Source organism: Streptomyces sp. ISL-10, from assembly GCF_018614575.1.
Lineage (GTDB): Bacteria > Actinomycetota > Actinomycetes > Streptomycetales > Streptomycetaceae > Streptomyces.
Map to the genome: position 1 here is coordinate 1 of NZ_JAGGOJ010000012.1, position 56,326 is coordinate 56,326.

General features: G+C 70.1%; 50 protein-coding genes, 1 tRNA gene and 5 pseudogenes. 21 read left to right on the forward strand and 35 right to left on the reverse strand.

The features are described 5' to 3' along the window. Positions 1-196 precede the first annotated feature (196 nt). Positions 197-520 (reverse strand): annotated as a pseudogene (locus tag J7E88_RS37425) (tyrosine-type recombinase/integrase); the annotation flags it as partial. Between the two features lie 416 nt (positions 521-936). Here J7E88_RS37425 and J7E88_RS16240 point away from each other — a divergent pair. The 3 genes from J7E88_RS16240 to J7E88_RS16250 are packed head-to-tail and all read left to right on the forward strand — an operon-like array spanning position 937 to position 3,099. Continuing rightward, positions 937-1,563, forward strand: coding sequence for a hypothetical protein (locus tag J7E88_RS16240; RefSeq protein ID WP_215181603.1), 627 nt, complete (start codon positions 937-939; stop codon positions 1,561-1,563). 1 nt (position 1,564) lies between these two features. Beyond that, complete coding sequence (locus J7E88_RS16245; protein ID WP_215181605.1) at positions 1,565-2,503, forward strand: hypothetical protein; 939 nt, start codon at positions 1,565-1,567, stop codon at positions 2,501-2,503. Then, on the forward strand, positions 2,500-3,099 hold the full coding sequence (locus tag J7E88_RS16250) for a response regulator (RefSeq protein ID WP_215181607.1): 600 nt from the start codon (positions 2,500-2,502) through the stop codon (positions 3,097-3,099). The genes J7E88_RS16245 and J7E88_RS16250 overlap by 4 nt, the downstream gene beginning before the upstream one ends. A gap of 469 nt (positions 3,100-3,568) precedes the next feature. On the opposite strand, the gene J7E88_RS16255 is transcribed toward J7E88_RS16250, so the two are convergent. The 4 genes from J7E88_RS16255 to J7E88_RS16270 form a co-directional block, all read right to left on the reverse strand. Continuing rightward, complete coding sequence (locus J7E88_RS16255; RefSeq protein WP_215181609.1) at positions 3,569-3,757, reverse strand: hypothetical protein; 189 nt, start codon at positions 3,755-3,757, stop codon at positions 3,569-3,571. A 541-nt stretch (positions 3,758-4,298) separates the two neighbouring features. Continuing rightward, a complete protein-coding gene (locus J7E88_RS16260; RefSeq protein WP_215181611.1) occupies positions 4,299-4,586 on the reverse strand; it encodes a hypothetical protein in 288 nt (95 codons plus the stop codon). A 741-nt stretch (positions 4,587-5,327) separates the two neighbouring features. Further along, positions 5,328-5,747, reverse strand: a complete 420-nt coding sequence (locus tag J7E88_RS16265) for an ATP-binding protein (protein ID WP_308307513.1) — start codon at positions 5,745-5,747, stop codon at positions 5,328-5,330. Positions 5,748-5,860: 113 nt separating this feature from the next. Then, positions 5,861-7,045, reverse strand: coding sequence for a helix-turn-helix transcriptional regulator (locus J7E88_RS16270; RefSeq protein ID WP_215181613.1), 1,185 nt, complete (start codon positions 7,043-7,045; stop codon positions 5,861-5,863). A gap of 133 nt (positions 7,046-7,178) precedes the next feature. Here J7E88_RS16270 and J7E88_RS16275 point away from each other — a divergent pair, with 133 nt between their 5' ends. The 3 genes and pseudogenes from J7E88_RS16275 (at position 7,179) to J7E88_RS16285 (ending at position 8,893) form a co-directional block, all read left to right on the forward strand. Beyond that, a complete protein-coding gene (locus J7E88_RS16275) occupies positions 7,179-7,766 on the forward strand; it encodes a flavoprotein (RefSeq protein ID WP_215181616.1) in 588 nt (195 codons plus the stop codon). Between the two features lie 114 nt (positions 7,767-7,880). Continuing rightward, a pseudogene (locus J7E88_RS16280) lies at positions 7,881-8,003 on the forward strand (EamA family transporter); the annotation flags it as partial. Positions 8,004-8,095: 92 nt separating this feature from the next. Further along, the gene (locus J7E88_RS16285; protein WP_215181734.1) at positions 8,096-8,893 is read left to right on the forward strand and encodes a DUF817 domain-containing protein; all 798 of its coding nucleotides are present in this window, start codon (positions 8,096-8,098) and stop codon (positions 8,891-8,893) included. Here J7E88_RS16285 and J7E88_RS16290 read toward each other — a convergent pair. The 7 genes and pseudogenes from J7E88_RS16290 to J7E88_RS16320 all read right to left on the reverse strand — a co-directional run bounded on the left by J7E88_RS16290 (position 8,817) and on the right by J7E88_RS16320 (position 14,609). After that, positions 8,817-9,719 (reverse strand): annotated as a pseudogene (locus J7E88_RS16290) (SDR family NAD(P)-dependent oxidoreductase). The gene J7E88_RS16285 and the pseudogene J7E88_RS16290 sit on opposite strands and share 77 nt — an antisense overlap. Then, a complete protein-coding gene (locus J7E88_RS16295; protein ID WP_374196287.1) occupies positions 9,716-10,879 on the reverse strand; it encodes a serine hydrolase domain-containing protein in 1,164 nt (387 codons plus the stop codon). The pseudogene J7E88_RS16290 and the gene J7E88_RS16295 overlap by 4 nt, the downstream one beginning before the upstream one ends. A gap of 119 nt (positions 10,880-10,998) precedes the next feature. Then, positions 10,999-11,466, reverse strand: coding sequence for an organic hydroperoxide resistance protein (locus J7E88_RS16300; RefSeq protein WP_215181620.1), 468 nt, complete (start codon positions 11,464-11,466; stop codon positions 10,999-11,001). A gap of 90 nt (positions 11,467-11,556) precedes the next feature. Then, positions 11,557-12,021, reverse strand: a complete 465-nt coding sequence (locus tag J7E88_RS16305) for a MarR family winged helix-turn-helix transcriptional regulator (protein WP_215181622.1) — start codon at positions 12,019-12,021, stop codon at positions 11,557-11,559. Next, complete coding sequence (locus J7E88_RS16310; protein WP_374196284.1) at positions 12,018-12,770, reverse strand: energy-coupling factor ABC transporter ATP-binding protein; 753 nt, start codon at positions 12,768-12,770, stop codon at positions 12,018-12,020. Before J7E88_RS16310 ends, J7E88_RS16305 begins: the two co-directional genes overlap by 4 nt. Continuing rightward, the gene (gene cbiQ, locus J7E88_RS16315) at positions 12,767-13,531 is read right to left on the reverse strand and encodes a cobalt ECF transporter T component CbiQ (protein WP_215181627.1); all 765 of its coding nucleotides are present in this window, start codon (positions 13,529-13,531) and stop codon (positions 12,767-12,769) included. The genes J7E88_RS16310 and cbiQ overlap by 4 nt, the downstream gene beginning before the upstream one ends. A 1-nt stretch (position 13,532) precedes the next feature. Then, positions 13,533-14,609 carry an energy-coupling factor ABC transporter permease gene (locus J7E88_RS16320; protein ID WP_215181628.1) on the reverse strand — a complete coding sequence of 359 codons (1,077 nt, stop codon included), beginning with the start codon at positions 14,607-14,609 and terminating at the stop codon, positions 13,533-13,535. 171 nt (positions 14,610-14,780) lie between these two features. Here J7E88_RS16320 and J7E88_RS16325 point away from each other — a divergent pair, with 171 nt between their 5' ends. Beyond that, the gene (locus J7E88_RS16325; RefSeq protein ID WP_215181630.1) at positions 14,781-15,272 is read left to right on the forward strand and encodes an SsgA family sporulation/cell division regulator; all 492 of its coding nucleotides are present in this window, start codon (positions 14,781-14,783) and stop codon (positions 15,270-15,272) included. Positions 15,273-15,508: 236 nt separating this feature from the next. Here the strand turns inward: J7E88_RS16325 and J7E88_RS16330 are convergent, their stop codons facing one another. Both J7E88_RS16330 and J7E88_RS16335 read right to left on the reverse strand, forming a co-directional pair. After that, the gene (locus tag J7E88_RS16330; RefSeq protein WP_215181632.1) at positions 15,509-17,674 is read right to left on the reverse strand and encodes an MMPL family transporter; all 2,166 of its coding nucleotides are present in this window, start codon (positions 17,672-17,674) and stop codon (positions 15,509-15,511) included. 212 nt (positions 17,675-17,886) lie between these two features. Continuing rightward, positions 17,887-18,459, reverse strand: coding sequence for a TetR/AcrR family transcriptional regulator (locus J7E88_RS16335; protein ID WP_215181634.1), 573 nt, complete (start codon positions 18,457-18,459; stop codon positions 17,887-17,889). A 230-nt stretch (positions 18,460-18,689) separates the two neighbouring features. On the opposite strand from J7E88_RS16335, the gene J7E88_RS16340 reads away from it, so the two are divergent. Further along, the gene (locus J7E88_RS16340) at positions 18,690-21,998 is read left to right on the forward strand and encodes a S41 family peptidase (RefSeq protein WP_215181636.1); all 3,309 of its coding nucleotides are present in this window, start codon (positions 18,690-18,692) and stop codon (positions 21,996-21,998) included. 73 nt (positions 21,999-22,071) lie between these two features. Here J7E88_RS16340 and J7E88_RS16345 read toward each other — a convergent pair whose 3' ends face one another. The 4 genes from J7E88_RS16345 to J7E88_RS16360 all read right to left on the reverse strand — a co-directional run bounded on the left by J7E88_RS16345 (position 22,072) and on the right by J7E88_RS16360 (position 25,750). Continuing rightward, positions 22,072-22,290 (reverse strand): hypothetical protein, encoded by a 219-nt coding sequence (locus tag J7E88_RS16345; protein ID WP_215181638.1) that lies wholly within the window; start codon positions 22,288-22,290, stop codon positions 22,072-22,074. Between the two features lie 129 nt (positions 22,291-22,419). Continuing rightward, positions 22,420-23,310, reverse strand: coding sequence for an SDR family oxidoreductase (locus tag J7E88_RS16350; protein WP_215181640.1), 891 nt, complete (start codon positions 23,308-23,310; stop codon positions 22,420-22,422). Beyond that, on the reverse strand, positions 23,307-24,215 hold the full coding sequence (locus J7E88_RS16355) for an alpha/beta fold hydrolase (RefSeq protein WP_215181642.1): 909 nt from the start codon (positions 24,213-24,215) through the stop codon (positions 23,307-23,309). Before J7E88_RS16355 ends, J7E88_RS16350 begins: the two co-directional genes overlap by 4 nt. Next, the gene (locus J7E88_RS16360) at positions 24,212-25,750 is read right to left on the reverse strand and encodes an NAD(P)/FAD-dependent oxidoreductase (RefSeq protein WP_215181644.1); all 1,539 of its coding nucleotides are present in this window, start codon (positions 25,748-25,750) and stop codon (positions 24,212-24,214) included. The genes J7E88_RS16355 and J7E88_RS16360 overlap by 4 nt, the downstream gene beginning before the upstream one ends. 184 nt (positions 25,751-25,934) lie before the next feature. Between J7E88_RS16360 and J7E88_RS16365 the strand changes: the two genes are divergently transcribed. The 3 genes from J7E88_RS16365 (at position 25,935) to J7E88_RS16375 (ending at position 27,936) form a co-directional block, all read left to right on the forward strand. Continuing rightward, a complete protein-coding gene (locus tag J7E88_RS16365) occupies positions 25,935-26,621 on the forward strand; it encodes a MerR family transcriptional regulator (protein ID WP_215181736.1) in 687 nt (228 codons plus the stop codon). Positions 26,622-26,716: 95 nt separating this feature from the next. Then, on the forward strand, positions 26,717-27,226 hold the full coding sequence (locus tag J7E88_RS16370; protein WP_215181646.1) for a Pycsar system effector family protein: 510 nt from the start codon (positions 26,717-26,719) through the stop codon (positions 27,224-27,226). A gap of 8 nt (positions 27,227-27,234) precedes the next feature. Continuing rightward, a complete protein-coding gene (locus J7E88_RS16375) occupies positions 27,235-27,936 on the forward strand; it encodes a Crp/Fnr family transcriptional regulator (RefSeq protein ID WP_308307514.1) in 702 nt (233 codons plus the stop codon). A 171-nt stretch (positions 27,937-28,107) separates the two neighbouring features. Here the strand turns inward: J7E88_RS16375 and J7E88_RS16380 are convergent, their stop codons facing one another. The 7 genes from J7E88_RS16380 to J7E88_RS16410 all read right to left on the reverse strand — a co-directional run bounded on the left by J7E88_RS16380 (position 28,108) and on the right by J7E88_RS16410 (position 37,660). Continuing rightward, positions 28,108-29,769, reverse strand: coding sequence for a hypothetical protein (locus J7E88_RS16380; RefSeq protein ID WP_215181648.1), 1,662 nt, complete (start codon positions 29,767-29,769; stop codon positions 28,108-28,110). Beyond that, on the reverse strand, positions 29,766-31,088 hold the full coding sequence (locus J7E88_RS37065; protein WP_215181650.1) for a protein phosphatase 2C domain-containing protein: 1,323 nt from the start codon (positions 31,086-31,088) through the stop codon (positions 29,766-29,768). The genes J7E88_RS16380 and J7E88_RS37065 overlap by 4 nt, the downstream gene beginning before the upstream one ends. Positions 31,089-31,090: 2 nt before the next feature. Further along, the gene (locus J7E88_RS16390) at positions 31,091-31,768 is read right to left on the reverse strand and encodes a hypothetical protein (RefSeq protein WP_215181652.1); all 678 of its coding nucleotides are present in this window, start codon (positions 31,766-31,768) and stop codon (positions 31,091-31,093) included. A 15-nt stretch (positions 31,769-31,783) separates the two neighbouring features. Further along, on the reverse strand, positions 31,784-33,583 hold the full coding sequence (locus J7E88_RS16395; RefSeq protein WP_215181654.1) for a hypothetical protein: 1,800 nt from the start codon (positions 33,581-33,583) through the stop codon (positions 31,784-31,786). Position 33,584: 1 nt separating this feature from the next. Further along, a complete protein-coding gene (locus J7E88_RS16400; protein WP_215181656.1) occupies positions 33,585-35,588 on the reverse strand; it encodes an ATP-binding protein in 2,004 nt (667 codons plus the stop codon). Positions 35,589-35,872: 284 nt separating this feature from the next. Then, positions 35,873-36,649: a hypothetical protein gene (locus tag J7E88_RS16405; protein ID WP_215181658.1), complete on the reverse strand. Its 777-nt coding sequence runs from the start codon at positions 36,647-36,649 to the stop codon at positions 35,873-35,875. A gap of 213 nt (positions 36,650-36,862) precedes the next feature. Beyond that, positions 36,863-37,660, reverse strand: a complete 798-nt coding sequence (locus tag J7E88_RS16410) for an exodeoxyribonuclease III (protein WP_215181661.1) — start codon at positions 37,658-37,660, stop codon at positions 36,863-36,865. 89 nt (positions 37,661-37,749) lie between these two features. Between J7E88_RS16410 and J7E88_RS16415 the strand changes: the two genes are divergently transcribed. Then, on the forward strand, positions 37,750-38,238 hold the full coding sequence (locus tag J7E88_RS16415) for a GNAT family N-acetyltransferase (RefSeq protein ID WP_215181663.1): 489 nt from the start codon (positions 37,750-37,752) through the stop codon (positions 38,236-38,238). A gap of 110 nt (positions 38,239-38,348) precedes the next feature. Further along, positions 38,349-39,302, forward strand: a complete 954-nt coding sequence (locus tag J7E88_RS16420) for a serine protease (protein WP_215181664.1) — start codon at positions 38,349-38,351, stop codon at positions 39,300-39,302. Between the two features lie 28 nt (positions 39,303-39,330). Here J7E88_RS16420 and J7E88_RS37430 read toward each other — a convergent pair. Beyond that, positions 39,331-39,948, reverse strand: a pseudogene (locus tag J7E88_RS37430) (TetR/AcrR family transcriptional regulator). On the opposite strand from J7E88_RS37430, the pseudogene J7E88_RS16430 reads away from it, so the two are divergent. Further along, positions 39,911-40,231: pseudogene (locus tag J7E88_RS16430) on the forward strand (FAD-dependent monooxygenase); the annotation flags it as partial. The pseudogenes J7E88_RS37430 and J7E88_RS16430 overlap by 38 nt on opposite strands. Positions 40,232-40,376: 145 nt before the next feature. On the opposite strand, the gene J7E88_RS16435 reads toward J7E88_RS16430, so the two are convergent. From J7E88_RS16435 to galU, 7 genes are all read right to left on the reverse strand, one after another. Further along, positions 40,377-40,450: transfer RNA gene (locus tag J7E88_RS16435), tRNA-Ala, on the reverse strand. A gap of 82 nt (positions 40,451-40,532) precedes the next feature. Next, positions 40,533-41,636, reverse strand: a complete 1,104-nt coding sequence (gene glpR, locus J7E88_RS16440) for a gephyrin-like molybdotransferase receptor GlpR (RefSeq protein ID WP_215181666.1) — start codon at positions 41,634-41,636, stop codon at positions 40,533-40,535. Between the two features lie 136 nt (positions 41,637-41,772). Then, positions 41,773-42,414, reverse strand: coding sequence for a GNAT family N-acetyltransferase (locus J7E88_RS16445; protein ID WP_251022738.1), 642 nt, complete (start codon positions 42,412-42,414; stop codon positions 41,773-41,775). Beyond that, positions 42,411-42,938: a molybdenum cofactor biosynthesis protein B gene (locus J7E88_RS16450; protein ID WP_215181668.1), complete on the reverse strand. Its 528-nt coding sequence runs from the start codon at positions 42,936-42,938 to the stop codon at positions 42,411-42,413. The genes J7E88_RS16445 and J7E88_RS16450 overlap by 4 nt, the downstream gene beginning before the upstream one ends. Further along, on the reverse strand, positions 42,935-43,426 hold the full coding sequence (moaC, locus tag J7E88_RS16455; RefSeq protein ID WP_215181670.1) for a cyclic pyranopterin monophosphate synthase MoaC: 492 nt from the start codon (positions 43,424-43,426) through the stop codon (positions 42,935-42,937). Before moaC ends, J7E88_RS16450 begins: the two co-directional genes overlap by 4 nt. Positions 43,427-43,499: 73 nt before the next feature. Continuing rightward, the gene (gene glp / locus J7E88_RS16460; protein WP_215181672.1) at positions 43,500-44,801 is read right to left on the reverse strand and encodes a gephyrin-like molybdotransferase Glp; all 1,302 of its coding nucleotides are present in this window, start codon (positions 44,799-44,801) and stop codon (positions 43,500-43,502) included. A gap of 4 nt (positions 44,802-44,805) precedes the next feature. Continuing rightward, positions 44,806-45,729 carry a UTP--glucose-1-phosphate uridylyltransferase GalU gene (gene galU, locus J7E88_RS16465; protein ID WP_215181674.1) on the reverse strand — a complete coding sequence of 308 codons (924 nt, stop codon included), beginning with the start codon at positions 45,727-45,729 and terminating at the stop codon, positions 44,806-44,808. Positions 45,730-45,824: 95 nt separating this feature from the next. On the opposite strand from galU, the gene J7E88_RS16470 reads away from it, so the two are divergent. Beyond that, a complete protein-coding gene (locus tag J7E88_RS16470; RefSeq protein WP_215181676.1) occupies positions 45,825-46,442 on the forward strand; it encodes a 5-formyltetrahydrofolate cyclo-ligase in 618 nt (205 codons plus the stop codon). Here J7E88_RS16470 and J7E88_RS16475 read toward each other — a convergent pair. Continuing rightward, on the reverse strand, positions 46,408-49,227 hold the full coding sequence (locus J7E88_RS16475) for a penicillin acylase family protein (RefSeq protein WP_215181678.1): 2,820 nt from the start codon (positions 49,225-49,227) through the stop codon (positions 46,408-46,410). The genes J7E88_RS16470 and J7E88_RS16475 overlap by 35 nt on opposite strands. Before the next feature lie 218 nt (positions 49,228-49,445). Between J7E88_RS16475 and J7E88_RS16480 the strand changes: the two genes are divergently transcribed. From J7E88_RS16480 to mscL, 6 genes are all read left to right on the forward strand, one after another. Next, complete coding sequence (locus J7E88_RS16480) at positions 49,446-50,951, forward strand: potassium/proton antiporter (protein ID WP_215181741.1); 1,506 nt, start codon at positions 49,446-49,448, stop codon at positions 50,949-50,951. A 346-nt stretch (positions 50,952-51,297) separates the two neighbouring features. Then, entirely contained in the window at positions 51,298-52,569 is a 1,272-nt protein-coding gene (locus J7E88_RS16485) for an MFS transporter (protein ID WP_215181680.1), read from the forward strand. 68 nt (positions 52,570-52,637) lie between these two features. Next, positions 52,638-52,958: an FmdB family zinc ribbon protein gene (locus J7E88_RS16490; protein WP_215181682.1), complete on the forward strand. Its 321-nt coding sequence runs from the start codon at positions 52,638-52,640 to the stop codon at positions 52,956-52,958. A gap of 81 nt (positions 52,959-53,039) precedes the next feature. Then, positions 53,040-53,990 (forward strand): S-methyl-5'-thioadenosine phosphorylase, encoded by a 951-nt coding sequence (locus tag J7E88_RS16495; protein WP_215181684.1) that lies wholly within the window; start codon positions 53,040-53,042, stop codon positions 53,988-53,990. A gap of 560 nt (positions 53,991-54,550) precedes the next feature. Further along, on the forward strand, positions 54,551-55,225 hold the full coding sequence (locus J7E88_RS16500) for a hypothetical protein (RefSeq protein WP_251022740.1): 675 nt from the start codon (positions 54,551-54,553) through the stop codon (positions 55,223-55,225). Between the two features lie 138 nt (positions 55,226-55,363). After that, a complete protein-coding gene (mscL, locus tag J7E88_RS16505; RefSeq protein WP_215181686.1) occupies positions 55,364-55,855 on the forward strand; it encodes a large conductance mechanosensitive channel protein MscL in 492 nt (163 codons plus the stop codon). A gap of 29 nt (positions 55,856-55,884) precedes the next feature. Here the strand turns inward: mscL and J7E88_RS16510 are convergent, their stop codons facing one another. Then, positions 55,885-56,091 (reverse strand): hypothetical protein, encoded by a 207-nt coding sequence (locus tag J7E88_RS16510; protein WP_177150514.1) that lies wholly within the window; start codon positions 56,089-56,091, stop codon positions 55,885-55,887. Positions 56,092-56,326 lie beyond the last annotated feature (235 nt).

The following is a 56,326-nucleotide window of genomic DNA, read 5'->3' on the forward strand; positions in this document are numbered from 1 at the left end:
TTACCGCCCGGCAAAACCTCGTGCATGCGCGGCATGCCGCGCAAGCTGTACAGCAGCGGAGTACAGCAACCGCAGCTGACCTCACGGAACCCCCAGCAACCGACTGACAAGTTCGATGGACCTCCCGCCCATAGTTCACATCGAGGAGGTAGGCCGTGCCACAACCGCGCCAGATCAGGCGGGGAGCCACGGGTAATCGCTGGGTGTCGTGGACGACGTGCGTGTAGACGTCCATCGTGATGCTGATCTGCCTCTGTCCGAGGATCTCCATAACGACACGGGGAGCGACCCCAGTCGTAGTGAGCAGCGTCGCGCAGCCGTGCCGGGCGTCATGCAGACGGATCACGCGCATGCCGGCAGAGTCAGCGACCCGGGTGAAGGAGCGGTACACGTTGCGCGACTCGACGGGGCGGCCGGTGCGGGTGGAGAGGACGTAGTCCGACTGCTGCCACCTCTCCCCCGCTGTGGCGCGAGCGTCCATCTGCCGCATGCGGTGCCAGCACAGGGCTGCGATGCAGAGGCAATGGCTTAAGAGCAGCTTGCCGCCTGTCCAGGATTCTGCGGCGGCTGAGACTCACTACCGCACCGACTCAAACTCTGCGAACTCTGGATGGCGATGTGCCTGAACCTTCGACTATCACCTATTCAATTTCCCTTCGTAAGTACATAACTCAATGCGACAAACACGGACGCTTGGTGCAGAATTGAAGTGTGTTTGGAGTGGACCACCTCCCGGAAGCGCCGCGCCTTCCTGTGCAGTCTCCCAGGAGACAGCAGACCACAAAGATCGCAGACCTCGCGTGATCAAAACGGCGAGTCAATTACGCACCCGCCACGTAGATTGACGCCCGTCAAAACTGCTGATGACTCGTGAGCCGCTTCGGGTCTTGAGATTCTCCCTGCGGCAGTTAAGTCCAACCTTGGGAGTGACTGAAGATGATCGTCCAGTGGTGCGTGAAGGGGCTTGCACTTGAAAACGATCAAGACGCAAGAGACCTAATAGATTCTAACCGCGGAATCTGTTGCAACTGGTGGCGGCGTGTCGGAGCTATCTCCCCTAACTGGATCAGGGATAAGCTGACTCCACAGAATCTCGATCTCCACATAAATCATTTCACAACCCCGGACCCGGCTACGGGTGCCCCGTTTAATATCGACACTCCTTTTATCTCCTTGTCGGCTGGCACCGTGGAACGTGACGCGGCAGCGCAGACGAACATCGTTCACCGCGCACGCATGACTGCACTCTGGTTTGGAACGGATTTCGGACGTAGGGATCAGTGTTATCTCTACCTCTGCTGGGTCGTAGTCGCCCCTCGCCGCGCAGTTGAAATTGAGGGGGTAGCAGAAGAACCGAGAGACCTTAATACGTATCGACGCTACTCCGCTTACCAGACCGAGGGCGAGATAACGGCTAAGATTGTCATTCCGGACAATCAAATCATGGGCTGCGAAAAGTGGGCGTGGAATCAAAGCGCAAGCATATTGAGAAGGGAGTGGCTCCACCGCAATCCACGCTTCACCCTTCCCGAGATGCTTTCCAACGTGAGGCAGTTGATTTGACATGAGTATGTCTCATGTTCGCGATATGCGGATTGACCCAGAAAGGGTTTCTTCCGCAGTCGAATTCTTTGAGTCCTATGCAAATTCATGTCTAGCTGAACTCGATTCTCTGGGCAGTGAGGACATCTCATCATCCACCACCCAGAACGCTCCGGATAGTGATAGCAGCAGATGGATGGTGTTGAGTGATGCAGCATCGGCTTTGAGAGTAGCCTCCGAGTGGGCGATGCTATTCGATCCGAATAGAGCCCTGACCCTCCTCGACCGATGCGGAACGTTGCTCCACGAGTTGAGCTATCCTTTCGGTAATTTCTTGAAGGTTATCGCCGGTCCGTGGTTCGAGGATCCACCCATATCGGGTTTCGGTGAATGGATTGAAGACGTGGTACGCCTGAATAGACTGGAGGGCAGTCGAAAGGACACACAAAACAGGGGCGGTATACCGGCGACACTCATACATCCACAGCAGCAGGCATATCTTGTCATGGCAGCGGTTTCTTCACCTCTTGTATCTTCAGAATTCCGTAGGCCTCTGCGGCAGATCATATTGGAATCACCTCACAGAGTGGGCGTGACGCCTGTGGGTGCCCTGGGGACCCCAATTCGGCGATTTTGGGCAGTCTCCGAGGCTCTGACGCGTGATGGAGGAGAAGGCGCCGCGGTAGTGGCCGAACACCTGGCAGAGATGGGCCAGAAATACGCCGAGTCGGCTGAACTGGCGATGGCGAATGAATATTGCTGGCGCAACGCGGCATCGCCAATTGACATAGTAGACGTCGACATGACGGGAATCGTTGTGAGTGCCGCGCGAATCCTTGGAATTCGCACCTTTGGTCGTTCGCTGGAGTTGCAGCTTCCCAAGATTCACCCTTTGGGACGCGTACAGCTTGAAGTCGCCCTAGAGGTTACACGTAGCGGTCCTTCTGGAGCAGCACCATGACCGGACTTCAGACACTTATCTTGACAATCGTCCTTCTTGTGCTTGTATGTTCCCTTCTCTTCTTTAGGGGCGGGAATGCGAGAATATCGATGGCGCAACTAATCGATCTAGAGATCAAGGTAGGAGAAAAGAACAGAAATGAAGCCAAGAAGGCCATCGTCAAGGCTGCCGAGCAACGAGGCGATCGTGACGTACAGCCAGTTCTTCAAGAGATAGAGCAGACGAAAACGGCCCGCGTGGCGCGGGTGCTATGGGTCGATGACAATCCAGACAACAACCTCTACGAAACGCTGGCGTTGGAGCAGCTTGGACTCCTAGTCACGAAAGCTACTTCAACCGATGCTGGCATGTTCTATTTCAACAATCTGGATTTCTCGTTTGTTGTTACTGACGTGCACAGAGAGTCTGACGCAGACGCCGGCATGACTCTCCTGAAAGAGCTTCAGCGAGTCAAACCAGAAATCCCGGTAATCGCCTACACGATGGGGGCCGCTGAGATACGGGATCAGTTCATCAACGCAGGAGCGCGGGCAGTGGTAGACACACCTGCCGGACTGATACATGCGGCACTCAACGAACGGGCAAGTGCGCCTTGATCCGCAGGCATGACCATATGGGGTTGCGTCCTGAGAAGTGGTGTACGGGTTCGACCTGATCCGGGGGTTTGCTCCGGCATCAGGATGGTGCCCGCATAGATGAACGGCCACCGGCTGATCTTCGAGATGTCGAAGCTCGAAGGAAATCGGTACGATGACCGCACCAGAGAGTCTGCCCCTGCACACCCTTGCCGAGGACAACCTCGCCGCGGCGAGTCCCCCGAGTCCGGCCCCGTCGTCCGTCTCAGTTTCCGTCTCATTCAGCGCCGTTCACGGCCGTTCAGACGAGACCGAAGGCGGTGGCCGCTCCCCCCGACCGGCCGCCCATGAACGCAGGTGAACGGCTCCGTTCGAGGCCCCCGAGCCCACCACACAGTTGGCAAGCGAGTTGGTCGCGGGAACGCACGGTGACCAGTAAGGACCACCGTTACAAGGCAGTGATCTCCGGCGGCCTACGACCGCAGAAAAGCTAATCTCTGTCCCGCAGCTCCTTCACCGCAATGAAGACCACCGCGGGGAGTGTCACCAAGGCGAAGGCCACCCAAGGGCCGGCCATGCCCTGCAAGACGAGGACCAGGCCGACCAGCAGGATCCAGGCCAGGCCAACGGCTAAAGGTTCATTGTGTTGCTGATGTCGCCGGTTGTCTCCGTTACCCATGGAGAAGCGACTTCCCCGGATACCGTCCTCCAAGCCGGACGGAGTGTCCGGCGGGCGCATGTGCGGGGTGGGCGCGAAGGGCAGCCACTCAGCACGCCACGGTCGAAACGGCTAGGAACCAGACGGGCTCCAGAGCGGCGCGAGTGCAGCAGCGAAGTGACCACAGCCGATCGACAACATCGCCAGAGGACCGACTGCTGAGATTCCAGACGTGATGTCGCGGTTTGCGCGGGGCCTGAACTGCGGCCCTTTCGAAACGTCCGGCGACACCACGCGGAGATCATCAGTGACCAGCCCAGCAGACCTCAGCCACCGCTCCGCCGATGGTGCATCCAGTGGCAGGCGAACCCAGTGGGAGGCGTTGGAGGAAACGAGCGGTGAGCATGATGGACCTCATGACTGAGCAGTGGCGGATAGTTGTCGCGGCGGCCTTCATAGCGGCCGCCTGGGTGGGTGGGCTCAACGGCGGTCGCAAGCCGAAGAGCGCCTGACAGAGCAGGCTGCGACACCCGTCCTTGGTCCCCGCATGCAGTCCACCGCCTCAGCTGGCCTTGCCCAGCCGAGCTATCACACGCACCAGTGCCGCCACGTCATGAGCCACCGCCGCCGACAGGACCAGGCGCACCGCGCCGGATCCGTCCGCATTCGCCTTGGCCTGCCATTCGAGCCCAGTCGTGTCGAACCCGGCCGCCGCCAACGCATCCGCCAGCTCGGTACCGGCATCAGTCGCGTCCCGCCAGCCCGCCACGTAGTCCACGCCACGTACCCAAACCACCGCGTCAGGGTCGAACGATTCGTCCTCGAAACCCGCGTCCTCTGGGTGGTGCATCTGTCTCAAGTCCTTTCCCCGTGCACTGGCTTGACTCTGACGATCGGGGATCATCGGGCGTGAGCACGACGAAGACCCCGGTACCATCGGCACCGGGTTGCATCTGCATCCCGAACCGGGCCGCCCCACATGCTGTCCAGGCGAGAGGGGCGGTCCGGCCCGCAACCGGCTCACAAGGGCCGGAAGTTAAAGGGTGCGCAAGCAGGGATCGCTGATCACCGCCAACGGCACGTACAACGCGGTCCAGAAGACGACGATCCCGAACGCGAATAGCCGCTGTTTCATGAGTCGGCACCGCCGCACTCAGCTCGCGTTGCTCGGAAGAACGTGGTCATCACGGCCCGAAAGCCCGTGTGCCCGGAACGGCCCGCATGCCGCAGGCACCACACCTCCGGCTTCTCTTTGCTGTCAGCGGCTCCTGATGACTCCTGGCACGTCGTGCACTCGGCCTCGAAGATTGGGCCGCTTCCAGAAGCGTCGGGCTGCAACACCCAGTCCACGAAGCGCAACACCGTCCTTGCCGCCATCACATACGCCTTCCTTTCGGCTTGATTCGCAGAGTTCGTCCATGGCGATCAACCGGCAGCACATCGGCCGCATTCACCCGCAGCGCAGGACTCGCGTTGAAGACCAGAACCACTTGGGAACCGCCCGAGGCGTACCGGTCGGATCGAACCGCTTTGACTTCCCGCCACTGTCCGTGCGCGCACACCCAGTCCCCCCGCCGCACTCGTAGCGCCATCACCCGATCCATCGCGCCTCATCTCCGGCGGGGGCGATCACCACGGCCCAGACCGACTTGCCGACCCCATCCCGTTTGTCGACGCCCCAGCGGTCGGCCAGCGTGTCGACGAGGCCAAGACCCCAGCCGCCTGACTCTTCGGGCACGCGCGCTGCGGGACGTTCGTCAGCCGCGTCGTGAACCTCGATGCGGACGCCGTCTGCCTCACGCAGATATCGGGTCTCGATCTCGCGGCCCGGAGAAACGTGTGCATGCCGAACCGCATTGGTCACCAGCTCAGACAGCACCAGGAGCGCCGCGTCCTCTACTGCGTTGAGGCACCAGTTGGCCAGTGCTTTCCTTAATTCGGAACGCGCTCTTCCAACACTCGCAGGATGGCGAGTCCAACGCCGCACCATTGGCGGCTCTTTCGGCTGCATGTCGCCCACCTCGGTTCCGGTGATCGGTAAACCGGCTGTTCAACCATGCTGGCGACAGACAAAGCCCCCGACTTTCACAGTTCAGTGAAAGTCAGGGGCCAGGTGTGAGAGTCCTACAGCCCCACCCAGGCGGCGAGGTGATCGAGGGTGTCGGGAGTGCGTCGAGCCAGATGCACGAGGCCACGGATAGTCTCCCGAGCTCCCGCGTGATAGCGGGTCTGCTGTGGAGCCAACCGTCGCGCTGTGATGAGCGACTTCAGCGCAGCCTCGGTGCGGCCGGCCTCCATCTGGACGCGAGCCCGGTCCACGTGGAAGTGGGAAGCCCGGGACACCGCCCAGTCATTCGGGATGCGCACGTCTTCGGCTTGGCGCAATGCCTCGCCGAATTCGCCCATCTCGATATGGGCCGACACCGCGTGAACCCTCACGTTGGTCGGACCGAACGACAACCACAGCACATCGGACGCTTCGCCTACACGGGACGCGTACGCGCGTGCCTCGGCCAGATGGGCTGTGACCTCGCTGTGGTCATGGGCGCGTGCGGCGATGATCGAAGCTCCGAGGTGGAGCTGACCGGCCACGGCGAACCGTTCCCGAGAGGACGGGGCCTGACCCAAGGTGTTCTGACCAGCCACGATGAGACGCTGGCCGATGGTGTACTCACCTTCCCGGAAGTACACCAGCGCCCGCATGTACTGCCGGACCGCCGCCAGCAAGGGATCAGACGCACGCGACGCGGCCCAGTCCATGCGGTCGAGCGCCACGGTGGACAAGTCGTAGTAGCCGAGTTTCACGGTCACGTCGTGAGCGGTGCGATACGTGCTGGACAGCGCCGCCCAGATTTCAGAAGACGGCGCACGGTAGGCGGCAGTGGTGACCTCGGCGATGACATCGGGAAGTTCGAGCGCAGCGTCATGGAGCTTCGTCGCCCGCACCAGGCGGCACAGCTTCTCGGCCGCCGCCACGAGCTGAGGCGTGGGGCGGGGCGTGATCGCGGGATCTGGCCCCAGATCGTAGAGATCCAGTGCTTCCCTGATGGGCCGGACCAGTTCCGCCAGCCGATCCTGCTGGAGTTCGGTCACGTATGGCTGACCGGTCAGCGACGTGACGTCGACACACAGCACCTTGGCGACCGTGGCGACCAAGTCCGGACTCGCGGGCTTGTGGCCGCTCTCGACCTGAATGAGCAGGCTGTACGAGTACGGGATCTTCTGAGCCAGCCCGCGTTGGGTCAGCCCGGCCCGCTTGCGGTGGTACGCGATCCGGGCGCCTGTGTGCTCACCTTCGGTGACAGGCATTTCAGGGCTCCATTCCGTGGCGCGCTCCCAGGAAACGCTACCCGCCCTACCAGTAGTGGGAATGGCGAACCGTCTCGAAGGGCTCAGCCATCTGCAGTTGCGTGAGCCTGAATGTCCAAGGTGAACTGCGGTCATGACTGCGAACCGAGTCCTATACTTGCTGGGCAGTGCGGCCCCTCCCGTGCTCAATGTCGCCGGGGTCATCGAGAAGGCCCAGACGGCCGGGTGGGATGTCTGTCTGGGGCTGACGCCCACCGCCGCCCTCTGGCTGGACGACCAACTGCCCGCCCTGGAGGAGCTGACCGGGCACCCGGTGCGCAGCAGATACAAGCTGCCCAAGGACCCCGACGTGTGGCCGCCGGCGGACGTTGCCGTACTGGCCCCTGCGACGTTCAACACGATCAATCAATGGGCTCTGGGGATCACAGAGAAGTTCGTGGTCGGATTCGTGGCCGAGGGAACCGGCAAGGACATCCCCGTGATCACGATGCCCTGCGTCAACGCCGCGTTCGTACAGCACACGCAGTTCAACCTGAGTATTGCGAGCCTGCGCGCCATGGGCGTTCACGTGCTCTACGGGGAAGGCGGGTTCGTTCCGAACAAGCCGGGTGAAGGCCAACCCGACGCGTACCCGTGGCACCTCGCCCTCGCCGCCGCAGAGTCATTCGTCAGCCGAGGCGATGCGGGTGGCACACGGTCCACCGATCAGCGTTCCCCCTGACCCACAGTCGCAAGGTGGCTACCGGTCCTGTTGCATCAATTGGCCCCGCCTGCGACGGACCGGCGTCCCACCCCGGGCTGACCAGGCAACCAATTACTGCTTCAGCAAGGATTGACATCGATCATCGTGGGCGCGGCGATCGGCGCGCTGCTGTTCAAGGAGCGGTTCGGCGCGCCGCGGGTCGCGGCGGCGTGCCTGATGGTGCTCGGCATCGGCCTGATGCTCAAGGCGGGTTGACCCCCGCGAGCCGAGCCGGTGCGGGCAGCCGTAAACCCGGGCCTGCCACCCGTTGGGAAACCGGGTGCGTGCCCGACGCGTCCATCCCGGACATGGGGACGATCACCAAGGGGATACGCCAGCTGCTCCGCTTCGGTCTGCTGGAGGCACGCTGCTGCGCTTTCGCCGTCGCGCTCGTCGGCGGCATCGCCGTCTCGGGGCGGCTGCCCGAACTGCCCATCGCCCGCTACGACCTGCTGCTCCTCTACGGGATCGCACTGGCCGTGCTCGCCAGGAAGGTCGGCTGGGACAGCGCCCGCGACACCGCCGTGATCACTTGCTGCCATCTCGTCGGGCTGCTCTTCGAGCTGGTCAAAGTGCAGATGGGGTCGTGGAGTTACCCGGAGGACGCGCTCACCAAGATCGGGGGCGTGCCGCTGTACAGCGGCTTCATGTACGCGGCCGTGGGCAGTTACCTCTGCCGGGCCTGGCGTCTGTTCGATCTGCGCCTGACCGGCTACCGGCCCCGGCTCATGGCGGTGCTCGCGGTCGCCGTCTACGTGAACTTCTTCAGCCACCACTGGCTGCCCGACGCCCGCTGGGTGCTCGCCGCGCTGGTGCTGTGCGCGACCGCGGGGACGTGGGTGCGGTTCCGGGTGGGCGAGCAGGACCACCGGATGCCGCTCGCCCTCTCCTTCGTGCTGATCGGTTTCTTCCTCTGGGTCGCCGAGAACGTGGCGACGTACGCCGGGGCCTGGAGCTATCCGGACCAGCTCGGGGGCTGGCAGCCGGTGTCCCTGGCCAAGTTCGGGGCGTGGGCGCTGCTGATCACGGTCACGTTCGTGCCGGCGGCCGCGGCGGCTCGTCGCTCGCTGTCCCCCGGGCGCGCAACTGCTGGAAGCCGGAGTTGACCGCGAGCAGTCGCCGTCGCCCCGGAGCGTCGTACCCGTGATCCAGGCCGCGTCGCGGGAGGCGAGTAAGGCCACGGCGGCCGCGATGTCCTCCGGCTCACCGACCCGGCCATGGGGGTACCACCCATGCCCCCCTCGGGGCTATGGGGGAGGGCAGAGCTCGCGCAGCGCCTGAAGTTCGGCCTCGCGGCCGTGCCAGGCGCGGGTGCGCACGGTGCCGGGGTGGATTTGGTTGACGCGGAGGCCGCGCGGAGCCGCGTCGGCGGCGAGGGTGAGGGGGAGGGAGGCGAGGCCCTCCCCCATAGCCCCCAAGGGGGCATGGGAGGTGCCCCCAGGCTGCGCTGTAGGCGTGGCCGCCGAAGGACTGCTCGCCGTTGACCGAGCCGATGTTGACGATCGCCCCGCGGCCGCCCGCGGCGAGATGCGGCAGCGCTGCCCGGCAGCAACGGAAGGCGCCGCTCAGCCGGCGGCAACGGAAGGTGCCGCTCAGACAGATGTCCAGGTCGCGGTCCCAGGCGTCGTCGGGCATGTCCTCCAACGGCTCGGTGTCCCGCGTGGCGGAGAGCGCGTTGTCCACCAGTACGTCGAGGGTGCCGAAGCGCTCGGCGGCCTACGCGACGGCTGCTTCGACCGAGCCGCCGTCGCCCACGTCGCAGGGGAAGGGCTCCGCGCCGTCGATGGGCGCGGCGGTCTCCTCGGCGGCGTCCGCGTCGATGTCGGTGACGAGGACGCGGGCGCCCTCCGAGGCGAGACGCCGGGCGGTGGCCGTGCCGATCCCGCGGCCCGCACCGGTGATCAGTACGCCGTGCCCCTCGAAACGATTCAAAGCGCCGAACGTACCGCCCTGATCAGCGCCTGCGCACGGGGGTCGGCGGTGACGCCCTTGCGCATGCCGTTCGTCGCGTAGCCCAGCGCGATGCCCGACTCGGGGTCTGCGAAGCCGAGGGAGCCGCCGCGGCCGGGGTGGCCGAAGGAGCCGGGGCCCAGCAGCGGCGAGGCGGGGCCGTGCAGCATGTAGCCGAGGCCGAAGCGGGTGGGCACCACGAGCACCCGGTCGGGCCCCGAGGACTCCTCGGTACGGGCGAGGGTGAGGGTGGCCGGGGCGAACAGCCGCGCCCCGCCGTCGACCTGGCCGATGGTTGCGGCGTAGAAACGGGCGAGGGCGCGGGCGGTGGAGATGCCGTTGGAGGCGGGGAGTTCGGCGGCGCGGAAGGCGGCGCTGTTCTCGTCGGGCGCCGGGTCGATGGCGCCGAAGGCGCGGCGGGTCAGGGACGAGGGGTCCCGGTAGGCCTCGGAGACGGAGCGCTTGGGGCGGAGCCTCAGGCCGCCGCCCTGGGCGGTCTCCGGCTCGGCGACGGGGCCCAGGCGGCCGACGCGGTGGGTCTCGTCCGCCGGCAGACCTATCCAGAAGTCGAGGGCGAGCGGGCGGGCGATCTCCTCGGCGACCCAGCGGCCGATGGTGCGGCCGGTGACCCTGCGCACCAATTCGCCGAGCAGCCAGCTGTAGGTCTGCGCGTGGTACCCGTGCGCGGTGCCGGGCTCCCAGGCCGGTGCCTGGGCGGCGAGGGCGGCGGGGCCGCTCGTGCCGTCCTCGGCCTCGGCCGCGGTGAGGGGCCGGTCCAGCACGGGCAGTCCGGCGCGGTGCGCGAGCAGGTGGCGTACGAGGACGCGCTCCTTGCCCGCCGCCTTGAACTCCGGCCAGTACGTGCCGACCGGCGCGTCAAGGTCGATCTGGCCGCGCTGGTGGAGCAGCAGGACGACGGCCGCGGCGACTCCCTTGGTCGCCGAGCGGACGACCTGGGCGGTGTCGACGGCCCACGGTTCGTGGCCGTCCACGTCCCGGGTGCCCGCCCACAGGTCGACGACCTTGCGGCCGTCTCGGTAGACGGCGACCGCCGCGCCGCGCTCCCCGCGCTGCTCGAAGTTGCGTACGAAGGCGTCCGCGACCGCTTCGAAGCCGTCCGCCACCGTACCCCGGACGTCCACCACGTCTGCTCCTTCGCTGCCGTCCATCCCCCCATGGTGCAACGTGGTCCAGACCGCCCCGATCCCGGGGGCGCACTCCCCCAGAGCCTTCGGCCTGGGAGGTGCCCCCAGTCGGGGCGTCAGCTCAGGATGATGGAGACGTCGATGTTGTCGCGGGTGGCGTTGGAGTACGGGCAGACCTGGTGGGCGGCGGTCACGAGCCGTGCGGCGAGGTCCTGGTCGACGAGCGGGAGCGAGACGTTGAGGGCGACCGCGAGCCCGTATCCCCTGGCCCTGTTGGGGCCGATGCCCACTTTGGCGGCGACGGCCGAGCCGGTGAGGTCGAGTCCGGCGCGGCGGCCGACGAGTACCAGGGCGTTGTGGAAGCAGGAGCTGTAGCCGGCCGCGAAGAGCTGTTCCGGGTTGGTGCCGTTGCCGTCGCCGCCGAGCGCGGGCGGCATGGCGAGGCGCAGGTCGATCCGGCCGTCGTGGCTCGTCACATAGCCGTCCCGGCCGCCGTGGGCCGTGGCCTCCGCCACATACATGATCTTCGTGGGCCGGGTGTCGGAGGTGTCGAAGTGGACGGAGGCGTCGGCCTGCTCGCTCATGGTGCGTTCCCCGGGGTCAGTGAGCCGCTGCATTTACATCGCGCACAATGTATCGGAATCCAGGGCTAGTTGTTACTCCGAGGTAGCCGATCAGCCAGGGTCCGCCGCCTCGGCCAACCGGTGCAGTTCGCCCCGCAGTTGTGCGATCTCCGCGGCCCCCAGACCGGTGCTGCGGATCAGCTGCTCCGGCACCCGCTCGGCCCGCTCCCGCAGCGCCCGGCCCTCGTCGGTGAGCACCAGCAGCACCGAGCGCTCGTCGGCCGCCGAGCGCTCCCGCCGTACGAGCCCCGCCGCCTCCAGCCGCTTGAGCAGCGGCGAGACGGTGCCGTAGTCCAGCCGCAGCGCGGCGCCCAGCTCCTTGACCGGGACCTCGCCGCGCTCCCAGAGGACCAGCATCGCCAGGTACTGCGGATACGTCAGCCCCAGCTCGGTCAGCAGCGGCCGGTAGGCGGCCGTCACCGCGCGCTGGGCCGCGTACAGCGCGAAGCACAGCTGGTCGTCGAGCAGCAGCGATGCGGCGGCCGTCCCTGTCGGGGTCTCGTCGATGCGGTTCACGCGCCCATTGTCACGGACTTCGGGTCGAAGCCGAAGGGCAGCTCCAGCCGGTGGGTCCGCATCAGGTCCTCGTCGCTCAGCAGATCCTGCGTCGCGCCGTCCGCGGCGATGACCCCGTCACTGAGGACCACCGAGCGGGGACACAGCTCCAGCGCGTACGGCAGGTCGTGCGTGACCATCAGCACCGTCACGTCCAACGACCGCAGGATGTCCGCCAGTTCGCGGCGGGACGCCGGGTCGAGGTTGGACGAGGGCTCGTCCAGGACCAGGATCTCCGGCTCCATCGCGAGCACGGTCGCGACAGCGACGCGGCGGCGCTGCCCGAACGACAGATGGTGCGGCGGCCGGTCCGCGAAGGACGCCATGCCGACCTGTTCCAGCGCGGTCGTGACCCGGTGCTCCAGCTCCGCGCCGCGCAGGCCCGAGGCGGCGGGCCCGAAGGCGACGTCCTCGCGGACCGTCGGCATGAACAGTTGGTCGTCCGGGTCCTGGAAGACGATGCCGACCCGGCGGCGGATCTCCGCGAGATGGGCCTTGGCCACGGGCAGGCCGGCCACGGCGACCGTGCCGACCCCGCCGCCCAGGATGCCGTTGAGGTGGAGCACCAGCGTGGTCTTGCCGGCGCCGTTGGGGCCGAGGAGGGCGACCCGCTCGCCGCGCCCGACCGTCAGGTCGACGCCGAAGAGCGCCTGGTGCCCGTCGGGGTAGGCGTACGCGAGCCCGCGCACCTGAAGTGAAGGGGTCGTCATGACGTCGTCCATCCCAGCAGACAGACCGCGAGCGCGGTCACGGGCAGTGCGGCGGCGTACGACCACTGGGCGGCGGTGGCGCGCACGTCGTTCAGGACCGGCATGGTCCCGGTGTATCCCCGGCTCACCATGGCCAGGTGCACCCGCTCACCGCGCTCGTAGGAGCGGATGAACAAGGCGCCCGCCGACTTGGCCAGTACGCCCCAGTGGCGCACGCCGCTCGCCTCGAAGCCGCGCGAGCGGCGGGCGATCGACATCCGCCGCATCTCGTCGGCGATGACGTCGCCGTAGCGGACCATGAACGACGCGATCTGGACCAGCAGCGACGGCAGCCGCAGCCGCTGCAGGCCGAGCAGGACCGACCGCAGCTCTGTCGTCGAGGCGAGGAGCACGGAGGCGGCGACACCGAGCGTGCCCTTGGCGAGGATGTTCCACGCACCCCACAGGCCCGGGACGCTCAGCGCCACGCCGAGCACCTCGGTCCGCTCGCCCGGGACGACGAAGGGCATCAGCAGGGCGAAGGCCACGAACGGGATCTCGATCAGCAGCCTCTTGAGCGCGAAGCCCGCCGGAATCCGGGCCACCGCGGCGACCGCTGCGAGCAGCACCGCGTACACACCGAAGGCCCAGACGGCCTCGCGCGGGGTCGAGACGACCACGAGCACGAAGCACAGGACGGCGAGCAGCTTGCAGTGGGCGGGCAGCGCGTGGACCGGTGAGTGCCCGTGCCGGTAGAGCTTGTGCGAGTGACCCGCGCCCATGTCAGACGGAGCTCCGCACGGCGGTGTCCCGGTCGCCGTCCGCGCGCCGGCGGCGCACCGCGTAGAACACTCCGGTGCCGGCGACGACCGTCGCGCCGACGCCGATGACGCCGGCGAGGCCGCCCGACAGACGGGCGTCGGCGATCTCCTCGATGCCGTAGTCGGCGAGCGGCGAGCCGGCCGCGGCGTGCTCCTCGACGGTCTTGTCGATGCCCTTGTCGGCGGCGACCTTCTCCAGGCCGTCGGGGCTCGCGGAGGCGTAGAACGAGACGAACCCGGCCAGCACGAACGCCGTCACCAGACCGGTCAGCCACACCTTGCGCGGCGAGGCGGCGGCCACGCGGGCGGGCTCGGCCGGGGCGGCGTCGACGAGCTCGCCGCCCACGCGGAGCTTCAGCGGTGCGGCAAGCCCGCGCGCGCCGTACACGAGGTCGGGCCGCACGGCGAGGACGGCGCCCACAGTCAGCATGGTGATCACGGCCTCGCCGATGCCGATCAGGACATGGACGCCGACCATCGCGGTGAGGACCGAGCCGATCGGCACATCGGTCAGCCCGCCGACCGCGTAGAGCAGGGTGAACGCGGCGGCGGCCGCCGGCACGGAGACCAGTGCCGCGGCGAAGGAGGCGACGGTCACCGAGCGCCGGGTGCGCGGCAGGACCAGGACCAGGCCGCGGAAGAGGCCGTAGGCGACGAGGACGGTGACGACGCCCATGACCGTGATGTTGACCCCGAGGGCCGTGAGGCCGCCGTCGGCGAAGAGGATGCCCTGCATCAGCAGCACCACGGCTATGCACAGGACGCCCGTGAACGGCCCGACGAGGATCGCCGCGAGCGCGCCGCCCAGCAGATGGCCGCTGGTGCCGGCCGCGACGGGGAAGTTCAGCATCTGCACCGCGAAGACGAACGCGGCGACGAGGCCGGCGAGCGGTGCGGTGCGCTCGGCGCCGACGAGCGCGACGGAGGTCCCGCCCAGCTCGCGACGGGCGCCGCGGAGGCTGACCGCGACCGCGCCGGCGGCGACGACTCCGGCGGCCACCGATACGGGTGCGTTGATGAATCCGTCGGGGACATGCATGGAGAGCTCCGCTTCGGACAGATGAATAAGCGTCCAATGATAGGGCCCTCTTGCGAACCATTTGCAAGAACGTACGGCTCACAGATGCTGGTGCGTCCGGCGAACGGAGCGTGCACCCTAGCAAAATATGGGACATTAGAGAACAAAGCGGACGAGTGTGAGGAGCAGGCCATGTCCCCCGCCGTCATGGAACACGCACGAGGCCGAATCGTCAGCGACGCTCCTCAGTACCGCGCCGTAAGCGTCTCGCTCAGCTACGACCCCGTCGAGGACCCCCAGGCCGTGTGCTTCTCGTTCCCCAGCGGCAAGGAGTGGACCTTCCCGCGCGAAGTGCTGGAGAGCGGCCTGAACGCACCGGTCAGGCGGGGTGACATCGAGGTCTGGCCGTGCGGCCGGGTGCAGGCGGTGGTCGAGTTCCACACGCGGGATGGGGTCGCGGTGGTGCAGTTCGACGCGAAGACGCTGAACCGCTTCCTGCGCCATACGTACGCGGCCGCCACGGCGCCTCAGGCGGCCCGGGCGCCTACGCAGGCTCTTTCCGCGTCCGCAGCACCGCCCGCGGAAGCCTCGGCAGCCACAGCCCCTGCCCCGGCCCCAGCCCCCGCGACGCCCCCGGAGCCCGCCCCGGCCGTAGCGCCCGAGGTGCCCCCGGCGCATACCTGACACTCCCGCCGCACGCCAGGTTTTCGGAGCGGGCCGCGCGCCGCTGGGCAGACACAGAGGTGGCCGTGTCCGCCTGATCCGGCGGATACGGCCACCTCTCTCACGACGGCCCCCGTCCCCACGGTGCCGCCGCCCTTCCGGGACTCGCTCCTGGCGGTGCGATGCCCTTCACCTCGCGCCGGCCCCGTGCGGCGCGGTCAGGCCGCGCCGCACGGAAGCCCTGGAGCCTCAAGGCGTCAGACGCCGACCAGGTCGCGGTCCTCGTCCGGGTCGCCCCGCTTCCCGGCGAGCTCCTTGTGCAGCTTCTCGCCCTCCACGTCCACGTCGGGCAGCACCCGGTCGAGCCAGCGCGGCAGCCACCAGGCCTTGTGCCCGAGCAGCGCCAGCACCGCCGGCACGATCGCCATACGGACCACGAAGGCGTCGAAGAACACCGCGATCGCGAGGCCGAAGCCGATCATCTTGACCATCTGCTCGCTGGAGCCGATGAAGCCGGAGAAGACCGCGATCATGATGACGGCCGCCGCGGCCACCACACGGGCTCCGTGCCGGAACCCCGTGACGATGGCCTCGCCCGGCCGCTCGCCGTGGACGTACGCCTCCCGCATACGGGTCACCAGGAAGACCTCGTAGTCCATCGCGAGACCGAAGACCACGCCGATCATGAAGATCGGCATCATGGACATGATCGGGCCCGTCTGCTCCACACCGAACAGCGAACCGAACCAGCCCCACTGGAAGACCGCCACGACCGCGCCGAGTGCCGCGACGACCGAGAGCAGGAAGCCGAGGGCGGCCTTGAGCGGTACGAGCACCGATCGGAAGACCACCATCAGCAGCAGGAAGGCGAGGCCGACGACGAGCGCGAGGTACGGCAGCAACGCGTCGTTCATCTTCTGCGAGAAGTCGATGTTCATCGCGGTGGCACCGGTGACCAGGACCTCGTCACCGCTCTTGTCCCGGATCTCCTGGACCAGTTCCTCGGTGGCGACCGAGGACGGCCGGTCCTTCGGGACGACGGTGATGACCGCGGTGTCCCCGGCCTTGTTGAAGGACGGCGGCGTCACCGCGACGGCGCCTTCGAGTCCCTTGACGACCTCGACCGTGCGGTCCGCGGCGCTCTTGCCACCGTCGACGACGACCATCAGCGGCCCGTTGAACCCGGGGCCGAAGCCGTCGGACAGCAGGTCGTACGCCTTGCGCTGGGTGGTGCTGACCGGCTGCGAGCCGTCGTCGGGCAGGCCGACCTCCAGTGAGGCGGCCGGCACTGCGACGGCGCCGAGGCCGACGACACCGGCGAGCAGGACGGTGACCGGGCGGCGGATCACGAAACGCGCCCAGCGAGTGCCCGCATTGGGCTTGTCGGAGACCGCCTTGCCCTTGCGGACCTTGCGGCCGAGCACCCGCTTGCCCGCGAAGCCGAGCAGCGCGGGGATCAGCGTGAGGGCGATGAGGACGGCGATGACGACGGTGCCCGCCGCGGCGAAGCCCATCTTGCTGAGCATCGGGATGTTGACGACGGCGAGGCCGACGAGGGCGATGACGACGGTCAGGCCCGCGAAGACGACCGCGGAGCCCGCGGTGCCGACGGCCCGTCCGGCCGCCTCCTCGTGCTCGCGGCCCTCGGCCAGCTCGGCGCGGTAGCGGGAGACGATGAAGAGGGCGTAGTCGATGCCGACCGCGAGGCCGATCATCATCGCCAGCGTCGAGGTGGTGCTGCCGAGGTCGAGAACGCTCGCCAGCGCGGTGATCGTGGAGATGCCGATCCCGACGCCGATGATCGCGGTGAGCAGCGGCAGCCCGGCGGCGACCAGCGAACCGAAGGTGATGACCAGCACGATGCCGGCGATGATCACGCCGATGATCTCGCCGGCGCCCTGCTCGGGCATGGTCTGGAGCGCGTCGCCGCCGATCTCCACGGTCAGCCCGGCGTCCCGCGCCTCGGTGCCGGTCTCCTCCAGGGCCTCGCGCGTGGCGTCGGTCAGCTCCATGGAGTTGACCTTGTAGGTGACGGAGACGTACGCGGTGGAGCCGTCCTTCGAGACGGCCTGCGCCGTGTACGGATCGGTGACGGACGCGACCTGGTCGGAGCCGGCCTTCAGCTCGGTGACCGCCTTCGCGACCTCCTCCTTGGGGCCGGCGTCGGTCATCTTCTCGCCGTCGGACGCCTTGAAGACGACCCGGGCGGTGGCTCCGTCGGCGCTGCCGCCGGGGAAGCGCTCCTCCAGCAGGTCGAAGGCCTTCTGGGCCTCCGTGCCCGGTATGGAGAACGACGAGGACGTGGCTGTCGGCGCCGAGGCCGCACCGGCCCCGGCGAGCACGAGCAGCGCCACCCACAGCAGGGCGACGAGACGGCGGCGCCGGAAGGCGGTCCGTCCGAGTTGATAGAGGAACGTGGCCACGAGGGCTACTCCCGTGTGTGAGGTGAACAGGGCAGGGGAGCCGGCCCGACGACGAGAGCGGCGCGCGTCAGGTGGTGCTGGATGAGCGGATCGTGCTGGTGATCCGGGGAAGACGGGGACGGTCCGCGGAGTGGGGCTCCGCGGCCCGGGAGGAGTCCCGGGGAGTCAGACGCCGAGGGCGGGGAAACCCACGGCGTCGAGGTGGTCGGTGCTCAGGCGCCGAGGGCGGGGAGGACCACGGCGTCGAGGTAGTCGGTGAGGAAGGCCCGGTCGGGTGCCCGGTCCTCGATCAGCTGCCGGGCGACGAAGGCGCCGACCAGCATGTGCGGGACGTATCCGAGGGCGGGGTTGTCCGCCCTGATCTCGCCTCGGTCCACAGCCCTTCGCAGCACCACGCCGAGTCCGGTGATCTCGGGCTCGACGAGCAGTTCGCGCAGAGCCTCGTGGAGATCGGGGTTGGCGTGGATCGCCTGGGCCAGACCCCGCATCAGTGCGGAGTCCTTCTCCATCTGGCAGTCGTCGGTGCGGGCGAGCATCGCGTGGAAGTCCCCGTGCAGCGTGCCGGTGTCGATGTCGCCGATGCCCACCGGCTTGTTGTGCCTCAGCGCCTTGGCGACCAGCTCGGGCTTGCTCCGCCACTGGCGGTAGAGCGTGGCCTTGCTGGACCGCGTGCGCCCGGCCACGGCGTCCATGGTGAGGGCGTCGTAGCCGACCTCGCGCAACAGGTCGAGCACTGCTTCGTACAGCTCTGCCTCGCGCTCTGGGGTGAGCCGGCTGCGCGTCATGACCGTCCTCCCGAGTCGCCTGCCGAACGAAACTGTTTCGTACAGTTCGAGGGTACCCGACCCCGTCAGCGAAACGAAATCGTTTCGCTTGTGGTCTCCGTCACGACGGCCCGACGCCCAGGCCGTCGACCACTGATGACCCGTGCGCGACCACCGGACTCCGGCCCTGCGGCCACATTCACCCGGTCCCACGAGTTGCCGCGCCCCTCCGGCGCGGAAAGCATTGGGGGGTGAGTGACGACGGCGCGTATCTCCGCTTCCCGCATCTGCACGACGACTTGCTGTGCTTCGCCGCCGAGGACGACCTGTGGGTCGCGCCCCTCGTGCCGGAGGGGCAGCGGCCGGGCCGCGCCTGGCGGCTGACCGTGGACCGGACCAGAGTCGGCCACCCGCGCTTCTCCCCGGACGGCAGCCACATCGCCTACACGAACTGGCGCAGCCTCGATCCGGAGATCCACCTCGCGCCGGTCGACGGCGGGCCCGCGCGGCGGCTCAGTTACTGGGGGTCGACCGACACCCGGGTCTGCGGCTGGACACCCGACGGCCAGATCCTCGCCGTGTCCTCGCACGGCCAGCCCTTCTCGTACTTCTCCTGGGCCTACAACGTCCCGACCGACGGGGCGCCCGGCGCGCGGCTGCCCTGGGGCCCGGTGTCCGACATCGCCGTCACGGACATGGCCGCCGGGCCCTCGCACCCCGGCGGCGCCGGCTGCGAGCGGCGCTCGCTGCTGCTCACCGGCAAACCGCCGCACGAGCCCGCCGCATGGAAGCGGTACCGCGGCGGCGCGACGGGACGGCTGTGGCTGCACGGCAAGCGGCTGCTGCCCGACCTGGACGGCCATCTGGACTGCCCGATGTTCATCCGGGGGCCGGGAGCCGAGCGGTGGTCACCCGAGGAGGGCGGCCGGATCGCCTTCCTCTCCGACCACGAGGGTGTCGGCAACCTGTACTCGTGCCTGCCCGACGGCACCGATCTGCGGCGCCACACGGACCACGACGCGTTCTACGCCCGGCATGCCTCCAGCGACGGCAGCCGGATCGTCTACCAGTGCGCGGGCGACCTGTGGATCGTCGACGCGCTCACACCCGACTCCGTGCCCCGCAGGCTTGAGGTGCGGCTCGGCGGACAGCGCGCCGGCCGGCGCACGTACCAGATCCCGGCCGCCGGCCATGTGGACGCCCTGTCCGTCGACGAGACCGGCCGGGCGAGCGCGGTGGGTGTCCGCGGCAGCCTGTACTGGCTCACGCACCGCGACGGGCCCGCCCGCACCATCGCGGACACGCCGGGCGTACGGGTCCGGCTGCCGGAGATGCTCGACAGCGGGCAGGTCGCCTACGTCACCGACGCGGGCGGCGACGACGCGATCGAGATCGCCTACCTGCCACGGGCCAGCGGCGACCGCGAGCCGCGGCGGCTGGCCCAGGGCGCACTGGGGCGCGTGCTGGAGCTGGCACCGGACCCGGACGGGGAGCGGATCGCGGTCGCCTCGCACGACGGCCGGCTGCTGCTGGTCGACGCCGCGGAGGACGGCACCGGCGAGGTCACCGAACTGGTCCGCTCCACCAACGGGCCGGTACGTGACCTGGCGTTCTCTCCGGACGGCGGCTGGCTCACCTGGTCGCAGCCGGGCATCGGCCGCTCGCTGCGGCAGATCAGGATGGCCCGGATCGCGGATCGGACGATCGTGGACGTCACCAACGGCCGTTTCGAGGACGAGAATCCGGTCTTCACCCGCGACGGCCGCTATCTCGCCTTCCTGTCCTGGCGCGGTTTCGACCCGGTCTACGACGTGCACACCGGCGACCTGTCGTTCCCGCTGGGCTGCCGCCCCTACCTGGTGCCGCTGTCCTCGGCGACGCCCTCGCCCTTCGCGCTCACTCCGGAGGGCCGTCCGGCCGCGGGCGGTCTCGACCCGCTGGAGGGCTCCGGCGACCACTCGGCGATGGTCGAGATCGAGGGCCTGGAGAACCGGGTGGTGCCGTTCCCCGTCACGGCCTCCAAGTACTCGGCGCTGCATCCCGTGAGCGGCGGCGGCCTGGTGTGGCTGCGCTGGCCCATCTCGGGCGCGCTGGGCGAGACGTTCGCCAATCCGGCCGACATCTCCGGCCGTCCGACACTTGAGCACTTCGACCTCTCCAAGGCGCGCAGGACCGAACTGGTGGACCACCTCGACTGGTTCGCGGTCAGCGGCGACGGCTCCCGGCTGGTGGTCGTCGACGAGGGCGAGCTCCGGGCGCTGCCCGCGACGGAGAGCGGCGACAGCGACTCGACGGTCTATCTGGACATGCGCCGCATCCTGCACGAGGTGGACCCGGCGTTCGAGTGGCGCCAGGCGTACGGGGAGGCCGGCCGGCTGATCCGGGCGTACTTCTGGGAGCCGGACATGTGCGGCATCGACTGGGACGCGGTGCTGGAGCAGTACCGTCCACTGGTCGAACGGGTCGCCTCCCCCGACGAGTTCGCCGACCTGCTGCGCGAGGTGCTGGGCGAACTGGGCACCTCCCACGCCTACGTCACCCCCGCGCGACGCAACGAGGGCCCGCCGCACTATCAGCGTGCGATGGGACTGCTGGGCGCCAACCTGGTGTGCCGGGACGGCCGGTGGGTAGTCAAACGCATCCTGCCCGGTGACTCGTCCGACTCCAAGGCGCGTTCACCGCTCGCCGGTACGGGCATCCGCGAGGGCGCGATCCTCACCCACGTCGACGGGCGGCCCGTGGACCCGGTCGCCGGGCCGTACCCGATGCTGTCCGCGGCGGGCGGCACGACGGTCGAACTCGCCTTCCTGCCCCCCGAGGGCGAGGGCCACGCGCGCCGGGTGGCGATCGTTCCGCTGATCGACGAACGCCCGCTGCGCTACCAGGACTGGGTGGCCAAGCGGCGTGAGGTCGTACGGGAGCTGAGCGGCGGCAAGTGCGGCTATCTGCACATCCCCGACATGGGCGGCTCCGGCTGGGCGCAGTTCAACCGGGACCTGCGCATGGAGGTGTCCCGCCCCGCGCTGATCGTGGACGTACGCGGCAACGCCGGCGGCCACATCAGCGAGCTGGTGGTCGAGAAGCTCACCCGCAAGATCCTGGGCTGGGACCTGACCCGCAACGCGCAGCCCGTCTCGTACGCCTCGAACGCGCCGCGCGGCCCGGTCGTCGCGCTCACCGACGAGGCCACGTCCTCGGACGGCGACATGATCACCGCCGCCTTCAAGCTCCTGAACCTGGGGCCGGTGGTGGGCAGCCGCACCTGGGGCGGTGTGGTGGGCATGACCGGCCGGCACCGGCTGGGAGACGGCACGGTGATCACCGTCCCGATGAACGCCGCGTGGTTCGACGCATACGGCTGGTCGGTCGAGAACCACGGTGTCGAACCGGACCTGAACTCGTTGCGCACCCCGCTGGACTGGGCGGAGGGCCGGCACACCGACATGGACGAGGCGGTCCGGCTGGCCCTGGACATGCTGAAGTCCTCTCCGGCGGCGATCCCGCCGGACCACTCCACGGCCCCAGACCTGCGCCGCCCGAAGCTGCCCCCGCGGGAGTGAGGCGAGCACCGCGCAGACTGAAGGCGCACCCACTCCCTGAGTGGGTGCGCCTTCAGTCTCGCCGACGGTTCGATCAGGCGTCGTAGTCCTGGTTGAACCGGTCCAGCGCCTCCTGCATCGCCTCCTGCGCGTCCCGCGCGTCGTCGGGCCCCGTCCCCCGCTGGGGCGCCTTGTCACGGTCCTGGCCCGTACGCTTCGACGGCTGCTTCCCCGGGCCGCCGCCCCGCGCCTTCTGCTGCTCCCGATCGGCGCTCTTCCGCGCCTTGTCCTTGGACTGGTCCGACATACCCATGAGACGTCACTCCCGGAAGGATGAGGAGGTCGGTGGCGGGCACACCCCCGGGAGGGCCGCCGCCCCCTGAGCCTCGACCAGCCTTGCACGCAGGCACTGCGCACGCATTTCGAACAGCGGCGGCTGCCGCTACCGCCGCGGGGCGTCCGTCGCGCGGACCGACTCGTCCGCCGCTCCGCCCGCTCCCACCAGGCCCTTGGCGACATCCGCGAGCCGCGGCGCGAACCGCCGCATCTCGCGCCCGCCGACCGTCCCGATGACCGCGGGGAGGTAAGGGCGCACCGACTGCATGCCCCGCAGCCACCACTGTGCGTAGACATGGGCCGAGCGGCGCTCGATCCCGGCCACGATGCGGTCCACCGCCGGGCCCAGCGGGTACGTGCGGTTCGCCGGCCAGGGCAGCCGCTTGCGCAGGTCGCGCATCACGTCGTCCTGGTCCGCGCCGCGCACCATGTCCGTGTCCGTCCAGGAAAGGTAGCCGACACCGACCTTCACGCCCCGGTAGCCGACCTCGGCGCGCAGACAGTGCGCGAAAGCCTCCACGCCGGACTTGGACGCGCAGTACGCGGACATCATCGGCGCCGGGGTGATCGCCGCCAGCGACGCGATCTGCAGGAAGTAGCCGCGGCTCTCCACCAGCACGGGCAGGAACGCCCGCCCCGTCACCGCGCTGCCGATCAGGTTGACCTCGATCACGCGCCGCCAGGAGACCGGGTCGGAGTCGATGAACGGGCCGCCGGCAGCCACGCCCGCGTTGGCCACGACGATGTCGACCCTGCCGAAGCGCTCCTTGACCTCCTGCGCGACCCGCGCCATCGCCTCGTGGTCGGTGACGTCCGCGTACCAGTGGTCGCACTCGGTGTGCAGCCGCGCCGCGACGTTCTTCAGCTCGTCCGGTTCGAGGCCGACGAGCGCGACCTTCGCCCCGCGGGCCGACAGCTTGCGGGCCAGCAGCTCTCCGACGCCGCGCGCCGCGCCGGTGACGACCGCGACCTGGCCTTCCAGGCTCTTCCTGCTCATGCGACCTCCTCCTTCGGGGTCAGATACGTACCGGCCAGCTCACGGATCTTTCCGGTCACCGCCTCGGGCGCCTCGACCGGTGTCATATGTCCCATGCCCGCGAGTTCGACCAACTCGACGCAGTGCGGCAGGTCGAGGGCGAGCCGCTTGGCGTGCACCAGCGGGGTGAGCCGGTCCACCGTGCCCGCCACCACGACGGTCGGCACGGTGAGCGCCCGTACGCCCTCGTCGAGGTCGAGCTCGCCCAGCACGTGCGACCAGGCCACCCGGGCCGTCCGCGGGCAGGCGTGCACGATACGGGCGCACGCGTCGACCCGCTCCCGCGACGAACCGGGGCCCATGGTCGCGTACTTGAGAATGCTCCGGGACAGCCCGTTGACCGGCCCGAGCGGGGCCCGCGCACCGAGAACCATGCGGGTGAGCCGGGTGCGCAGCGGTCCCGGCCGCATCGGCAGGACCAGCGACTCGGCGACGAGCCCGGCGCTGCCGGTGCTGCACAGCAGCGCCGCGGCGGCGTGCTCGCGGAATCGGGGCCGCCGGGACGCGGCCATCATCGTCATGCCGCCCATGGAATGTCCGGCGAGGACGGCCCTCTCACCCGGGGCGAGGGCGGCCGCGAGCACGGCCTCCAGGTCGTCGGCGAGTTCGTCGGTGCCGACCGCCCCGGCGGGGGTGCGGCCGTGGCCCCGCTGGTCGTAGACGACGACGCGGTGGTCGGCGGCGAGATCGCGTATCTGGGCCGCCCAGAAGTGGGTGGAGCAGGTCCAGCCGTGGGCCAGGACCACGGCGGGCGCGTCCTCGCGGCCGTGGACCTCGACGTGGAGGCGGGAGCCGTCGGCGGACACAGCGGTCAGTTCGCGGTCGGCGACGGGCGGCGCGTCGGTGCGGCGCAGCAGCCGGCTCATGCGACGACCTCCGCGTCCTTCGCGGCCCGGGCGTCCGCGGCGGCGGCGGGAGCGGGGACCTTCCGGGCGCGGATCACCTCGTACTCGGCCAGGTCCACGCGCCGTGTCGCGTTGCGGAACTCGGTCGTCGTGCCCGGCCAGATCGTGGTGTTGCGGCCGCTCGCGTCGAGGTACCAGCTGGTGCAGCCACCGGTGTTCCACACCGTGCGCTGCATACGCTCCTGCACCCGCCGGGTCCAGGCGTGCACGGCGGAGGGGCGGGCGGCGAGGACGCTGCCCTCGCCGAGCAGGTCGAGCTGCCGCATGTAGTCGGCCATGTAGTTCAGCTGCGACTCGATCATGAGGATCATGGAGGAGTTCCCGAGCCCGGTGTTGGGCCCGATGATCGTCATGAAGTTGGGGAAGCCGGCCGCGGACGCGCCGCGCAGCGACTGCATGCCGTCCTTCCAGGCCTCGGCCAGCGTGATGCCTTCGGCACCGACGACGCGTTCGGCGATCGGCATGTCGGTGACATGGAATCCGGTGCCGAAGATGATCGCGTCGACCTCGGTCTCCGTCCCGTCCGCCGCGACCACGGTCGACCCGCGCACCTCGGTCAGCCCGGAGGCGACGACGTCCACATTGGGCCGGGCGAGCGCCGGGTAGTACGTGCTCGACAGCAGGATGCGCTTGCAGCCGATGCGGTACGAGGGCGTCAGCTTGGCCCGCAGGGCCGGGTCCTTGATCGCTTTGGCCATGTTGGCCTTGGCCAGCGACTCGACGAGCCCGAGCTCACCCGGCCGCTTGGTGAACGCCTGGACCTGCAGCTCCCTGATCCCCCAGAGCAGACCGCGCCGCGCGGTCCCGGTGAACGGCAGCTGCCGGTGCAACCAGCGCTCGGCGCCGGAGATCCTGCGGTCGATGCGCGGCATGACCCACGGGGGCGTGCGCTGGAACAGGGTGAGCCGGCCGGCCTTCGGCTGGATCGAGGGCACGATCTGGATCGCGGACGCGCCGGTCCCGATCATGGCCACGCGCTTGCCCGTGAGGTCGTAGTCGTGGTCCCAGCGGGCGGAGTGGAAGACCTTCCCGGGGAAGTCGGCGAGGCCCGGGATGTCGGGCGTCTTCGGGTCGGACAGCGGTCCGGTCGCGGAGACGACGACGTCGGCGGTGAACCGGCCACGGGACGTCTCGATGTCCCAGTGCAGGGCGTCGTTGTCCCAGCGCATCGTCAACACCTCGTGGCTCAGGCGCAGATGGGGGCGGAGCCGGAAGGTGTCCGTGACGTGCTCCAGGTAGGCACGGATGTGCTCCTGCCCGGAGAAGGTGCGCGGCCAGTCGGGGTTGGGCGCGAAGGAGAACGAGTAGAGGTGGGAGGGGACGTCGCAGGCACAGCCCGGGTAGTCGTTGTCCCGCCAGGTCCCGCCGACCGAGTCAGCGCGCTCCAGGACGACGAAGTCGGTGATGCCCTCGCGGCGCAGCCGGACCGCGGCGCCGAGGCCGCCGAATCCCGATCCGATCACCGCCACTCGTACATGCTCGTGCTGCTCGGTCATGCCGCTGCCTCCCACTGAAACCGCTGAACGTCCCGGATCGCCGTACCGTCAAGACCATGCCAGCAATCGCTGGCATGGTTGGGAGAGTAGAGCAGCGCCCCTACCGAGCGGTAGGGGTGGGGCGCGACAAGTTACCGGCGGTACAACATAGGCTTCTGTTGTGACTGAGGCGCGCGAGTACCGCATGGAGGAATTGGCCAAGGAGGCCGGCATCACGGTGCGCACCCTCCGCTTCTACCGCGAGCGCGGCCTGATCCCGCCGCCCCGCCGCGAGGGCCGCATCGCCTGGTACGACGAGCACCACCTCGCCAGACTGCGGACGATCGCCGCCCTCCTGGAGCGCGGCCACACCCTCAACGGCATCGCGGACCTCGCGACCGCCTTCGACAGCGGACGGGACGTCGGCGAGGTCCTCGGCCTCGGCGAACCCACCGAGGAGACCCCGGTCCGGCTCACCCCCGAGGCGCTCGCCGACTACTTCGAGGGTGAGGTGACACCCGAGAACTTCGCGAAGGCGCTGGAGCTGGGCTACCTGGCGACCGACGGCGACGAGATCGTCCACATCAGCCGCAGGCTCCTGGACGTCTCGGCCGAACTCGTGCGCGAGGGCGTGCCGCTCTCGGCTGTCCTGGAGGCGGGACGCCGGGTCCGTACGCACGCGGACGCGCTGGCGGAGCTGTTCATCGACGTCCTGACCGCCCACAGCGCGGAGTCCGAGCTGGAGCGCCTGCGCCCGCTGGCCAAGAGCGTGGTGGACGCGGAGCTGTCGATGGCGATGGACCGGCGCCTGCGCACGCAGCGGGGCACCGACGCCCCGGACTCCGCCGCACCGGACCCCGCCACACGGGAGGGAGCCGACCCCTCGGACTGACCCCTGCGCCGGCCCGACTCCGGTGCACAGCAAGGGTGGTGGACGCAGTGCCGTGGCTATAGTGGCAGGGGATCCGAGAATCGGGGGGATGCGCGGTGTCGCAGGACGAGTCCCGGGCAGAGGCGGTGAAGACCGCCTGGCAGATCCACAGTTCGCTCCACGAGTCGACCCGCACGGTGGACGCCAAAGCGTCCTTCGCCCTTGCCATGGAGTCCGCCGCCCTCGCCGGAATCGCCGCTCTGTCGGGCAGCGGCCGCTCCCTCGACCGCGTGACCGGCCCCGCCGCGGCCGCTCTGTGGCTGGGAGTCGCGCTCATCGGGCTCTCCGCGGTTCTCGCCGTTCTCGTAGTCATACCCCGCCACAGGGGCGAAGGCCGCTCCCCCAGCCCCGGCGAGGACGAATTCCTCTTCTACGGCCATCTGCGCCACTGGTCCCCCGACGACCTCGCCCAGCAATTGGTACGCGTCGATCCGCTGCCCACGCTCAGCCGCCAGCTCGTCGTCATGAGCGCCATCGCCTGGACGAAACACCGGCGCGTCCAGCAGTCGCTGCTGCTGGCCGTCGCCGGTAGCGCGATGGTCGCCGCCGCCGTGGTGTTCGCCTGAAACCGCCCGTGGACACCTCTCCGCACCGCCACCGGCCCGGCAGGTCGACCTTCTGGTCCCTGCTCGACGACACTGCCCGGACGGAACTGCTCGGCATGGGCAGTCTGACCCACTTCCCGCCGAGGCACGTCATGATGCGGCAGTACGACCTCACCGACCATCTCCTGGTCATCCGGCGCGGCTGCGTCAAGGTGTCCGCGGCATCCGCCGCGGGCTACCAGGCCGTGCTCGCCATCCGCAACGCCGGAGACCTGCTGGGCGAGCAGGCGGCACTGGACGGCGGGCCCCGCTCGGCCACGCTCGTCTCACTGACCCGGATCGAGGCCCTCGTGATCCCCGCCGACCCGTTCCGTGCCGCCGCCCGGACCGCGCCCGCGATCGGGCTCGCCCTTCAGCAGGTGCTCTCCGCGCGCCTGCGCGAGGCCGACGGCCACCGCGCCGCCGCCGGTTCGGAGGCCGTCCAGGCACGGCTCGCCGCACTGCTGCTGGAGCTCGGGGCGGAGTACGGGCGCCCCGAGGGCAACGGCTCCGTCCTCATCGCCCTGCCACTGTCCCAGGACGACTTCGCCGGGCTCGTCCTCAGCTCGCGGCGGACGGTCAGCCGCGTCTTCGAGCAGTGGCGCGGGCGCGGTTGGGTGACGACGGGACGCAACAGGCTGACCATCGACCGCCCGGACGAGCTGAAGCGGCTGAGCAGCAGCGGGCGCTGAGTCCGCTGGCTTCCGGATCGGGCCGGATCGTCCCCGATCAGGGCCGGGCGACGCCGGGCCGCGCCAGCCGCGCCGGACCGGGATGGGCCGGGCAGCGCCGGGAAGCGCCGGGCCGGGATGCACCGGGAAGCGCCGGGAAGCGCCGGGAAGAGCAGCCTCTTGGGCGCTGGGTCAGACCTCGTCCCAGGCCATCGTGGGCAGCCCGTACTCGTCGGCCAGCGGGTTCCAGTCGGACACGAAGTCCTTCTTCGCGCTCGTCGCCCGTGTGTTGGCGCGGTTCGCCTCGTCCCAGTACGCCGAGGACACCACCGCGCCGGACGTGCACCCGCTCATCACCTCCCCCGCCAGCTGCGCGTAGGCACGGTCGGCATCGGCGGACGCCTGCCAGCCGGATTCCAGGTTCTCCGTCATGGAGGAGGACAGCAGATCCACGTCGAGCGCTGCCAGCTCCTGTACGAGATCGTCCCGTTCGCTCGCCGCGTCCTCGAACACCCCCTGAACCTCCAGGAGTCCAGAGCTTCCCGGACACGCCATCATCCGGCGAACCGCCTCACCGACGCTCCCGCGATTGCCCTCGTTCCGCTCCAGGAGGCCGCTCAGGGCCCGCGCCTGGCCTTCCTCGGAGTTCTCGGCCGACGCACCGGACCCGCCCGATCCCAGGCCCGGCCGCCCGGAGCCGCTGGAGGCGGAGTTCTCGTTGAGCTCCTCGTACAGACCGGGGCCGTAGCGCAGGGCAAGGAGGAGCAGGATCACCGCGATGACCCAGCGGCCCGCGTGGGACTTGCCCTGCGACGCCGGAGCCGGTCGCCGCGGCCGCGGGGGCGTCCGCGGTGGCGTGGGCCGTGCACCGGACCGGGTCGCGGCCTTCGGCCTGGTCTGCGGGCGGTTGCCGGCCCGTGACGCAGCCGCGGACTGCGCACGGGACGAGGTGTTACGCGGCGCGGAGGCAGGCGGCGGGGCCTTCGGAAGGGTCGCGGGTGCCGTGCTGATCGCGCTGGTCAGGACGGTCAGCCACTCCTCCGGCTTGGGCCGCCGGGCGGGATCGGCCGACAGGCTCTGCTCCGCGAGCCGCCCCACGGCCGCGTCGGCGGCGCGCAGAACCCTGAAGTCCTTGCCGTCCTGCTCACCGGCGAAGAGCCGCGTGGCGAGCAGCCCGAACTTGTAGGCGTCACCCGACTCGGTGCCCTTGGGCTCTCCGTCGGGCAGGTTCCAGTTGGGGGTCTCGGCCTGCGGAAGCATCGACTTGCCTCGCAGGACCATCGCATCGCAGTCGATGAGGAAGCATCTCGGGGCGCCCTCCAGGGAGAAGAACATGTTCTTCGGCGACAGGTCCCCGACCACGATCCCGAGGGAGTGCAGCCGCCCGAGCGTCCGCGCGAAGTCCAGGAGCAGTTCGAACCTCTGCCGGGGGGTGATACTGATGCCCGCCGTCTTCAGGTAGTCGCCGGGGTTCAGCAGATACTCGAACCCCGCCGCCTTCTTCTCGCCCGGGGCGAAGGCGAACTCCCGGAGGAACGGTCCCGGGATCTGGCGCATCAGAAACCCGCACACACCCGCCGAGTCCTTCACCAGCATGGCCGGCCAGGCCGTGCAGTTCGCCAGCCACTCACCGGTGCCGTGCTCGAGCGCCGGCATGAAGTCGACCATCTCCGCGAGCACATCGACCCGCACCTGAGGGCGGATCTCCGGCTTGTACTCCTTGTACGCCACCGGCCACGACTTGTTGATCCTCCGGTCCTTGACCGCCCAGACGGTCCCCTGCCCACCGGAGTCGAACTTGCGTTCCTTCACCACGCGGCCGATGTCCATGGCTGCCGGATACACGCCGCTCATCGCACGGCCTCTCCCGTCCCCGGACCGGCGGGACCGCTGTGCGGACCACTGCCCAGGCCACTGCCCGTGCCGCCGCCCTGACCGCTCGCCCCGCCCAGGCGATGGCGCGGCCACACCGCCAGCAGCGTCCGGTCGTCGTCGAACGTCTCCCGGGAGAAGTCGAGCAGATGTGCGATCGCCAGTGGCTCGTGCGGCGGGCGGCCCAGTCCCCAGGCGATGTGCTCCCCGACCTTGCCCGTCCCGTCGCCCAGCGGATCGCCGAAGCCGTCCGTACCGATCAGGAGCACACCGTCCGCGGGGACCGTGCATCCGACCGGCTCGATCACCGGCGGCAGCGAGGGCAGCGCCTGGACCTTGGAGGAGAAGATCCCGTCCGCACCCTCCTCCTTGCCTCCCAGCAGCGGATGGAAGAAACCCCCGTGCAGGATCCAGGCGCCGCTGTCGCCGGCGTGTACGAGACGGGCCTTCAAACGGCCGTCGTCCGCGGCGTACACGATGCCCGCCACCAGTGTCGTGGCCAGCAGGCCCTGGGCCTCCTGCCGCTGTTCCCGGGTCGGCTCGGCACCGCGCGTCACCCGCATGACCAGCTGGTAGGCGGCGGCCGACACGGTGCGTCTCCAGTCGATCGCCTGGTCCCCGTCCAGTTGCCGCATGATGTCGGAGACGGCGGTACGGCACGCCAGCGCGGCCCCCACATGCGACTGCGGGGCCGCGGAGACGCCGTCCGCGACGGCGAACACGACGCAGCCGGTCGGCTCGTGCACCGCCACGACGATGTCGTCCTGGCGCGGCTGCCCGCCGGAGCGATGGGAGTCGCCCCGTACGGAGGCCAGCCGGACCGTCATCCAGGGCGTGGACCAACCGTCGAACAGCGAGTCGGGGCGGTACGGATCGGCGGGCGGCGGCTTGGGCTCGAACCGGGTGGTCGGCCGACCCACCACCCAACGCGCCCACGGCGGCAGGTACCCCTGTGCGGACGGGGCTTCCCGCGGTGCCTGCACAGGCACAAGGTCGCCCCGGTCCGGTCGCTGTCGGGGCAGCGCGGACTGCTGGTGCTGCCGGGGCCCCGCGGACTGCTGGTGGTGGTGCTGGTAGGACGCCTGCCCCTGAGGGGAAGCGTGCGGCACATCCCCACTCGGCGACAGCTCCTGCCCCGGCCCGTACTCCGCGGGCGGGCCGGGCCGATGACGCTCCGGCGCGGGCGGGCCGGCCGACAGTGGCGGGGGCGGCTGCGGCGGTGGCGGCGCCGAGTCGGCACCGCCGGCGGAGTCGGAGGACTGCCCCTCGTCCTCCCGGCGGCGCCCGAAGAAACGTGACACGGTCACACCTCGTCGATCGCGAGACGGAAGCCTTCCGGCCGCTCGACCACCAGCTCCGCCTGGCCCGATGCCATCGCGTTGCCGGACTCCACGACGCTCTTGGTCAGCGCGGTGAAGAACCGGGCGATGGACTCGCCCAGTTGCGCACCGGGCACCGACACGAAGGCGAACTCCGCCTGCGTGGCGACGCTCAGCATCGTCTCGGCCTCCGCCGCGCCGATGCCGCAGGCGATGATGTTGGGCGCCGCCTTGGTCGCCGAGCGGTCGGTGAGCTCCCGGTGTCTGGCCTGCCACGCCTCACCGGAGTTGGGCTGACCGTCGCTGAGGAAGAACACCGCGGGCCGGTGCACGCGGTAGCCCTGGCTCTTGAGCGTGTCCACGTCCTGCGGAATGCGCCGCAGCAGCGCGGTGAACGCCGCTTCGTAACTCGTCCCGCCGCTCGCCGTGAGGCGCGGCAGCTCGCTCTCGGCCCGAAGATCGGCGAGTATCAGCCGCTCGGTCACACTGTTGGAGAACCCGAGCACCGAGAAGCGGACCTTCGCGGCGGCCATCGGTTCACCGAGCAGGGCCCGGTGCAGCGAAGCCAGCCCCGCGTTGAGATCACCGACGTAGGGGTGCATGGAACCGGACTCGTCGGCCAGGACGTACACCGGCAGCAGCTGCCCTTGGGTTTCGGCCATGTCCATCAACTCTTTCTAATCGACGTCTTCGAGTGTGATCAGTCCCTGCGGGCGTTCCAGCCGCAGCTCCGACGAGCCGGCGACTGCGCTCCGCCCCAGGTGGAGCACGGTGTTCTGGAGCAGCATCGAGAACTGAGCGGTGGCCTGTGCCAGGTCCGCGTGCGGCTGCGCCGCGACGGCGAACTCCGCCGGGCTCGCGATCCGCGCCACCGTCCGCCGGTCGACGGCGCCGATGCCGCACGCCACGATGTTCGGCCGGTACTGGTGCTGCATCAGCCGCAGGTGCGCGGCCTGCCACTGGCCCCCGTCCGTCGGGTCACCCGCCGCGAGGAAGAAGACGGTGGGGCGGTTCACGCGCGTCGCCTGCTGCTTGAGCCGTTCCGTCTCCAGCGGTACGAGCTCCAGCAGGCGCTGGAAGACCGGTTCGTACCGGCAGCCGTGCCCGGTCGGCAGATCGGGGATGCCGGTCTGCCAGGACACCTGGGTGAGCGGCATCCGGACGTCGGCCGTGTCCGAGAAGGTCAGCACGGACAGCCGTACGGCCGAGGTGACGTCCGGACTGTTGGCCAGCACGGTCTGCAACGACCGGAGGGTGTCGTGGAGTTGGCTGACGCAGCGTGCCGCGGCAGCCGATGTGTCCAGGACGACGTAGACCGGCGCGATGCCGACCGCCGCCGGGCGTGCGTCCTGCGGTGAGGCGTCGTGCCGCGAGGCGGGCTGCGCGGCGTCGGGCCGCTGTGCAGACGCCGCCGCGTCGGGCCGGGTACCGCCCCACGGCGGCGTCGGCGGCGGGGGCGTCGGGGCCGAGGACGTCGGCGTGGACGCGGGCGGTGCCGGCTGCGCGACCGGGGGCAGCGCCTGCGCGGCGGCCGGCGCCCCGGCGCCCGACGGCAGCATCCCGCCCATGAGACCGGCCGAAGGCCCCAGCACCCCCTCGCGCAGTCCTGGCAGATCCACCTCCCGCACGATGCCCTTGTCGATCATGTAGCGGACCATCTCGACCTGTCGCTGCTCCTGGTCCAGGGCCTGCGCCCGCCGGCCCTCCTCCCAGCGCATCAGGAGATCCATCGCCCGCTCCGTGTCGTTCGGGTGCTTCGCCAGGTGCTCGAGGACGAGGCTGCGGAAGTCGAGCCGTACCGCGCCGAGAGCGGCGCGCTCCCGCTTGTCCCGCTCGATGCGGGCCTCCTGCCTGATGTCCTCGATCACTTCCTGGTGGCGAGTGTCACCGACCGCCGCCCTGTGCTGCAGGCGCCCGATCTCCGAGTCACGACCCGCCTTGGTCCGGCTGCGGATGAATTCCCTTGCCGCATCGTCCGGTTCGAGCTGCACATCGCAGTAGTAGAGCGTGACGCCTTCGGGCAGCGGGACCGGCAGCGCCAGCACTCCGTTGACCCGGGCCTGCGCCTCGAATGCCTCCTCGATCGCGAACTGAGCGGCATGCGGACGGATCTTGCTGATGAGATACGGGTAGACGACGCGGAGCACATCGGGAAGGTTGCTGCGCACGACCGCGACCGGATCGTGCACGCGGAATCCGACGTCGATCGTCGCCTCGAAGCGGTGCGCCTGGTCCTTGCAGGTCAGCGGGGTCTTGGTGAGTTTGGCGGTGCGCCGGTGGTCGCCCAGGTCGACGACGTAGCAGAGCTTGTGCTTGCCGAGCCACCGCTGGGTCATCGTGCGGTGCTTCGGCGTCTCGACCTCCCAGCCGCCGCCGTCCAGGGGGTAGACGACCGCGAAGTTCGGCGGCAGGTTCGGCAGCGTGCCGAGCTGGGCACGCGGCACCGGACGGTTGTTGAGGATCAGCGAGACTGTCATGTCACACCCCTTCCAGATCGAGCTGTGCATGGACGACCGCCGCGGTCAGGGGAATCGGCGCCAGTTCCTCCGGGTCGACCCAGTCGGCCGCGCACCGCCGCAGGATCCGGCCGGTCCTCGGGTCCCCGTACGCGACCGCCCCCACCATCAGCCGGAACATCTCCCGCAGTGCCGGATCGCGCTCGGCGAGTGCCGCCCAGTTCCGCAGCACCTGTTGGGCCTCGTCGCCGAAGTGGGCCTGGTTGAGCGACTCGCGCCACAGGGCGATGAACGGTGCGCGCAACTCCTCGCGGTGGTGCGCGTGATGAAGCAGGGCGGGCCACTGCTCCTCCTCGCCGCCGACTCCGTGCTCGTCCTGGCCCACCACCACCTGTGCCGCGACGATCAGGAAGGAGAGCAACGCCGTCGGCCGCATGCGGTGGTCCGCGGACCTCTCGTGGAGGGTGCAGAGCACCAGTCCCGCCGAGTCGGCGTTCTGGGCGAGGAGATCGGCCAGACTGCGGCCGACGGCCACAGCCACGGTCGCCCGGTCGACGACGGCGAGGCGGGCCAGCGCCGCCACGGCCCGCTCGGGGTCCTCGCCCATGCCGTGCATGCGCGCTGCCGTGGCCTGTGCGAAGGGCCGGCTGCGGTCGGCGAACCATCCTTCGACCAGCGCGTCCGCCCGCTCCCGGATCCAGGGGTCGCGCGAGGCGACGTGAAGGGCGTAGGCGACGGCGTCGCGCCGCCGCGGGTCCTCGCTCTGCGCCCACGGGTGGAAGATGCGGTCGCACAGGTAGGTGAAGGATTCCGCCGCGATCACCCCGAGCGCGGCAGCCGCGTACACTCGGACCTCTTCGGCCGGGTGCACGACCAGAGCGGACAGCCAGTCGAGCAACTCGCTCTGGATCTCGTACTGGGTCCACGCGTGCCGGATGACCCGCCGCGGATAGGAAGGGTCCTTGTACTCGAGCGCCCGGCCCGGCTCGCCGTCCTCCTTGTCGGTGTCCCGGGCGCGCAGCCGTGTCAGCTGCGTACGGCGAGGGGCTGCGAAGGGGTCCCTGATCCGGGGCAGCCGGCCGTCCGGCCCGGCCATCAGCACATGCGGGCGGTCGTCCTCGAGGCGCTCGCGCAGGGCGCGGGCACAAGTGGCCGTGTACTCCTGCGGCAGGCCGTTGAGCACGGCGAGAGCGATCGCGAGACTCCGCACGGCGGGTTCCTGCAAGCTCTCGACCCAGATGTCGAAGTCCTCGTCCGCCCGGCGGGCACGGCGCTCCTTGATGCGCTCGGGATCCAGCCGGCCGGACTCCCACTCCTCACTGATCGCCTCCGCCAGGTCGGCCGCCTGCTTGCAGGCGGGGTCGCCGTCGAGCAGCTCGTCCAGCAGCTTGTCGATGTCCTCGTGGCCGAGGAGCCGGTCGCGGACCGCGTCGCCGTGTCGCCAGCGCAGGTGGGAGGAGACGATGCCGCGCTGATCGGGTGCCTCGGTGACGTCGACGACCGCGGTGAGCAGTTCGCTGTCCGCGACCTCGGTGCTGGAGGCGGTGATCACCAGCCATGCGCCCGCGAGGGCGAGTGCGCCCTGCACCTTCTCGTACACCTCGCCGCGCAGCCCGGCGATTGAGGACGGCTGGTCCAGCAGGAAGGCGGCGCCGCGCTCGACGGAGTCGCCGTCGCGCTCCAGTAAGTCGGCGAGGGAGGCGAAGTCGACATCGCTGTCCAGGTGGTACTTGGTGGTGGCTCCCATGCCCTGGAGCAGGCGGACGGCCATGGCGGTCTTCCCGTACCCGGGGGCGCCGCGCAGGATCAGCAGATGCCGGCCGGCGAGGGCCTCCCTGGCGCCGGACAGGCCGGGGGGCTCCTGGTAGGCGAAGCGCACGCGCTCGTCCATGAGCGGGGAGATGATCCGCAGGCGCCGCTGGGCTCCGCCCAGGAGCAGGACGTACTTGTCGCCGCCGACGACGTCGCCCTCGACGTTGGCGAAGGCGTTGCGGACCCGGTCGTGGCGCAGGGAGCCCTGCCCCATCTGGCCGGTGGCCTCGAAGGACTCGGCTCCGGGCCCGGAGCGCGGCGGCTCCCCCTGCGTGCCGCTGCCGTCCCCTCCTCCCGGGGTGCCGGGGTTGCCTCCCGGGCTGCCGTCGCCCGCTGCGCCGTCGGAGGGCGGGGCCTGTCCTGCTCCGGGGGTCTGTGCCGGGCCGGGCGGGGCTGCGGCGTTACCCGCGGCCCCGGCCGGCCCGCCCCCCGTACCGGCCGCCGGAGGTACCGCGGGTGCGGCACCTCCGGCGGCCGGCGCTCCTGATGCCGGTGTCGTCATGGCCGGCCCGATCCGTCGGTGTTGACGTTGACGGTCTTGTTGCCCTGGACCAGGTCGCCCTGGACGGTTCCGACGCTGATTCCGCCTGCGCTCGGCGGGCTGGGACTGTCTGTGCCGCCGCCGTGCCCGCCGCCGGGCATCGGGGCCCTGACCGGCCCGTTCGTCGGCTCGGCCGGGGGGAGACCGGGCGGGGCCGGGTGTCCGGGCACGGTCACCCAGCTCTCGATGACCTCGCCGTGCTTGGTCGTGAAGGGCATGGGCAGGTACGCGGCCGGATCGATCGAGCGGTGCCCGTGCCGCACGACGGCCCGGTGGATCTCCTCCGAGACGACGAAGACCATCCGAGCCGAGACGGCGGCGGCGAGGACGTCCCGCAGCGGCGCCGCGTCGACCAGCCGGCAGGCGGTGTTGACGGCATCCCCGGACCAGCCCCGGCCGTCCCGCGCGGCGAGCCCCTGGTGCAGGGCGACTCGGAAGCGCATCGCGTGGGCCGGGCTGTACACGACGGCCTTCTGCCGCAGCTCGTCGTCAAGGGCACGTATGAAGGGTCCGGCCAGATCGATCGGTGAGACGGTCGCCGGAACGATCATCAGGACGCCGTCGCCGCGGTCCTCGGTGCTGATGCGCTCGGCCGGTAACCCGGCCCGCGCAAGCGCTTCGCCGAGCACCTCGTACATCCCAGCGCGCAGGGAGCGCTGGATCGGATCGGGCCGTGAGCTGAAGTTCTCGATGTCCAGCACCACGACCCAGCAGTGCGTGGCCTCACCAGGCATGGCGGCATCCCCAAACACTTCCGGAAGCGACTACTCGATCACTCGCCCCAGTAGTACGGCACCAAAGTCCCTTGGGTCTACGCCAATTGACACACAGCGGTGAATGGCCGATTTGCTTCGAAGATGCCATCGGAACGCGGCTTCGGCGCAAGCCTGCCGAGCCTCTCGTGCCCCTGCTGCCCCGGCACGGCTGTGCCCTCGGAGGGGCTCTCCTCAGAGTTCGTAGACGGCGCTCACCGGCGCGTGGTCGCTCCAGCGCTCGCCGTGCGTGGCCGCGCGTTCCACCCACGCCTTCACGGCCCGCCGCGCCAGCCCTGGCGTCGCCACCTGGAGGTCGATGCGCCAGCCGGTGTCGTTGTCGAAGGCGCGCCCGCGGTACGACCACCACGAGTAGGGGCCTTCCTGCTCGGGATGCAGGGCGCGCACCACGTCCACGTAGCCGGCCTCCTCGTACACGCGGGTGAGCCAGTCGCGCTCCTCGGGGAGGAAGCCGGAGTTCTTCCGGTTGCCCTTCCAGTTCCTGAGGTCGGCCTCCTGGTGGGCAATGTTCCAGTCACCGCAGACCACGGCTTCGCGGCCGTCCGCGGCTGCCCGCTCCCTCAGCTCCTTCAGATACGGCAGGAACTCGGCCATGAACCGCATCTTCTCGTCCTGCCGCTCCGTGCCCACCTCGCCCGACGGCAGATACAGGCTCGCGACGGTGACGCCGGGCAGGTCGGCCTCCACGTACCGTCCGCTGCCGTCGAACTCGCTCGACCCGAAGCCGATCCGCACCCGGTCCGGTTCCCGCCGCGTGTACAGCGCGACACCCGCGCGGCCCTTCGCGGCGGCCGGGACGTGCACTGTGAACCAGCCCTCCGGGCTGCGCACACCGGCCGGCAGCTGGTCGGCCTCGGCGCGCACTTCCTGGAGGCAGACCACGTCGGCGGAGGAGCCCGCGAGCCAGGGGCCGAAGCCCTTCTTGGCGGCGGCGCGCAGTCCATTCACATTTACGGAGGTAACGGTGAGCATTCCGGCACCCTACCTACCCCCGGGGCGGCCCGAGGACCGGCCGGCCACCGGGCCCGGACTCCTCTCGGCCTACCCGTACGCTTTTCAACATGCAGCTCAGAGCCGTGGCCTTCGACCACCCCGACGCCGTGAAACTGAACGACCAGGTCCAGCTCGAATACGTCGAGCGCTACGGGGACGGGGAGGGCGACGTCACCCCGCTCGACGCCTCGATGTTCGCGCCGCCGAGTGGCCTGTATCTCATCGCCTACGACGCCGAGGACCGTCCGCTGGCCACCGGCGGCTGGCGCTCCCAGGACGACGGCCCGATGGGGTACTCGGACGGGGACGCCGAGCTGAAGCGCATGTACGTCATACCCGAGGCCCGTGGCCTCGGCCTCGCCCGCCGCATCCTCGCCGCGCTGGAGGAGGACGCCCGTGCCGCCGGCCGGGCCCGGATGGTGCTGGAGACCGGGGACATGCAGCCCGAGGCCATCGCGCTCTACGCCTCCAGCGGCTACGAGCCGTGCGCGAAATTCGGCCACTACCGCTGCTACGAGAGCAGCCTGTGCATGGCCAAGCTTTTGACGCGCCCCTGACATAACCGCGCCATTCGTGGCACCCTGCCTCACGCACGTCCTTCCGCACCGCCTCGTCCCCCACCCCGCCCCTGTGCGCCACCGGGCGGGCACGGCAGAAGGAGACATGCGTGAGACGCCATCGCACCGCGGCCGGAACCGTGTTGGCCGTCACGACCCTGCTCGCCGGGGCGCTGACGGCCACGTCCGCCGGCGCCGCCCCCGTCCCCTCACCCCCGTCCACCCCCACCCCCGCGTCCTTCGCCCCGCGGCAGGCGCCGCAGGGCTTCTGGACCGCCGAGCGCATGCGCGCCGCCACCCCGCTCGACCTGATGCGCGTGGTCCCCGGCTCGCTCAAGGCCCCGAAGCCCGCGAGTGAGAAGACCGTGATCGGGCCGACCGCGTTCCCGCAGCCCGGCGGTCCCTGGACCGGCGGCGGCGCCGTCGTGAAGACGTCGGGCCGGGTGTTCTTCACCTTCCAGGGCCGTACGGCATCCTGCTCCGGCAACTCGGTCACCAGCCAGAACGGCAGCACGGTCATCACCGCGGGCCACTGCGTGAAGTACCAGGGCTCCTGGCACACCAACTGGGTCTTCGTGCCCGCTTACGACAACGGCCAGGCGCCGTACGGGCAGTGGAGCGCGACGAAGACCCTGGCGACCGACCAGTGGGCGGCGAGCGAGGACATCAACTACGACGTCGGAGCGGCCGTCGTCGCGCCGCTGAACGGCAGGACGCTGGCCCAGACCGTCGGGGCACAGGGTCTGCAGTTCAACGGCGGCTACAACAAGGCGATGTACGCGTTCGGTTTCCCCGCGGCCGATCCGTACGACGGCAGCAAGCTGATCCACTGCAGCGGCAACAGCTCCAAGGACTTCCTCTTCTCCAAGGACCACAGTCTGGGCTGCAACATGACGGGCGGCTCCAGCGGCGGCCCGTGGTTCACCTCGTTCAGCGAGGCGACCGGCACCGGCCTGCAGGTCTCGGTGAACAGCTTCGGTTACACGTTCCTGCCGAACCGGATGTTCGGCCCGTACTTCGGCAACGAGGCGAAGGCGGTCTACGACAAGGCGCAGACCTCCTGAGGTCCTGCCCCAGGAGGTCCGGACCGGCTCACGGTCCGGCCTCCCGGGGCCCTACGACCGGGGGCTCACGACCCCGGGCGGCCGTCCGGCCGAGCGCCACCGCGCGCAAGTCCCTGATCTCCTGGTCGAGTTCACCGCCGGGGCCGCCGTCGACGAGCCGGTCGAAGACCAGCTGGTCCACACAGGCCAGCAGCGTGACGGTCCTGTGGCCCGCTTCCTGCGGCGCCACACCGTGCGCGACGAGGAAGTCCTGCACGGCATCGCGCGCGGCGTTCCGCCGGGGCGCGAGGATCTCGCGCAGCTCGGGGTGGTGGGCGCTCGCGACGACGCAGGCGTACCGCATCAGGGAGCGCTGCCGGCCCGAGCCGCTGCCGCGTGAAGGCTGCGATGACGGAGGCCGGTTCACCCGGGTCCCGGGGCGTCGCCGCGGTCACACCTGCGACTCCAGCTCGGCCTGGTCCAGTTCCACGATCCGCCGCACGACCGCTGTCAGCAGCGCCTTGCGGGTGTGCGGATAGGCGGAAGTGGTGCCGGGCGGCATGCCCGCCGCCCCGTCGACGACGCAATGGGTGAGCGCCCGCATCCCGCCCTCGGCGAGGACCGGCGACGGCTGCGTGGCCCTCCTCGGCGACGCCGCCCACGCCATGACCCCGCATCTCGGGCAGGGCGCGCGCCAGGCGCTGGAGGACGCGGTCACGCTCGCGGCCACACTCGCCGCCGAGCCCTCGATCGACGCGGCCTTGCGCCGCTACGACGCCGAACGCCGCCCGCGCGCCCAGTCGGTGGCACGCGCCGTCAGCCGGCCGGATGAGCCACAACTGAGCCACCCCGTCGCGGTGGCGGCCCGCAACACGGCCCTGCGCCAGGCCCCGGCCGGCGTGTCGGTCCGCGCGATCCTGCGCCACGCGGCCTGGGTGCCACCCCAACTGAATGCCCGCTACGGTGCGGCGCTCCCCGCGGCGGCCGACGACGGAAGAGGCGTACGCCACACCTGCCGCATCAACCGCCCGGGGCTCGCGCCGGAACGCCGAAGAGCCCCGATCGGATCTCTCCGATCGGGGCTCTCAGCTGCGGTGGACCTGTGGGGATTTGAACCCCAGACCCCCTCGATGCGAACGAGGTGCGCTACCAGACTGCGCCACAGGCCCTTGCAACGAGTGAAACTCTAGCATCCCCATCGGCGTGCTTGGAAATCCGTTCCCCGCTGGTCACGGATGCCGCCGGGGCGGGTCACTCGTTGGCCGCGCGGGGCCGGTCCTCGTCCGCGTACTGGTCGAAAAGCGGCGTGCGGCCGCGGTCCCGGGAGCGGCGCGGCTGCGGTGGCCGCAGGCCGGCGGATGGCTCCGCGGACGCCGGGGCGGGCGGGACGGCCGGTTCCGCGGCGGAGGAACGCGCCGCGCTCCACGTCTCCGGGTCGCTGACGTCCACCCCGCTCGTCGCACGCGGGGCGACGGGCGCGGTGACGTACGTCGGCAGCGGCACGGGCACCGGGTCCCAGCTGTCGCCCGTGGCCGGGCCGCGCTGGCGCTGCTGGTCCACCCACTCCGCATGATCGGTCTGCTCGACCAGCGCACGCCGTCCGGCCTCCTGCGGGGAGAGCGTCGGCGCCGGTTCCGGGTCGGCATGCGCGGCGGGCTCCTCGTCGGGCTCGGCCGCACCGGCGGGCTGCTGGTGGCGGCGCGGCCGGCTCTCCCGCAGCCGCTGCGCCGCGGCCTCGGCCTGCCTGCGGTCCATGACGTAGGCGAAACGCCGCCTCTCCTGAGCCCGCAGATACACGATGTACGTGCTCAGCAGTACGGCCGGGACGGCCGGTGCCCAGAGGAAACCGAGTCCGCCGACCGCCGCGACGACCGCGCCGGCGCTGAAGGCGACGAAGAGGAGGGTCGTGGTCCGTCTGCGGCGGGCCAGCACCTTGGTGCGCCGGGCGCGCTCGCCGGCGGCGCTGTTCTGCCGCTGCCGCTCCCGCTCCCGCGGGGCCGGGCGCCGGGCCGGGGGACGCCCCGCACCGGCGGCGCCGGGGGTCGCCTCGGAGGGCACCTCCTGGCGCACTTCGGTTCGGGGCGCGGCGAAGGCCCGGACGTCCACGGAACTCAATCGGTCCGTGACGGCATCCGGGTCCACGTCGCGCTCGGGCCCCTCTGCGGTGCGTCCCCGCAGCTCCTTGGCGTACCGGCGCTCCATCCCCGCCCGGCCGGACAACAGCCGGATGGCGGTGGAGAAGCGTTCCGTTGGACGAGCTTCGTTGAGCTCGTCCTGCCTGCGGAGCCACATCGGCACCAAGTAGGCGGCCCAGGCCCCGACGATGACTGCGTAGATGAGGCCGCTGCTGCTCACGCATCACACCGTAGAGGGATTCGCGCAAGGGCATCCGCCAATTGGCCCGGTGTGTCGCACGATCTGGCTGATATCACCGACCTTTTTTGTGATTACTCAGATCAGTTCACGCTCTGCGACGATCAATTTCGAACACTTATTTTATTTCCTGCGCCGTTCCGGGTGCCGCTCCAGGTCGTGCCTGGTGCCAGCGGGTCAGCAGCCCTTCCGGCACCTCCTCGGCCGTCAGCGCGAAGACCAGATGGTCACGCCACGCACCGTCGATGTGGAGATAACGGGGCCGCAGCCCCTCCTCGCGGAATCCGAGTTTCTCCACGACCCGGCGGCTGGGCACGTTCTCCGGTCGGATGCACACTTCGATGCGGTGCAGCCCGACCGCGCGGAAGCAGTGGTCCACGGCGAGGGCGACCGCGGTGGGCATCACCCCACGGCCCGCGACGTCCCGGTCCACCCAGTAGCCGACATGCCCCGAGCACATCGATCCCCAGGTGATCCCGGCGACGGTCAGTTGCCCCACAAGCCGCCCCTGGTACTCGATGACGAACGGCAGCATCCGGCCCGCGTTGGCCTCCGACCGCAGGTGGCGGACCATCTGCCGGTAGGTCGGGCGCTGTGCGAGCGGGCCGCCCGGGGCGGGTGGCGGGATCGTCGCCTCCCAGGGCCGCAGCCAGTCGCGGTTGCGCCGGTTGACCTCGCGCCAGTTGCGCTGGTCCCGCATCTTTATGGGGCGCAGGACGACATCGCCGTTCGCGAGGACCACGGGCCAGGTCACGTTCATGACGTCGGTGAGGACGGGTCCGCAGGACGTGGATGGTCCCCGCCGCGGATCTGGTCCACGGCGTGGCGCAGGATCCCCTCCAGCACCGCGAGCCCGTCGCGCACGCCACCGGTGGAGCCGGGGAGATTGACGATCAGGGTGCGGCCGGCGACCCCGGCGGCGCCCCGGGACAGCGCGGCGGCGGGCACCTTCTCCCGCCCGTACGCCCGGATCGCCTCCGGGATGCCCGGGACCTCGCGGTCCAGCAGCGCACGCGTGACGTCAGGCGTGCGGTCCGTGGGCGAGATGCCCGTGCCGCCGGTGGTGAGGATGACGTCGTATCCGGCCTCGACCCCCTTGCGAAGCGCATCGCCGACGGGGTCGCCGTCGGGCACCACCCGGGGGCCGTCGACGGCGAACCCCAGGACGGTGAGCTTCTCGGCGATCAGCGGGCCGCCCTTGTCCTCGTACACCCCGGCGGAGGCGCGGTTGGAGGCGGTCACGACCAGGGCGCGGTACGGCGCTGTGGCGTGGGCGTCGGTCATGACCGGTCCCCTTCGCGCGTCCAGTCCCCGGATTTGCCGCCCGTCTTCTCCTCGACGCGGATGTCCGTGATCACGGCCGCCTTGTCGACCGCCTTCACCATGTCGACGACCGTGAGGGCGGCGACCGAGACCGCGGTGAGGGCCTCCATCTCCACACCCGTGCGATCCGTCGTCTTCACGGTGGCCGCGATCTCGACCGCGTCGTCGGTGACCGACAGATCCAGCGTCACGCCCGAGACGGCGAGCGGGTGGCACAGCGGAATCAGGTCGGGCGTGCGCTTCGCGCCCATGATCCCGGCGATCCTGGCCGTGGCGAGCGCGTCGCCCTTCGGGACGCCCTCGCCGCGCAGCAGCTCCACGACCTGCTGCGAGACGAGGACGCGACCGGTCGCCCGTGCGGTGCGAGCGGTCACGTCCTTCTGGGAGACGTCCACCATGCGGGCAGCCCCCGCGTCGTCGATGTGCGTCAGCCTGCCTTGCGTACTCATCTGCTGTGGCGCTCCCGGTCCGGTCCCATCAGGGCCTTGTGTGGGCAGACACGGTACCGCCACAGCGGGCCGCTCACCCCAGGAGGACCGCGTCGACCTCGGCGCCGGGCTCCACGGAGGTGGCGGTCTCGGGGACGACGATCAGACAGTCCGCGTGCGCGAGGGCCGCGATCAGATGGGAGCCCGAGCCCCCGACCGGGGTGGCGCTGCCCGACTCGGCGTCGTACGTCCCCCTCAGGAACTGGCGCTTGCCGGCCGGGGACGCCAGCGCCTTGTCCGCCTTGAGCGCGGCGCGGACCGTCGGCCGGTGGACGTCCGGGAGGCCCATCAGCGTGCGGATCGCGGGCCGGACGAACAGCTCGAAGGACACATAGCTGGAGACCGGATTACCCGGCAGGGCCAGCAGGGGGGTGTGCTCCCGGCCGATGGAGCCGAAGCCCTGCGGCTTTCCCGGCTGCATGGCGAGCTTGCGGAAGTCGATCCCGCTGCCGGGCACGTCCTCGTCCCCGACCGAGGCGAGCGCCTCCTTGACCACGTCGTACGCGCCGACGCTCACTCCGCCCGTGGTCACCAGGAGGTCGGCGCGGATCAGCTGGTCCTCGATGGTCGCGCGCAGCGTCTCGGCGTCGTCGGTGACCGCCCCGACCCGGTAGGAGATGGCACCGGCGTCGCGTGCGGCGGCCGCCAGCGCGAAGCTGTTGGAGTCGTAGATCTGCCCCTCCGCCAACCTCTCGCCGGGCTGGACAAGTTCACTGCCGGTCGACAGGACGACCACACGCGGGCGGGGACGGACCCGCACGGTGCCGCGGCCGATCGCGGCGAGCAGACCGATCTGCGGGGGACCGAGCACCGTGCCCGCGGCGAGCGCGAGATCACCCGCCTGCACATCGCTGCCGCGGGAGCGCACATGGGCTCCCTCCTCGGCCGGACGGTGCACCCGGACCTCGCCGCTCGCGCCCTCGGGGGCCTCACCGGCCGGACGCATGGCTGTGGCGGCCCCGCCGCCGGTGCCGCCGTCGGTCCACTCGACCGGGACGACGGCCTGGGCGCCGGGCGGCAGCGGCGCGCCGGTCATGATGCGCGCGGCCTGGCCGGGGCCGATGGTGGGCAGCCCGCCGCTGCCGGCCGCCACGTCGCCGATGACGGTGAGCACGGCCGGGAACTCCTCGCTCGCGCCCGCCACATCGGCGACCCGGACGGCGTACCCGTCCATGGAGCTGTTGTCGAAGGGGGGCAGCGCGATCGGAACGGTGACGTCCTCGACCAGGACACACCCCTGTGCGTCCGGCAGCTGGAGCTCGATCGGGTCGAGCGGCCGGATCGCGGCGAGGATGTCCTCCAGGTGGTCGTCAACCGACCAGATCGTGCTGCTCACGGTCCTACATCTCCTCGTTCACAAAGCTGCGAAGCCAGTCCCGGAACTCCGGGCCCAGGTCCTCACGTTCGCATGCGAGTCTGACAATGGCACGCAGATAGTCACCCCGGTCACCGGTGTCGTAGCGGCGGCCCTTGAAGACCACACCGTGCACGGGGCCGCCGGAGCGCTCCGCCTCGTCCTCCGACTGCTCGGCCTCGGCCAGCTTCTGGATGGCGTCGGTGAGCTGGATCTCGCCGCCGCGGCCCGGCTCGGTCTTGCGGAGTATCCCGAAGATCGCGGGATCGAGGACGTAACGGCCGATGACCGCGAGATTGCTCGGGGCCTCGGCGGCGTCCGGCTTCTCGACGAGGTCCGTGATCTTCACGACGTCGCTGTCGCCGGTGGGCTTCACGGCGGCGCAGCCGTACATGTGGATCTGGGCCGGGTCGACCTCCATCAGCGCGACGACCGTGCCGCCCTCGCGCTCCTGGATCTCGATCATGCGCGCGAGCAGCGGGTCGCGCGGGTCGATCAGGTCGTCGCCGAGGAGGACGGCGAACGGCTGGTCCCCGACGTGCGGCTCGGCGCACAGCACGGCGTGGCCGAGGCCGCGCGGGTCGCCCTGGCGCACGTAGTGCATGGTGGCGAGGTCGCTCGACTCCTGGACCCTCGCGAGCCGGCCGGCGTCGCCCTTGCGGGAGAGCGCCTCCTCCAGCTCATAGTTACGGTCGAAGTGGTCCTCGAGGGGGCGCTTGTTGCGACCCGTGATCATCAGGACGTCGGAGAGACCGGCCGAGACCGCCTCCTCGACGACGTACTGGATCGCGGGCTTGTCGACCACAGGCAGCATCTCTTTGGGAGTGGCTTTCGTGGCAGGCAGGAACCGGGTGCCAAGGCCTGCGGCAGGGATGACAGCCTTGCTGATCCTGAAGTGCGACTGAGTCATGCGGAGCACCATATCCGCTGAATATGGGCCGGAAGATGATGCTCCGGTTAACTTCATCCTCATAGAGACGCATACGAGAGGTTTACAGGCGACCAATGGGCAAGGAAATGTCCGGAAAGATTGCTCTTCGCGCGGAACTTCTCGGTGCGCGGCGGCTGCTGTCCCCTGACGACGTGAGCGACGCGGCAACGGTTCTCGCCCGGCACGCGCTGCTGCTGCCGGAGCTGGCCGAGGCCGGTACCGTCGCCGCGTACGTCTCCGTCGGGCGCGAACCGGGCACCCACGCGCTGCTCGACGCACTGCATGCGCGGGGCACACGGGTCCTGCTGCCGGTCCTCCTTCCGGACAACGACCTCGACTGGGGCCTCTACCGCGGCGCCGGCCACCTGGCACCCGCCGGCCGCGGCCTGCTGGAGCCGGACGGCGAGCGGCTCGGCCCCGAGGCAGTCGTCGACGCGGACGCCGTCCTGCTGCCCGGCCTCGCCGTCGACGACCTCGGGATGCGGCTGGGCCGCGGCGGCGGCTCGTACGACCGCGTCCTCGCCCGGCTCGCCGCGGCGCAGGCCGACCCCGCCCTCGTCGTGCTCCTCTACGCGAACGAGGTGGTCGCGCGGGTCCCGGTGGAACCGCACGACCACCCCGTCCACGCCGTGGTCACGCCTCAAGGAGTGCGCCGCTTCACTGGGCCGAGCCGCCCGGCGGGACGAGCGTGAGCCTGTCCACGGTCGCGGCGTCCACCGCCTGGGCGCCGTAGGCCCAGTCGAGCAGCTCGCCCTCTGCCCACTTGTCGGTCTGGTCGGTGTAGTGCGCGCTGTACGCGTGACCCGACGCCCCGGTCAGATTGATCCACCGGGACTTGTCCCACTCGCCGACGGTGACGACCATCCGCATCGACGGCACCCACACGACGCCGTAGCCTCCCGCCGCATTCCAGCCGGTGGCGTTGACCGCGGCCTCGCCGCCGCCCAGGTTCCACGGACCCCGGTTGAGCACGAACTGCAGGAAGCCCGGGCCCTCGGTGCCAAGCGTCTGGTTCTTCAGCGTCAGCTGGTGCAGGCGGCCCCAGCTCCAGGTGGAGGCATCCTTGCCGAGCTCCGCGGTCAGCTCCCAGCGGGCGTCCTCCATGGCGCGGTCGAGGAGCTCGTCACGGGTGTCGGTCGCCTTGTCCGTACGCGTCTTCGGCGTGCGCCACCACTCGCTGTCCTCGTCCTTGAGCAGCCGGCGCACCACCTCGTACCAGCGGTCGCCTCCGTCGGGCTGCGCGAGGTCGCTGTCCCGCTGGCCGCATTCGCGCACCCGCTCCGTCAGGTCGTCGTCCGGCGCGGTGCTGTCGGCGGGCAGCACGTTCAGGCATTCGCCCTCGACCCTCAGCTCCTTGGGGAGCTTGTTGCCGAACGCCAGCTTGAGCACATTGCGCCACACGGCATTGAAGTACGCGGCGGCACCGGAGTCCGGCTCCTGGGTGTAGTCCCAGCCCTCCAGCAGCTTCTGCGCCTCGCGGACATAAGGGTCGGAGACGTCGATCTTCAGCAGATAGGGGGTCAACAGCTTGGCTATCTCGCTGCTGTTGTCCATCTGCATGGTGCGCATGTCTTCGGTGGAGATCTTGCCGCCGCCCCGGATCTTGGACGCGATGAGGTCGTTTATCCGCTGGCTGCGGGCGCCGTAGCCGTAGTCCTCGGTGATCAGATACGGGTATTTCTTCGCGTCGACGACCGCCTGGTTCGCGGTGACGATGTAGCCGCGGTCCGGGTTGTAGTCGTAGGGCAGCTCCTCGAAGGAGATGTAGCCGTCCCACTTGTACCTCGGGTCCCAGCCGGGCGCGGGCGTCGTGCCGTCGCCCTCGCCCCGAAGCGGGATCTTGCCCGGGGCCTGGTAGCCGATGTTGCCCTTGGCGTCGGCGTAGACGAGGTTCTGGGAGGGCACCTCGAAGTCGCGGGCGGCGCGGCGGAAGGAGGTGAAGTCCTTGGCCCGGTCGAGCGCGAAGACGGCGTCCATCGACTTGCCGGGCTGCAGTGCCGTCCACTGCAGGGACACCGCGTAGCCGGTGCCGCGGTCGGGTGCTGCGTTGGACACGGGGGCCCGCTCACCGACCTTCTCCAGCTCGTCGCTGCGGTCGGAGACCAGCGGGCCGTGCTCGGTGGAGCGGACCGTGATCGTCTTGTCGGAGCCGCCGGCGACCTTGATGACCTCCGTGCGGTGGGCCAGCTTCTCCTGCCGGCTGCCGACGAGGTAGTTGTCGCCGCTGAGCTTCTCCAGGTAGAGGTCGGTCACGTCGGCGCCGAGGTTGGTGAAGCCCCAGGCGATGTCCTGGTTGTGGCCGATGATGACGCCGGGCATACCGGAGAAGGTGTAACCCGCGACGTCGAACGAACAGCGGTCGGACACCGTGCGGCAGTGCAGACCCATCTGGTACCAGAGGGACGGCAGCTGGGGCGCGAGGTGCGGGTCGTTGGCCAGCAGGGGCTTGCCGGTCGTCGTGTATGTGCCGGAGACGACCCAGGAGTTGGAGCCGATGCCGTTGCCGTTGGGGCCGAGCAGCTCCGGAATGGCGTCGAGCGTGTCGGAGAGCGCACCCAACTGGGAGTTCAGGCCGGCGCCCGCTTCGGACGCGCTGCCCGAGCCGCCGCCCGGTGCGCCGCTGTCGGCGGAGCCGTTGCCCGTCGCGCCGTCGCTCGCCGCGTCGTCACCCGTCGATCCGCTGCCCGTCGAGCCGGAGGGCTTGGCAGCCGGGTCGTACGCGCCGGTGGCCGGGTCGATCCCGCCCCCCTGCACGATCGGCTTGTTGCGGTCATAGGGATACGACGGGTAGAGGTCGCGGATCTGCTTCTCGCTGAGCCTGCTGGTGAGCAGCGAGCGGTCGATCTCTTCCTGCATGTTGCCGCGCAGGTCCCAGGCCATCGCCTTCAGCCAGGCCACGGAGTCGACCGGGGTCCACGGCTCGGGCTTGTAGTCGTTGGTGAAGGCCAGGGCCGCGTATTCGACCGACAGTTCCTCGGCCGAGCGGTCCTTGAGGTAGGCGTTGACGCCGTCCGCGTACGCCCGCAGATACTTCTTCGTCTCGGCCGAGAGCTTGGTGTCGTACTCCTGCTGTGCCACTCGGCGCCAGCCGAGCGTGCGCAGGAAGGCGTCCGTCTCGACCTGGCCCGATCCGAACATTTCGGAGAGCCGCCCCGCGGTCATGTGCCGGCGGACGTCCATCTCCCAGAAGCGGTCCTGCGCCTGGACGAAGCCCTGGGCACGGAAGAGGTCTTCGTCGCTGTCCGCATAGATCTGCGGAATGCCGTAGTCGTCGCGCTTGACCTCCACCCGGCCGCCGAGACCTTGGAGTTCGATCGTGCCATTGGTGGTCGGGAACGAGGCGCGAACCGTGCTGATGCTCCAGTAGGCCCCGTAACCGACACCTGCGACAAGCGCCAGCACCAGGACGAGCACGAGCAGTCGGGCGCGTCGCCCCTTCTTCTTCTTGGGGGAAGAGGCGGTTGTGTTGGCGGGCATCGCTGTCCTTCGAGGGGCAGGGTGGTCCTGGGAATGCTGAGGCAACTCTAGGCGCAGCGCCCGACCGGCCCTGACGCGGTATCCACAAGGCCGCTCCCGCAGACAGACAAACGGATCATCTGACCGTCAAGGAAACGTTAAAGATTAGGTAAGGTAACAAAGTGCCGCAGCCGGTTACGACATCTCCGGCATGAGGGCGCGAGGGGAAGGATCGGCCACTGACTGTCCACCAGCTCAACGAACTCCTGCTCATCTGCTCGCTCGTCCTGCTCGTCGCCGTCGCGGCGGTGCGCATCTCGTCCCGCAGTGGGCTGCCCAGCCTGTTGCTGTATCTCGGTATCGGGATCGCGATGGGCCAGGACGGCCTGCTCGACGTCCATTTCGACGACGCCGAGCTGACGCAGGTGATCGGGTACGGCGCACTCGTGGTGATCCTGGCCGAAGGTGGCCTCGCCACCAAGTGGAAGGAGATCAAACCGGCGCTGCCGGCGGCCGCTGTGCTGTCGACGGTCGGCGTCGCGGTGAGCGTGGGCATCACGGCAGCGGCGGCGCACTACCTCGTCGGCCTGGAGTGGCAGCAGGCACTGATCATCGGTGCGGTGGTGTCATCCACCGACGCGGCAGCGGTCTTCTCCGTGCTGCGCAGAGTGCCGCTGCCGTCCCGGGTGACCGGCGCGCTCGAGGCCGAATCCGGTTTCAACGACGCCCCGGTCGTCATTCTGGTCGTGGCCTTCTCCTCGGCGGGCCCGATCGACGAGTGGTACCTCCTGGTCGGAAGGATCGCGCTCGAACTCGCGATCGGCGCTCTCGTCGGACTTGCCACGGGCTGGCTCGGAGCATTCGGATTGAGGCGCGTCGCGCTGCCCGCGTCCGGTCTGTACCCCATCGCCGTCATGGCCATCGCCGTGGTCGCCTACGCGGCCGGCGCCATGGCGCACGGAAGCGGCTTCCTCGCCGTCTATCTCGCCTCCATGGTCCTCGGCAACTCCAAGCTGCCGCACGCGCCCGCGAACCGCGGCTTCGCCGAGGGCCTCGGCTGGATCGCGCAGATCGGCATGTTCGTCCTGCTCGGCCTGCTGGTGACGCCGCACGAGCTGCTGAGGGACTTCTGGCCGGCGGTCGTGGTGGGCCTGATGCTCACCGTGCTGGCTCGACCGGTGGGCGTCCTCGTCAGCCTCATGCCGTTCCGCATTCCGTGGCAGGAGCAGGTGCTGATGTCCTGGGCCGGTCTGCGCGGCGCCGTCCCCATCATTTTCGCCACGATCCCGATGGTCTCCGGCGTCGAGGGCAACGACCGGATCTTCAACATCGTCTTTGTCCTGGTCGTCGTCTACACCCTGGTCCAGGGCCCGACGCTGCCCTGGCTCGCGAGGGCCCTGCACCTCGGCGACTCCTCCGAGGCGGCCGACCTTGGCGTCGAATCCGCTCCGCTGGAGCGGCTGCGCGGCCATCTGCTGTCGGTCGCCATCCCGGACGGCTCGAAGATGCACGGCGTGGAGGTCGCGGAGCTCCGGCTGCCCTCCGGCTCGGCGGTCACTCTCGTCGTACGCGACGGCACGAGTTTCGTGCCGCTCCCGACGACGGTGCTGCGGCACGGCGACGAGCTGCTGGTCGTGGCCACCGACCCGGTCAGGGACGCCGCCGAGCGGCGGCTCAGAGCGGTCGGCCAGGGCGGAAAGCTGGCCGACTGGCTGGGCACCGGGGGGCGGTCCGGCCGCTCGTAGTCCGTCGGCCGCGCACCATCCGCGCCGGAACTGGATGCGATCCGCGTCGGGAACGGGAGCCATCCGCGCGGGGAACCGACGCCATCTGCGCCGACAGGCTGTCCAAACACAGGAACGGAGCGGTGATCTACGTCATTTCCCAGGCAGAAACCGCCGGAATCCCTGTACCATGAAGGCACACTGATCGACCAACTCTGCCTGACGCAGAGCTGGCGCGACCGTATGGCGGCCGCGGTGTCCCTTCGTGTGGACCCCGGTATCTACCGCAGTTCCGCGCAAGAGGACAGCTCTCGGCGACTCCCGACACCCAGGGGAGCGCTACCAGGCGGCAGAAAGGCAAGGGGCCGTGGCGTCCACGGTCGCTTCTGACACGCGTCCTGGTTACGGCCAGCTGCTCCGTACCCCTGGAGCCTGGACATTCCTGCTCCCAGGATTCGCTGCCCGCCAGCCGTTCGCGATGCTCACGATCGGCATCGTGCTGCTGATCCAGCACACCACTGGTTCCTATGGCAGCGCCGGTGCGGTCGCCGCCGTCACCGGTGTCTCCATGGCGCTGTTCGCACCGCAGAGCGGCAAGCTCGCGGACCGCTTCGGCCAGCGCGCGGTGCTGGTGCCCGGCGTCCTGGTGCACACCGTCTCGGTCGCCTCGCTCACCGCGCTGGCCCTCTCGGGCGCTCCGCTGTGGGTCCTGTTCGCCGCCGCGGTGCCGACCGGTGCGTCGGTGCCGCAGATCGGGCCGATGGTGCGGGCCCGCTGGGCCGCCAAGCTCCAGGGCTCGCCTTTGATGCAGACCGCCGCGGCCTTCGAGTCGGTGACGGACGAGTTCACGTTCGTCGTCGGCCCGGTCCTGGCCACTGCCCTGTGCACGGGCGTGCACCCTGCCGCCGGCCTGATCGCCGAGGCGGCGCTGACGCTGGCGGGCGGCCTGCTGTTCGCCGCCCAGCGCAGCACCCAGCCCGCCATCGGCCACCAGACCGCCGAGATCCGCGCGGAGCGCACGTCCGCCCTGTCCATACCGGGTGTGCGGGTGCTGGCCGTCGCCTTCCTGGGCATCGGAGCCGTCTTCGGCGGCATGCAGGTCTCGCTGACCGCGTTCACCGAGGAGATCGGGCAGCCCGGCATGAACGGTCTGCTCTACGGACTCTTCGCCGCGGGCAACATGCTCGCAGGCGTCGCCGTCGGGGCCATCGCCTGGAAGACCGGGCCGCGCCGCCGGCTCGTCATCGGCTACACGGCGCTCACGGTCGCCGCGTCCCTGCTGTGGACGGCACACTCCGTCGCCCTGCTCGGCGCGCTCGGCCTCGTCGTCGGCCTGTTCATCGCCCCGGCCCTGATCAGCGGCTACACGCTGGTCGAGTCGCTGGTGCCCGCGTCCGCCCGCACCGAGGCCTTCACCTGGCTGACAGGCGCGGTCGCGCTCGGGCAGGCGGCGGCCGTAACGGTGGCCGGACGGCTTGCGGACGGATACGGCGCGAGCGCCGGATTCGTCGTCCCGCTCGTGGGCACGGCTCTCGCGCTGGCCACGCTGCTGGCACTGCGTACGCGCCTGACGCCGACCGCGGGCGGACGGGTGGCCGCACGTGGGATCGGTCACCGAGTGCCGGTGACGGTGGACTGATCCAGCGGAATGCGTCACTATGGATCGTCGTTAGCACTCATCGAGTGAGAGTGCCAGGAGGAAGACAAGTGCCGACCTACCAGTATCAGTGCACCGCGTGCGGCGAGGGCCTCGAGGCGGTGCAGAAGTTCACCGATGACGCCCTGACCGTGTGCCCGAGCTGCGACGGACGCCTCAAGAAGGTGTTCTCGGCTGTCGGCATCGTCTTCAAGGGCTCCGGCTTCTACCGCAACGACAGCCGCGGTGCGTCGTCGAGCAGCTCGCCCGCCTCGTCGGGTTCGAAGCCGTCCGAGTCGAAGTCGTCGTCGGCCACGACCACGTCGTCGAGCTCCGGTTCGGCCTCGTCCTCCTCGACGAGCGCGTCGAGCACCTCCGGCTCCGCCGCCTGATCCTTACGATTCGCGGACCCCGCCGTGGCAGTGGCCACGGTGGGGTTCTTGGCGTTTTCGCGTCCGGCTAGTGTGACCGCCATGGCGACCAACGCGCACCCGAACGCAGGCTCTGGCTCTTCCGGCATCGGTTCCGGTTCCCCTGCCCGCTCTGCCGGTTCTCCGGAGGGCTCCGGCTCCGGCTCCGGCATCTCCGGCCCGGGCCTCGCCGAGATCGGCGTGATCGGTGGATCGGGCTTCTACTCCTTCCTGGACGACGTCACCGAGATCCAGGTCGACACCCCGTACGGCGCCCCCAGCGACTCGCTCTTCCTCGGCAAGATCGCCGGCCGCAAGGTGGCCTTCCTGCCCCGCCACGGCCGCGGCCATCACCTGCCGCCCCACCGCATCAACTACCGGGCCAACCTCTGGGCGCTGCGGTCGGTGGGCGTACGGCAGGTGCTCGGCCCGTGCGCCGTGGGCGGCCTGCGTCCGGAGTACGGCCCGGGCACCCTGCTGGTGCCCGACCAGTTCGTGGACCGTACGAAGTCCCGGGCCCAGACGTATTTCGACGGGCTGCCCCTGCCGTCCGGCGCGGTGCCGAACGTAGTGCACGTATCGCCCGCCGACCCCTACTGCCCGCGCGGCCGCAAGGCAGCTCTGGAGGCCGCGCGCGGTCGCGCCTGGGAGCCGGTCGACGGCGGCACGCTGGTGGTCGTGGAGGGGCCGCGCTTCTCGACCCGGGCCGAGTCGCGCTGGCACGCCGCGATGGGCTGGTCGGTGGTCGGCATGACCGGGCACCCCGAGGCGGTGCTCGCCCGCGAACTGGAGCTCTGCTACACGTCGATGACGCTGGTCACCGACCTGGACGCGGGTGCGGAGGCGGGCGAGGGCGTCTCGCACGAGGAGGTCTTGAAGGTGTTCGCGGCCAATGTGGACCGGCTGCGGACCGTGCTGTTCGACGTGGTGGCCGCGCTGCCGGCGAACGAGGACCGCGACTGCTCGTGCGGGAACGCGCTCGCCGGTGTCGATCCGGGCATCGACCTGCCGTAACCACCCTGGGGAGTGGCCAGGTTTTCCACAATGAAGGAGCTGTCCACAGGCTTCAGCGGGGGCGGACCGGACGGTGGATCGTGAGGAGCGGTCGGACACGGGCAGCAGGCCCGGTCCACGCCTCATGACAGGCGGTACTCGGCATGTCGCTGTATTCGTCCTCCGGTCCCTCGACCCCTTCGGCCGCTGCACCCTCTCCGGCTTCCCCGCCTCCTTCGGCCGCTGCACCCTCTCCGGCTTCCCCGCCTGCTTCGGGTCTGTCCGGTCCTTCAGTACCTGTGGCCTCCTCGCCTCCTCCGAGTCTGTCCGGTCCTTCAGTACCTGTGGCCTCCTCGCCTCCTTCGGATCCTGCAGGCCCCGCGGCTCCTCCTGGCCCTTCGGCTTCTTCCGTGGCCTCGACTGCTTCGGGGGCCTCAGCGCCTGCCGGTTCTACGGATCCCTCCAGCCTCGCAGGCCCCTCCGGGTCTTCGGCTCCTTCCGGGGCTTCGGGCCCCTCCAAGCCGCCTGCGGGCCCTTCCGGTCTCCCCGCCCCAGCCGTCCCTGACGCGCCTTGCCGGCGGATGCCGTTCACGACGCCTGCGCCGACAGCGTCACCGCACCGGCCGGCCGCCCCGCCGACCGCGCCCTTCGCCGCCCCGCCGACCGCGCCCTACATCGCGCCGTTCACCGCTCCGATGGGCGTCCCGATCGCCTCGTCACCGGCGCCGGATCCCCTGGGGGTGCCTCAGTTCCCGCCGCTGCGGATGCGCGGAAGCAGCCGTCGGCTGCGGCGGGCGCTGCGCAGGCAGCGGCGCGCGATGGCGGCCGGGCTGGCCGTGACCGCCGCGGCGCTGGCCGCGTCGAGCGCGCGAGGTCCGGACGACCCGGGCGGCCGGTCCGGGCCGCACGGCGAAGCCGGGCCGGGTACGGGGGCTTTGGCCGCCGCGGCTCCGGCGCGGGAGCGGCGGCCCGGAGACGTTCTGGTGTCGGCTCCCGTGCGCATCGCCGACGCGGCGACGGTTCGGCTGCTGCGGCCGGGAGACCGCGTCGATGTGATCGCCGCAGCGGATTCCCCGCCGGGCGAGGAGTCGGCGGCAAAGGTCGTGGCGTCCGGCGTCAGGGTTGCCGAGGTTCCGCGACCGGACGAAAGTCTCGCGGACGGAGGAGCCTTGATCGTGCTGTCCGTTCCGCGAACCACCGCTGTGGCTCTGGCCGGAGCAGGGGCCACCTCCCGACTGGCGGTGGCGGTGTGCTGACGTTCGATACGCCACCTCGTACTGACGTATCGCCAGGTTGCCTGTCGGCGGACCCTGATTGGACAGGGCGACCAGGGGCTGACGTAGGTTGCGCAGCAGTCCCCCTCCCCTACCGCACATGTGAAGAGAGGCTCATTCGTGAGCGAGAAGAAGCCGAGTCTGATCGAGGGCTTCAAGGCCTTCCTGATGCGCGGCAATGTGATCGACCTCGCGGTCGCCGTCGTCATCGGCGCCGCCTTCACCAACATCGTCAACGCTGTGGTGAAGGGCGTCATCAACCCGCTCGTCGGCGCGTTCGGCACGAAGAACCTGGACTCCTACAGCTCCTGTCTGAAGGACCCCTGCGAGATCGTCGACGGCGAGATGCAGGGCATCCAGATCATGTGGGGCTCAGTGCTCGGCGCCACCCTGCAGTTCCTGATCACAGCGGCCGTCGTGTACTTCCTGATGGTGCTGCCCATGGCGAAGTACCTGGCACGTCGCGAGGCGCAGCGCAAGGAGAAGGAAGGCGTGCAGGAGACTCTGGAGGTGACGGAGCTGGAGGTCCTGAAGGAGATCCGCGACGCCCTGGTCGCCCAGCGCGGCACCGGGGACCAGGCCGGCCCGTCGACTTCCGCGGACCGCGGCTAGACACCGCAGGGACCACGAGCCCTGAGGGCTCAGATGTGGTGGGGCGGCTTCTCGTCGAGAAAACGCGCCAGATCCGCGGCGCTGTCACCGCTGACCTGAGGCCGCTCACCCCACCCGCGGTCCGTATCGTCCGAGGACTGCTGGTCCATCGGATCGTCGAAGATCAGCTCCGGCTTCGAGTGCTGTCGGCCGGGCTGCTTCGCATCTCGCGGTCCGGGGGCGGGGGCGGTGCTCATACAACCAGGGTAAGGCGGCGGGGCGCCTTGTGGTCAACGGTCGACCCCGGTCCCCGCTCCTGCGCCCACAGTGCACGGGTCGGCATAGTCACTGGTGGCTCGGATCGGCGGACAGCGTCCATGGACGGGCCGCCGGGTGCCATGCCGGCGATCTCGCCGAGGCAGGCCCTCCACAGCGGTCGGGCGGCGGCCCGGCGGTCACCTCTCCCACCCGGCCGTCACCTCTCCCCGCCGG

What these genes read in the sequence shown, in the direction of transcription:
- J7E88_RS16255 (WP_215181609.1), bottom strand. Translation starts at nt 3,757, where the DNA reads ATGGGTAACGGAGACAACCGGCGACATCAGCAACACAATGAACCTTTA.
- J7E88_RS16265 (WP_308307513.1), bottom strand. Translation starts at nt 5,747, where the DNA reads ATGCAGCCGAAAGAGCCGCCAATGGTGCGGCGTTGGACTCGCCATCCT.
- J7E88_RS16300 (WP_215181620.1), bottom strand. Translation starts at nt 11,466, where the DNA reads ATGAGCGAGCAGGCCGACGCCTCCGTCCACTTCGACACCTCCGACACC.
- J7E88_RS16355 (WP_215181642.1), bottom strand. Translation starts at nt 24,215, where the DNA reads ATGAGCCGGCTGCTGCGCCGCACCGACGCGCCGCCCGTCGCCGACCGC.
- J7E88_RS16410 (WP_215181661.1), bottom strand. Translation starts at nt 37,660, where the DNA reads ATGCTCACCGTTACCTCCGTAAATGTGAATGGACTGCGCGCCGCCGCC.
- cbiQ (WP_215181627.1), bottom strand. Translation starts at nt 13,531, where the DNA reads ATGGGCGCGGGTCACTCGCACAAGCTCTACCGGCACGGGCACTCACCG.
- J7E88_RS16285 (WP_215181734.1), top strand. Translation starts at nt 8,096, where the DNA reads ATGGGGACGATCACCAAGGGGATACGCCAGCTGCTCCGCTTCGGTCTG.
- J7E88_RS16405 (WP_215181658.1), bottom strand. Translation starts at nt 36,649, where the DNA reads ATGCCTGGTGAGGCCACGCACTGCTGGGTCGTGGTGCTGGACATCGAG.
- J7E88_RS16510 (WP_177150514.1), bottom strand. Translation starts at nt 56,091, where the DNA reads ATGAGCACCGCCCCCGCCCCCGGACCGCGAGATGCGAAGCAGCCCGGC.
- J7E88_RS16390 (WP_215181652.1), bottom strand. Translation starts at nt 31,768, where the DNA reads ATGGCCGAAACCCAAGGGCAGCTGCTGCCGGTGTACGTCCTGGCCGAC.
- J7E88_RS16345 (WP_215181638.1), bottom strand. Translation starts at nt 22,290, where the DNA reads ATGGGTATGTCGGACCAGTCCAAGGACAAGGCGCGGAAGAGCGCCGAT.
- J7E88_RS16365 (WP_215181736.1), top strand. Translation starts at nt 25,935, where the DNA reads ATGGAGGAATTGGCCAAGGAGGCCGGCATCACGGTGCGCACCCTCCGC.
- J7E88_RS16350 (WP_215181640.1), bottom strand. Translation starts at nt 23,310, where the DNA reads ATGAGCAGGAAGAGCCTGGAAGGCCAGGTCGCGGTCGTCACCGGCGCG.
- J7E88_RS16495 (WP_215181684.1), top strand. Translation starts at nt 53,040, where the DNA reads ATGGCGACCAACGCGCACCCGAACGCAGGCTCTGGCTCTTCCGGCATC.
- J7E88_RS16400 (WP_215181656.1), bottom strand. Translation starts at nt 35,588, where the DNA reads ATGGGGCAGGGCTCCCTGCGCCACGACCGGGTCCGCAACGCCTTCGCC.
- J7E88_RS16360 (WP_215181644.1), bottom strand. Translation starts at nt 25,750, where the DNA reads ATGACCGAGCAGCACGAGCATGTACGAGTGGCGGTGATCGGATCGGGA.
- J7E88_RS16320 (WP_215181628.1), bottom strand. Translation starts at nt 14,609, where the DNA reads ATGCATGTCCCCGACGGATTCATCAACGCACCCGTATCGGTGGCCGCC.
- galU (WP_215181674.1), bottom strand. Translation starts at nt 45,729, where the DNA reads ATGACTCAGTCGCACTTCAGGATCAGCAAGGCTGTCATCCCTGCCGCA.
- J7E88_RS16415 (WP_215181663.1), top strand. Translation starts at nt 37,750, where the DNA reads ATGCAGCTCAGAGCCGTGGCCTTCGACCACCCCGACGCCGTGAAACTG.
- J7E88_RS16470 (WP_215181676.1), top strand. Translation starts at nt 45,825, where the DNA reads ATGGGCAAGGAAATGTCCGGAAAGATTGCTCTTCGCGCGGAACTTCTC.
- J7E88_RS16275 (WP_215181616.1), top strand. Translation starts at nt 7,179, where the DNA reads ATGACTGCGAACCGAGTCCTATACTTGCTGGGCAGTGCGGCCCCTCCC.
- moaC (WP_215181670.1), bottom strand. Translation starts at nt 43,426, where the DNA reads ATGAGTACGCAAGGCAGGCTGACGCACATCGACGACGCGGGGGCTGCC.
- J7E88_RS16240 (WP_215181603.1), top strand. Translation starts at nt 937, where the DNA reads ATGATCGTCCAGTGGTGCGTGAAGGGGCTTGCACTTGAAAACGATCAA.
- J7E88_RS16260 (WP_215181611.1), bottom strand. Translation starts at nt 4,586, where the DNA reads ATGCACCACCCAGAGGACGCGGGTTTCGAGGACGAATCGTTCGACCCT.
- J7E88_RS16475 (WP_215181678.1), bottom strand. Translation starts at nt 49,227, where the DNA reads ATGCCCGCCAACACAACCGCCTCTTCCCCCAAGAAGAAGAAGGGGCGA.
- J7E88_RS16245 (WP_215181605.1), top strand. Translation starts at nt 1,565, where the DNA reads ATGAGTATGTCTCATGTTCGCGATATGCGGATTGACCCAGAAAGGGTT.
- J7E88_RS16335 (WP_215181634.1), bottom strand. Translation starts at nt 18,459, where the DNA reads ATGACGCGCAGCCGGCTCACCCCAGAGCGCGAGGCAGAGCTGTACGAA.
- J7E88_RS16445 (WP_251022738.1), bottom strand. Translation starts at nt 42,414, where the DNA reads ATGAACGTGACCTGGCCCGTGGTCCTCGCGAACGGCGATGTCGTCCTG.
- J7E88_RS16395 (WP_215181654.1), bottom strand. Translation starts at nt 33,583, where the DNA reads ATGACAGTCTCGCTGATCCTCAACAACCGTCCGGTGCCGCGTGCCCAG.
- J7E88_RS16450 (WP_215181668.1), bottom strand. Translation starts at nt 42,938, where the DNA reads ATGACCGACGCCCACGCCACAGCGCCGTACCGCGCCCTGGTCGTGACC.
- J7E88_RS16380 (WP_215181648.1), bottom strand. Translation starts at nt 29,769, where the DNA reads ATGAGCGGCGTGTATCCGGCAGCCATGGACATCGGCCGCGTGGTGAAG.
- J7E88_RS16250 (WP_215181607.1), top strand. Translation starts at nt 2,500, where the DNA reads ATGACCGGACTTCAGACACTTATCTTGACAATCGTCCTTCTTGTGCTT.
- J7E88_RS16500 (WP_251022740.1), top strand. Translation starts at nt 54,551, where the DNA reads ATGCCGTTCACGACGCCTGCGCCGACAGCGTCACCGCACCGGCCGGCC.
- J7E88_RS16325 (WP_215181630.1), top strand. Translation starts at nt 14,781, where the DNA reads ATGTCCCCCGCCGTCATGGAACACGCACGAGGCCGAATCGTCAGCGAC.
- J7E88_RS16270 (WP_215181613.1), bottom strand. Translation starts at nt 7,045, where the DNA reads ATGCCTGTCACCGAAGGTGAGCACACAGGCGCCCGGATCGCGTACCAC.
- J7E88_RS16310 (WP_374196284.1), bottom strand. Translation starts at nt 12,770, where the DNA reads ATGACGACCCCTTCACTTCAGGTGCGCGGGCTCGCGTACGCCTACCCC.